Origin of the sequence: Tsukamurella soli (genome assembly GCF_039541155.1) — a bacterium.
Classification (GTDB): Bacteria; Actinomycetota; Actinomycetes; order Mycobacteriales; family Mycobacteriaceae; genus Tsukamurella; species Tsukamurella soli.
Map to the genome: position 1 here is coordinate 1 of NZ_BAABFR010000038.1, position 45,566 is coordinate 45,566.

Sequence of the window (45,566 nt, forward strand, 5' to 3'; positions counted from 1 at the left end):
CGCCGGCCGCGCGGGTCGCCATCATGCCCATCTCGCCGCGCGTCCAGGCGCGGGCCGCGGCGATCGCCGCTCGATTCCGGGGTTCGTCGGGGCGGGCCGCCTCGAACAGTGGGAGTACGTGTTCTGCGCAGGTCGCCGCCCACAGTGCGAGGAGGTGATGGTCTGCGTCGGTGAGCGTCCCGCCGCGGCGGATCGTCACCAGTCGCGGGTCGACGACCTGCGACAGGATCACAGCAGCTTCCGCACGGTGTTCATGTTGCGGTTGGTCAGGTGCTTGGCCAGCCGCCTGTTTCCGGTGCCCTTGCCGACCGTGCTGTCGAGCGTGTGGCCGCGCTCGACCTGCCAGTACACGCAGCCGTCGCCAACCTGCGTGCGCTCGACCTCGTCGGCGGTCTCGATCGCCGCGAGCTCGGCGACGACGCCCGGATCGTCGACGATCATCAGGTAGTCGTGGTGGCCCTCCCGCGGCGGGAAGGGGTAGCCGGCGGCCAGTTCGGCGAGTCGGTCCCGGCTGAGGACGAACACCGTGGCGACGTACGAGAATCGTTCACTGAGGGCTGATTCCAGTTCGGCACGTAGCGCAGCGGGGTCGTCCGACGGTGACTCGAACGTCAGGTTGCCGCTCGCCAGCACCGTGCGCACGGCATCGTAGCCGAGGCCGGTGGCGAGTCTCCGCAACTCGGCCATCGCGATCTTGTTGCCGCCGCCCACGTTGATCCCGCGCAGTAGAGCCACATACGACGTCACGCACCAACAGTAGCGGCGGTTCAGTCGGTCACGGGAGTGCGGACGGTGCCGATCAGCAGCGGCAGGCCCGTAGCAGTGTCGACCACGGAGTAGACGAACGCGCGATCCACCGCGAACGGATCCGGGCCGGGACCGGCAGGCACACCGGCGGTCGGCGTCGCCGGGGCGCTGGACGCCGCCGGCTGCGCCATGGCGGTGCCCTTCTCGCCCACGGTCAGCGTGGCACCGGACCGGGCATCGGAGATGTGTACGCCTGTACCCAGACCGGGCAGGTCCGCGTCCCCTGCGAACAGGCTCGACACGGCGAGCGAGCCGGGGAGGTGCGTCCACGTGACGGTCCGCCACCGGGGCAGCGCCACGGCGTGCGCAGCGACCGGGGCGGCCGCGAGCGCGAGGCGCGCGGCCGTGAGTGCGCCGGAGGTCGCCACGTCGTCGAGCGGGCGCCCCCGCGGCGGCAGCACGATCTGCAGGCCCAGTGTGGTGCCGTAGTCGAGCTGCACCGCCTCGAAGCCGGCGGTCCGCGCGACCCGGGCGAGGACGGTGCCGTGCATCGTCGGCACGTCGGCGGTCGAGCCGTCGGCGTCGGTGAACGGCGCGCTCGACGTGGCGGACAGCTGGAACGGGTACCGCCACGCGGCCGCGAGGTATGCCGTGGCCAGCAGCGCCGCCCGCGTCGCCGTGTCGACACGCAACGGCGTCGCGGTCCATGTGCTCGCAGAGTTCACCGCTGCCCACTCGCCGAGCTCGGCATCGATCCGCGGGCCGCCGAAGTCGGCCGGGTACACGCCGGTGTCGTACCAGCGTGACAGGGTGTCGAGGTAGTCGTGGGTCACCGTCGCCGCCGACGGAACCAGGAGCGCCCGCCCCACCTGGAACAGCGGCGAGGCGGGCGGCGCCGACGCGCTCACCGAGCCGGGGTCGCCCGACCACTGCTCCACCTGCCCGATCAGCGCGGCCATCGCCCGGCCGGGGTCGTGCAGGGCCGACAGGTCGGCACCGTCGGGCCCGTCGAGCTGCGCCGCGGTCGCCCCGCCCGCGCCGGCCCGCAGCTCGGCCAGCAGCGTGAGCACCGCGTACGGCGAGACCACGACCCCGGACCCCGAGCCGCCGCGTACCAGGCTCGCACCGATCCGCGTCGCCGATGCGACCAGCGCCGCGATGTCGTCTCGGGTCTCGTCGACGCCCACCTCGCGGAAGGTCGCCTTCGACCGGTCCAGCGCCAGGACGGGCGTCGTGATCGACGGTGACCCGCACGCGCCGAGGCCCGCCACCAGGGTGGCCGCCAGCGCGGCAGCGAGGGCCCGGCGGCCCCTACGCACGCCCGACACCGTCGGACTCGAGTCCCAGCAGGGCGGCGCCGTTGCGCCACAGCACCTTCCGCATCCACTCGTCGCCGAGGTCGAGCCGCGCCAGCCCCTCGATCTGGTGCGCGTAGGGATAGGGGATGTTCGGGTAGTCGGAGCCGAGGACGACGCGATCGCCGAGATCGGCGAGCCGGTGCGGGTAGTCGGCGGGCATAGGTGCCATTCGTTCGGTGAAATCCGTTGCGGCCATGGTGGTGTCGAGGTGTACGTGGTCGTACCGCTCGGCGAGGTCGGCGAACCGGTGGTACTCGGGCATGCCCAGGTGGGCGATCACGAGCGTCAGCGACGGGTGCTTGCGCAGCGTGGCCTCGACCGGCCCGGGTCCGGTGTAGGGGCCGGGTGTGGGTCCCGACCCCGCGTGGATGACCACGGGGATGCCCTTGTCCGCCAGCACCTCCCAGGCGGGATCGAGCAGCGGATCGTCGGGTGCGAAGACCCCCACCTGCACGTGCATCTTCAGCAACCGGGCGCCGTCGTCGATCGCTGCGGCGACGTAGTCGCCCACTCCCGGCTCGGGGTACAGCGTGGCGCAGTGCACGGCATCCGGCACCCGCCGAGCGAATTCGGCGCACCAGTCGTTGAGCCACTGCGCCATCCCCGGTTTGTGCGGGTACGTCAGCGCCGGGATCGCGCGCACTCCGAACGAGCGCAGCCGCCGCAGCCGCTCGTCCTCGTCGAACCGGTAGGTGATCGGCCAGTCCGTGCCGTACTCGACATCGGCGCGGTCGAAGAATCCCCATACCTTGCGCTGCATCGGCTCGGGGAGGAAGTGCACGTGGACGTCCGCCAGGCCCGGGATGCCGAGTCGCTCGAGATACGCGGGGATATCCGCGTCGGCGGCTGGTCCGGGCGTGCTGGTCACCCGGCCAGGCTAACGCGCCCGCCGAATGTGTCTCCGGTCAGGATCTCGGTCGAATCGGCTCGAATCCGCGATCTCCGTCGACGCCGACCCGCACGGACCGCGCTTTCGACCATCGCTGCCGGAGGCGGTCGTATCTCGTGGGTTGACCTCGACCATTGTTCAGGTAATAACGTCGCCGCCATGACGACGAATGCGAACGCCACAGCGCTCGACCGGCTGGATTCCGATGCCGACGCCGCGGTCACCGAGCTGATCCAGGCCCTCCAGGAGGGCCACGATACCGGCGACGCCGACCGCTACGACTCGTTCTTCGCGGCCGACGTGGTGTGGGGCACTCCCAAGGGGCAGGTGGTCCGGGGCTTCCGACCGCTCAACGCTATTCACCATCGCATGATGGATCCGGGGCCCGTGGCACCGAGATCACGGTTCGAGCTCGTCCACAGCATCCGTCCGGCTCCGGGGGTGGTCGTGGCACAGATCCGCCGCCGCGGCGAGGCGGGCGGATTCAGCGAGTCGGCGATGTACGTCCTCGTGCGGGGTGCTGACGGCTGGTCGCTCGCGGCGGCCCAGAACACTCCCGTCACCGACACCCTGCCGGCGTGAACGTCCGTGGTCGGAGCGGCTAGACCAGTTCGATCGACCGCTTCGCCAGACCCATCCAGAACCCGCTGTCGATAACCTGCGTGGGCACCTGCTCCGGGTCGCTGGACGCGCCGAGCGCCACGAACAGCGGCGCGAAGTGCTCGACCGTGGGATGCGCGTACGGCATCCCCGGTGCCGCGTGCCGGAAGTCGACCAGGCTCGCGGCGTCGCCACGACGGAACGCCTCGTCGGCCCACGCGTCGAACTCCGCCGACCATCCGGGCGGCGCGGCGTCGGGACGCGGATCCGTGAGGAACGGCAGGCCGTGGGTGGTGAAGCCGGAACCCACGATCAGCACCCCCGACTCGCGCAGCGGGCGCAGCCGGGCGCCGAGTTCGATCAGCCGCTCGGGATCGAGGGTGGGCAGCGACATCTGCAACACCGGGACGTCGGCGTCCGGGTACATCACGGTGAGCGGAACGTAGGCACCGTGGTCCAGGCCTCGGCCAGACCGCACCGGCTGGTGCTCCCGCGGCATCAGGGCCGCGAGTGTCTCGGCGACATCGGCAGCGACCGGTGCATCGTAGGTGACCTGGTAGAACCGATCGGGGAAGCCCCAGAAGTCGTACACCAGCGGTGTGTGCGGAGTGGTCGACGACAACGTCAGTGGTGCCGCCTCCCAGTGTGCCGACACGATCAGGATGGCGCGGGGCCGGGGCAGGTCGGTGGCCCAGTCCTGCAACTGGCCGACCCAGGTCGCGTCGTCGATCAGTGGTGGTGCACCGTGGCTGAGGTATAACACCGGCATGTCGTTCATGACACTCCCTTGTGTTGAAGCTTCAAGTATATGTGGGAGGAAACTGTGACCGACGAAGAGTTATTCCCGCCGCCGACGCACTGGCTCGACTCGGGTGAGATGGCCGCATGGCGACCTCTGATCGCCGTCGCCATGCGGCTCCCGGCCGCCCTCGACACCCAGCTGCGGGCCGGCGCGAGCATGACGCACTTCGAGTTCATGGTGCTCGGTGCGCTGTCGGAGGCGGACGGCCGCAGTATCGGACTGTCGGCGCTCGCGCGCCGGGTGAGCGCGTCGCCGTCGCGCCTGTCCCATGTCCTGCGCCGGTTGGCCGAGCGCGGGTGGCTGACCCGGGTTGCGGGCGGTCGTTCAGCGCGCGCCGTGCTCACCGACGCGGGGTTCGAGGCGCTTGCGTCCGCCGCCCGCGGCCACGTCGACGAGGTCCGGCGCCTGGTGTTCGACGCACTGTCTCCGGCTGACATCGACGCGCTGGCCCGGATCATGCCGGCGATCGCCCAACGGCTCGAGCCGGGCGCCGAGCCCGGGAGCGAGCCGGGCGCCGCGCCGGGGGGCGAGATCGGCTGCGAAACAGACTGCTGACTCCCGGGTCACCGCGTCAGCGCCGTCCGTGAGTACCGGGCAGCACCAACTCCAGCCGTAGGCCGCCGAGGTCGGAGTCGACGAGCCGGGCCGCGCCACCGTGCGCCTCCGCCGTCTGCCGCACCAGCGCCAGCCCCAGTCCGGAGCCCGCCGTCGACGCAGAGCTCCCGCGCCGGAACCGTTCGAACACGATCACCCGCTCGCTCAGGGGGAGCCCGCCGCCGTCGTCGTCCACGGCGACCGACACCGTCGTCCCGTCGGTCGTGCCTGCGGACACCACCACTCGCCGCGCTCCGCCGTGCCGCACGGCGTTCTCGATCCCGTTGCGTACGGCGGTGCGCAGGTTCGGCGCGAGCGCGTCGATCACCGTTCCGCCCGGCGCGTCCACCTCGATCACCACGTCGGGGTGCGCGCGGGCGGCGTCTGCGGCGACCCGATCGAGGAGCTCACCGAGATCGGTAGGGGCGAAGTCGGACTCGGCCACGAGGTCGCCGAGAGCGAGGCTCTCCAGCGAGGTGACGGTGTCTGCCATCCGGTCGTGTGCGCGGCGCACGGAGTGCACCAGCTCGGCGCGCGCCGCGTCGTCGAGCGGCATGGTGTCGAGGACCTCGAGGTCGGTGCGCATCGCGGTGAGCGGGCTGCGCAGCTCGTGCGCGGCCGCGGCCGCGAAGTCCCGAGACGCGGCCAGTGAGCGTGCACTCGAGGTCTGCTCCTGCGACACCCGGGTCAGTAGCAGGCGCAGCGTGTGCGACAGCTCGCCCACCTCGCCGGTACCACCGACCGGCAGAGCGGGTGGGTGGTCGGGATCGAAGTCGCGGGTCGCGGTGGCCAAGCGCCGGATCGGGGCGGCGGCGACGGTGCCGAACATCCACGCGAGCGCCCACGCAGCCGCGACCGATGCGAGGGCCAGCCCCACGATCTGCCGGCGCCGCACGGCGATCGCGTGCTCGACGGGTGCGGTCGGCAGCGCAGTGGACAGCACCACGCGCTGCTGCACGGGCAGCGTCCGGTTATGGACGCGGTAACGCTGCCCGTCGATGGTGGCGTAGCCGTAATCGCCCGCCACGGCCGGGATGGCAGGCCCCACGCTGCGTCGATAGTGGGTGCCGATCCGCGCGGTCACCAGCATGCCGTCCACGGGTTCCCGTTGCGTGATCATGTCGATCACCGACAGCGTCGCCGACGCCGCGGACAGGCGCTCGTCCATCTGGTTGTAACTGCTCGACCGCGTGTGCACCAGCGCCCACCCGAATACCACCAGCGCGATGATCGTGGTCCCCGCCGCCGCAGCCGCCGCGACCCGTACGCGCAGGCTCACGACTGCCGCAGCACGAAGCCCACGCCCCGTACCGTGTGGATCAGCGCCGGAGCGTCGGCACCATCGAGCTTGCGGCGCACGTAGCCGACGAACACGTCCACGACGTTGGTGTCGGCCGCGAAGTCGTATCCCCACACCAACTCCAGCAGGCGGGGGCGGCTCAGCACGATCCCGCGGTTGCGCAGTAGCGTCTCGAGCAGGTCGAACTCGCGGCGGGTCAGGTCCACCTCCGCGCCGTCCACGAACGCCCGCCGGCCCGCGACGTCCACCGTCAACGGGCCGCAGGCGAGCCCGTCCTCAGGGTCCGACGGTGCCGGGTCGGCTCTGTCCGGGGTGGTAGCGGCGGTCGACCGGCGGATGAGCGCCCGCAGCCGTGCCACCAGCTCGCCCAGGTCGAAGGGCTTGACCAGATAGTCGTCGGCGCCCACCTCGAGGCTGCGGATCCGGTCGTCGATCGCGGTGCGGGCGCTCAGCACGCAGATCGGGACGGCCGATCCGAGCGCGCGGAGCGCGGTGATCACGCCGATCCCGTCGAGGTCGGGCATGTTCAGGTCCAGCACGACGGCGTCGACCCGGTCCGCGTGGGACCGGGTCAACGCGTCGGCGCCGCTGTCTGCGGTGGTCACGGCGAATCCGGAAAGGGACAGACCGCGGTGCAGTGAGGCGAGGATGTCGGGATCGTCGTCGACGACCAGGACGGTGGACTTGATGGTCACGACGTCAGTATGCGGTTGTGTCCGGAGTCGGCCGGGGAGGTGGCGTCCTTGTCCTCGTGGAATCCGGGCGGAGCCAGCAGGTAGCCGATGCGGCCGCGCCAGGTGTGGGCGCGGTGGACGTCGCGCAGCATCGCCGCGAGCTCGATGTAGTTGGCCTTCAGCGGGTTGTACGTCTCGATGTTCGTGGTCAGCCCGAACCGCACGGGCTCGAGCTCCTCCGCGTAGCTGCCGAACATGCGGTCCCAGAGGATGAACACGCCCGCGTAGTTCTTGTCCAGGTACGGGTTGTTCGAGCCGTGGTGGACGCGGTGGTGCGACGGAGTGTTGAACACGAACTCGATCGGTCGGGGTAGGCGGCCGACGCGTTCGGTGTGGATCGGAAACTGGTAGAGCAGGTTGAGCGACTGCGTGAGCAGCACCATCCACACGGGGAACCCCAGCAGCACCGCGGGCGCGAACCACAACGGGCGGATCAGCGACGCGGGGGTGAGCCAGGGCAGCCGGACCGCGGTCGAGAGGTTGAAGTACTCGCTCGAGTGGTGGACGCTGTGCGCGGTCCACATCAGGCGGATCCGATGGTCGGCGCGGTGGGCCCAGTAGTAGCAGAGGTCCACCATGACGAATGCGGCCACCCACACCCACCACTCGTGCGAGGACAGGTGCAGTGGAGTGATCCAGGCCGCCAGGGCCAGGAATCCGAGCGGCGCGGCCGCCGCCATGATCGGCTTGGTGATCCGGCCGAGAGCGAAGATGGACAGGCTGGTAGCCGTGTCGCGACCGGAGAAGCCGTGTCGCGGCCTGCCCCTGTTGTCCGGGTCCAGGCGGTACGACAGCCATTCGACAGCCATCAGGATCACGAACGCCACCATCGACGGCAGGGCGAATATCAGGTTCTGTTGCACGGGTGCTCCTCGTGTTCGGTACCCATGGAGTCTCGGAGCCGTCCGTGGCGTGGCGGTGTGGCCTGTTTAAGGGTTCTATGAGAAGTCGGGTGCCGCGCCCGCCTGGTGTGCGTGCTCGCGGGAGAGGGGCGATGACGGTGCGGGTGCGGGTGCGGGTGGCGGATCCGGATCTGGACGCCGCGCTGGTGGCGACACTGCGGTTCGCGTCGGATCCGGTAGGCGAGTGCAGCGCCGAATACGTTGCCGCCGTGCGCGACTGGTGGATATCCGACGGGCGGACCGTGCTGCTCGAGGGTGCGCCGATGAGCGGTACATGCGGCATGGTGACGCTGCACGAGTACCGCCGGATGCCGCTGCCCGGGCGGGATGCCGGTAGCTGGGGCTACCTCGGGCACCTGTTCGTCCTGCCCGCGGCGCGGGGCCGTGGCGTGGCTGCCGCGCTCGTGGAGGCGGCGCTGGCGGTGGCCGCCGAGCGCGGCTACCGGCGGGTGGTGTTGTCGCCGTCGGCGCGCTCGGTGCCGTTGTACCGCCGGCTGGGCTTCCGGGGTGCAGACGAACTGATGGTGTGGACGCCGCCCGGGCATCCGTCGGAGGACGGCGGCGGATAGCCGGCGGTCGGCTAGCGCGGCCCGTACATGATCACGCCCACGCCGACGAGGGCGATCATCGCGCCGGTGATGTCCCAGCGGTCGGGACGGAAGCTGTCGGCCACCATCGCCCACGCCAGTGATCCCACGATGAAGACGCCGCCGTATGCGGCGAGGATGCGGCCGAAGCTCGCGTCGGGCTGCAGGGTGGCGACCGCCCCGTACAGGCCCAGGGCGACCACCCCGCCGCCGACCCACAGCCAGCCGCGCGACTCGCGGATGCCCTGCCACATCAGCCAGGCGCCCCCGATCTCGAGGACCGCGGCCGCGCCGAAGAGCAGGATCGACTTCGCGACGGTCACGGGCCCACTGTAGGCGGCTACGATGGTCGAGTCGGCTACTCCGCGAGCTTGGCGGTGGCCTGCGCCCAGAGGAAGAACTTGTTGGTGCCCAGGTCCTTGACCGTCTTGATGTGGAAGGCCTCCTCGAGCAGGGCGGCCTGGCGATCCGAGACGCCCTGCAGGGCGGCGACGGGAGCGGTGGCGAGTTCCTCGATGCTCTTCTCCTCGTAGGCCTTGTCGAACTTGTCCTTGATGCCGGGCATGTGTGCTCCTCGATCGGTTCGGGCGGATTGCCAGGGCACACGCTAGGGCTGCTGACGGTCGTACACCAGGTTTGGAGCCGCGGTGTCGCCGACGAAGTCCGCGCGAAAAGGATATACCACATTATATCGAACACTCGAAAATAATCGAATGAGTGTACGATTCAGCTATGGGATGGGGCAGTGGACCGCCGACCTGGGCGGAGATGGAACGGGTACTCGCCGGTCGCCCGGCACGAGAGCAGGGCGGCGGCCCACCGGGCGACGGCGGCGATTCGCCCGGGTGGTCGCGTAAGCGTCAGCCGTACACACCGCCGCCGACGGTGCCCGGCGTCTCGCGGGTGCCGTACGCGGAACTGCACGCGCACACCGCATTCAGCTTCCTCGACGGCGCCGCCCTACCGGAGGACATGGTCGAGCAGGCACACGCGCTGGGCCTGTCGGCGCTCGCGATCACCGACCACAACGGCTTCTACGGGGTGGTCCGGTTCATGCAGGCGGCGAGGGAGTTGCGCATGCCGACGGTGTTCGGCGCCGAGTTGTCGCTGGCCATCGACGCCGAGCGCACCGGCGCCGCCGATCCGGAGGGAGACCACCTGCTGGTGCTGGCGAAGGGGCCCGAGGGCTATCGGCGGCTGTCCCGCGCGATGGCCGACGCGCACATGGCCGCGGGGGAGAAGGGGCGGCTGCGGTTCGACCTCGACACGCTCACCGAGGCGGCGGGCGGGCACTGGCACATCCTCACGGGGTGCCGGAAGGGGGCGGTGCGACGCGCGTTGGACGCGTCCGAGTCCGACGGTGCCGCGGCGACGGCGCTCGCCGACCTGGTCGATCGGTTCGGCCTCGACAACGTGAGCGTCGAGCTGACGTGCCACGGCGTCGCCGAGGACGACGAGCGCAACCACCGGCTGGCGGGTCTGGTGCGCGGAGCGGGTTTGGCGTCCGGGGTGGGCGGCGGTCTGGTGGCCACCACCGGCGCCCACTTCGCGCACCCACGGCAGCGACGGCTCGCGATGACCCTGGCGGCGATCCGCGCGCGCCGGACCCTGGACGAGATGGACGGTTGGCTGCTGGCGGCGGGCGGTGCGTATCTGCGCTCGGGTGACGAGATGGCGCTGCTGCTGCCCGAGTACCCGGGGGCCATCGCCGGCGCCGCGGAGTTGGGCTCCGACTGTGCCTTCGATCTGAAGCTGCTCGCGCCGAATCTGCCGCTGTTCGACGTACCCGACGGGCACACGGAGAAGACCTGGCTACGCGAACTCGTCCGCCTCGGCGCCCGTAAACGGTACGGTCCGTCGGCGTCGAACCCCGAGGCGTACGCGAAGATCGAGTACGAGCTGGCGATCATCGAGGGGCTGGAGTTCCCGGGCTACTTCCTGATCGTCCACGAGATCGTGCAGTTCTGCCACGACAGCCGCATCATGTGCCAGGGCCGGGGCAGCGCCGTCAACTCGGCGGTGTGCTACGCGCTGGGCATCACGACGATCGACCCGGTGAAGGAGAACCTGCTGTTCGAGCGGTTCCTGGCCCCGGATCGCGACGGCGAGCCCGACATCGACGTGGACATCGAGTCGGATCGGCGCGAAGAGGTCATCCAGCACGTGTACGAGCGGTACGGGCGGCACAACGCGGCGCAGGTGGCCAACGTGATCACCTACCGCGGCAGGTCGTCGGTGCGGGATGTCGCTCGGGCTCTGGGCTTCTCGCAGGGACAGCAGGATGCGTGGAGCAAGGGCGTGAGCCGTCACCGGGACCGCGGAGAGACCTCCGATGCGGGCATTCCCGATGCCGTCGCGGAACTGGCCGACGAGATCACGAATCTTCCCCGGCACCTGGGGATCCACTCGGGCGGCATGGTGATCTGCGACCGGCCGATCGCGGACGTGTGCCCCACCGAGTGGGCGCGCATGGAGAACCGGAGCGTCCTGCAGTGGGACAAGGACGACTGTGCGGCGGTGAAGCTGATCAAGTTCGACCTGCTGGGTCTGGGGATGCTCAGCGCGTTGCGCTACGCCGTCGATCTGTTGAAGGAGCACAAGGGGCTCGAGGTCGACCTCTGGAAGCTGAGCCTCGACGACCCCGCGGTGTACGAGATGCTCAGCCGCGCCGACTCGGTGGGTGTGTTCCAGGTGGAGTCGCGGGCGCAGATGGCGACACTGCCGCGGCTGCGGCCGAAGGAGTTCTACGACCTGGTGGTCGAGGTCGCGCTGATCCGTCCCGGCCCCATCCAGGGCGGGTCGGTGCACCCGTACATCCGGCGTCGTAAGGGGGAGGAGGATCGCACACCCGAGCATCCGTCGATGAACGCGGCGCTCAAGCGCACACTCGGCGTGCCGCTGTTCCAGGAGCAGCTGATGCAGCTCGCGGTGGACGTCGCCGGGTTCACCCCCGCGGAGGCCGACCAGCTGCGCCGCGCGATGGGTGCCAAGCGCTCGCTTGCGAGGATGGAGCGGCTGCGCGACCGGTTCTACCGGGGTGCGAAGGACCGACACGGCATCGAGCCCGAGCTGGCGGAACGGATCTTCGAGAAGCTCTGTGCCTTCGCTAATTTCGGCTTCCCCGAGAGCCACGCGCAGTCGTTCGCTTCGCTGGTGTACTACTCGTCGTGGATCAAGCTCTACCACCCGGCGGTGTTCTGCGCGGCGTTGCTGCGGGCGCAGCCGATGGGTTTCTACTCGCCGCAGTCGCTGATCGCGGATGCGCGACGGCACGGAGTGACGGTGCACCGGCCCGACATCAACGCCAGCCTGGCGTGGCCGGACCTGGAGGAGCGGGGGACGCAGGTGCGGCTCGGTCTGGCCGCCGTGCGCGGCATCGGGAGTGACCTCGCCGAGCGCATCGTCGCCGAGCGGGACGCGGGTGGCCCGTTCACCAGCCTGTTGGACTTGACCGGTCGGGTTGAGCTCACGGCCGCGCAGACCGAGGCGTTGGCCACTGCGGGTGCGTTCGCGTGCTTCGGCGGCAGTCTCCGCCAGGCGCTGTGGGCGGCCGGCACCGCCGCGCGGGAGCGGCCGGACCGGTTGCCGGGGATGGCCACGGCGGGCGTGCCGCCGACGCTGCCGGGCATGAGCGACGTCGAACTCGCCGCCGCCGATGTGTGGGCGACGGGCGTCACCGTCGGCTCCTACCCGACGGAGTTCCTGCGTCCGCGGCTGGATGCGCTCGGCGTGGTCACGGCCGACCGCCTGCTGTTCCTGCCCGACGGTGACCGCGTCCTCGTGGGTGGGGCGGTCACCCACCGGCAGCGCCCCGCGACGGCCGGCGGCGTCACGTTCATCAACCTCGAAGACGAGACGGGGATGGTCAACGTGTTGTGCAGCAAGGGGTTATGGGCTCGGTATCGGACGGTGGCGCAGATCGCGCCGGCGCTGCTGGTGCGGGGGAGGCTGCAGAATGCGGAGGGTGCGGTCACCGTCGTCGCCGACCGGCTGCAGCGCATGGACCTGTCGGTGCCCACCACCTCACGGAACTGGCAGTGACGGGCGCGGGAGATTCGTCGGCGCCTCACCGGCGCGGGGCCGTCAGCCCGAAGGCCTGGCGAACGGCGGACTCGTCGCCGGTGAGGGCGACCATCGACCGGATGCTGTCGAGGTCGAGTAGCCCCGCCGCCAGGCCGAGGATGATCATCGGTTCCGCTTCGACGGTGGCGTCCAACTCGCGGCCGTCGTGGGCGCGGATGTCCAGGCCGGAGTCGTCGACGGACACCTGGAAGGTCTGCTGATCGACAATGACGCCGACCGTCGCGGCCGGGGAGCCCGTCGCGCGGGCGCGTAGCAGGGCGAGCAGCGGAACCGGTAGCCACTCGGGATGGAAGGCGTCCGTCCCGGGGCCGCTGACCATCAGTGGTGTGGACCAACGAACGAGACCCTCGATGGGCCCGCGCAATTCGGCACCCCACTCGGTCAGGGCATACACGACGGCGTTGCTGTCGGCTGCGGGCCGACGTTCGACGATGCCGGCGGCCTCGAGATCGCGGAGACGGTCGGAGAGCAGGTTGGTCGCCACTCCGGGTAGTCCGTGCTGCAGATCGCGATACCGCGCCGGTCCGAGGAGCAGTTCGCGCACCACCAGGAGCGTCCACCGATCTCCGACGAGGTCGAGGGCGCGGGCGAGCCCGCAGTACTGGCCATAGCTCCGACTCATCGATCCCCTTGACTTTTTCAAGCTAGCTTGATTTATTCAAGTATATTGAGAGGGGCCTCACGATGGAATCCGCGCAACGGCCGGCCTGGGTGGACGACGAGTTGTACCCGTTCGAGAGCCACTTCGTCGAGATCGACGGGAACGTCGTGCACTACGTGGACGAGGGGTCCGGACCGATCCTGTTGATGCTGCACGGCAATCCGACGTGGTCGTTCCTGTGGCGCGACGTCGTTCGCGCACTGCGCGACGAGTTCCGGTGTATCGCTCTCGACTACCCCGGCTTCGGACTATCCACCGCGAAGCCCGGGTACCGATACCTGCCCGAGGAGCACGCCGACGTGGTCACGACCTTCGTCGACGCGCTCGGCATCGACGAGGCCACGCTCGTCGGACAGGATTGGGGCGGACCGATCGGACTGGCCGTCGCGGAGCGCAGACCAGGCACCTTCGATCGGCTGGTACTCGCCAACACCTGGGCATGGCCGACCAACGGCGACCTCTACTTCGAAGGATTCTCCCGAATCGGAGGATCACTTCCGCTCCGCCTGCTGGCTGGGCAGTTGGACCTCGTCGTCAACGCCTTCGTCCCTACGGGCCATCGCCGCCGCAAGCCCACGCCCGCCGAGATGACCCACTATCGACGGGCGCAGGACACCCCGCACCGACGCCAGGCTTCAGCGATCCTGCCCAGCCGCATCATCGCCAGTCGAGAATTCTTCACCGAGGTCGAGTCCGCTCTGGTGGAGATCAGTCACCTACCGACGCTCATCGTCTGGGGCGGTGCCGACCGGGTCTTCCGAACCAAGGAACTTCAGCGCCTGGAGTCGACCTTCCCGCACCACCGGACCGTGATCGTCGACGGCGCAGGGCTCTACGTCGAATCCGACGCTCCAGAAGAATTCGTGGCCGCGATCCGCGACTGGCGCGCCACGGACGAGCGCGCCACGGACGAGTAGTGAGCCACAAGGTCGGCATTCTGGTCGCGGTCTACGTCGCCGTCCTGGCGATCAACCTCGACATCACCATCGTCAACGTCGCGCTCCCCGACATCGCGACCGAGTTGGGTGCGAATACCAAAGGGCTGCAATGGATCGTCGACGGCTACAACCTGGCGTTCGCGGCGCTCGTCCTCGCCGCCGGAAGCCTGTCCGACCGACACGGCCGCCGACCCGCCCTGATCCTCGGGCTGCTGGGCTTCGCCGCCGCCAGCGCCGTAGGAGGGCTCGTGCACGGCACCCCAATACCTTCCCCGACCGGCGACGACGGGCCGCCGCCGTGGGCGGTTGGGGTGCCGTGGTGGGCATCGGGGTCGCGACCGGACCGGTCACCGGCGGCCTGCTGTTGAACCACTTCTACTGGGGCAGTGTGTTCTGGGCCCTGGTGCCGGTAGCCGTGCTGGCCGCCGGACTCGCATTCCTGCTCGTCCCCGAGTCGCGCGACCCGGACATCCCGCCGCTCGACCTGCCAGGACTGGCGCTCTCGGTCGCGAAGGGCGAGCCACCCCATGCTCGACGTCTCCCTGTTCCGCGACCGGCGGTTCAGCGCGGCCAGCGGCGCCGTCGCCGTGACCTTCTTCGCGCTCGCCGGCTTCATCTTCCTGATCACGCAGTACTTCCAAGTCGTGCGCGCCTACACACCGCTGTCGACGGGAGCCCGCATCCTGCCCGTTGCCGGATCGATAGCGGTGGCGTCACTGATCGGCGGGTTCCTCGCACCGCGGATCGGGACGCGCGCCGTCGTCACCACCGGCCTGGCGTGTTTCGGAACCGCCACGGCCTGGATCGCCGCCACCGTCGACGTGAGTACCCCGTACTGGTCGACCATCGTTCCCCAGATGATGTTCATGGGCGCCGGGATGGGACTCATCTCCACGCCGGCAACGGAATCCATCATGCTGGTCCTCCCTCCTGCGCGAGCCGGAGTCGGCTCGGCCGTCAACGACGCCACCCGTGAACTCGGCTCGACACTCGGAGTCGCCGTCATCGGCTCGCTCTTCTCGTCGGTGTTCTGATCCCGCCTCCTCGGCAACGCGTTCGCCGCCGTCGGCGGCGCCCGCGACGCCGCCCAGTCCGCACCGTTCGCGTTCGCGGTCGCTCGCCACGCCCCGGCGCTTCTCGGCGCAGCCCAACACGCCTTCATCGGTGGGCTGCACCTGGCATGTGCCGTGATCGCTGCTCTGTGTTTCGCCGCGGCGGTCGGCGGATCCGTCGCGCTACCGGGGAGACTTCGAAGTCGATGAGGTCGGACTCGTCGTCGTCAACGCGTCATCCTGTTGATCCCCGCCGCCAGTCCCGGGTGCAGGAGAATCGATCTGATCGGGGGTTCGTCGGCGTTCAATTATCACATCTGTTCATTCTTGCTGAACGTAGCGGATTGCTGAACACTCACCCGGTGAGGGACGTGAGCAGGGCGTTTTCATCCGTGGGAGGATTCAACGGATGTCGTACCGGATGCGCCGCGAGACCTGCTCGAGCACCGCGTAGACGAGCGGATCGGCGAGACTGCGGTCGAACGCCGGATGTTCCGGGAACGCGTCGACGGCACGCGCCCACAGGGTGACATTCACCCCGCCGGTCATCGTGGAGATCGCCCGCACCCCCTCGACATCCGGGAACTGCTCGTAGGCCGCGCGGACCCACGCCCGGCACACCGGCCGCGGCGCGTACGCCAGTGCGTGCGCTGCACCGTTGCGCACCGCCCACGCCCCGGTCAAGTCCAGCAGTCGCACCGGCCGCCGCAGCACCCACGATGTCAGCCACGGCGCACCATCGGTGGTGTTGACCAGCCGATCCTGCTGGCCCATCTCCGCGGCGGCCGTCGCGATATCCTCCGCGCTGTAGTGCACTCCGACGCCGTCATGCGCCTGCGGCGGACCATCGGGATGCGGATCGAAACGCATGTCCGCGAGCGGCCCGTAGCTGCGGAAGCCGTTCCACGGCAGCACGAACTCCCCTCGGGTGCGGTGGATCCGCCACAGCGTCCCGGTGTATGCGAGCACGTCGTCGGGGTCACGGGTCAGTGGGCGCGGCGGGACCGGGGGTACCTTGCCGTCCGAGACGGTCACCACCGCCCCATCGCTGCGACCAGCTCAGCGGCGATCTCGGGCGCCCCGCCGGCGGCCAGGAACCCTGCGATACTCTCCCCACCCAACTCGTCCCACGGCGAGCGCATCCGAGCCGCGACCGCGGCCGGCGAGAACCCGCGCGGGAGCGCGGCGACGACCTCCGTCAGCCCGGGCAGGAGCCGGTCACCGGTGAACTGCCACAGCGGGATCCGGATCCGGTCGCCGATCCTGAACGAGTACAGCGTCTTGTCCCGCAGCCGCCGGGAGATACGCGAGCGGTCGACACCGAGCAGCCGCGCGGCCTGCGCGACGGTCACCGAGTCCGCGATCAAATCCCCCGCCTCGCGGGTATACCCCAGAGCCCGCCTGCCAGCCGCGGCGGCGGGGTCCCAGTCGTCCAACGCCGCCCGAGCATCCACTCCACCGTGCGCGCGCAGATACTCCAAGTCCCCGGCGGTGACCGGCACGACGACCGAGGTGCGCGCGTCGATCCCCTCCTCCAGGGCGCCGAGGACGTCCTCCCCGGTCAGACCCTCGATCCCGTGCGAGGCGAGGAACGCCTCGAAATCGAGCATGTTCGCCATGCGCACATGCTATCACCGGCGTGATGGCGTGTGCGATGTCTTCGGTCGCAGCGCCGGGAGACCGACGCAGCTCGTCAACGCGTCATCCTGCCGAGATGCACGCGGTCGAGGGTGTCGAAGCGGACGTCGCGCACCCGGGGCAGATCGCCCCACATCGCCCGACCGCCGGGAAGGTGCAGCAGCGGGCCGACCACGCGATGGAACCGTGCGATCTCCTCGGGCGTGCCGGGTCGGGCGGGACCCACCGATCCCGTGAGTTGCACGCCGGGGGAGTCGCCGAAGCGGCCCCGCAGTAATGCCCGGGCCCATACGGCGCGGCCGCTGTCGACAGCGAGCACCGTCACCCGCGGGTCCGCGTCGACGTTGCGGGCCAGGCGTGCGTTGAACACGTCGAAGTAGATCCCCGACGCCGAGTCCCGGTGCAGGAGCATCGATCCGATCGGTGTCACGTGCGGTGTGCCGTCGGCGTTCCGCGAGGCGATGGCGCAGTGCAGGGAGGTCGCGACGCCACGCTGGACAGTGCGCCGCGCGAACTCCCAGTCGACCGCCGGGATGGCCATCGCTACCGCGATCCGGTGGTGGCGAACACGGTTCCGCGGGCGATCGCGCAGAGGACGGGTTCGGCACCGTCGGGCGCATGGTGCCAGATCTCGGCGGTGCCGACGGCGTGCCGGGCGGTGTGGTGGACGACGGTGCCGATGGCACGCAGACGGCCGTTGCGCGCTGCGCGCAGGTAGCTCACGTCGACGCCTGCGGTGATGACGCCGGAGCCCAGGCGGGTGCCGGCCGCGAACGTCACCACATTGTCCGCGAGGTACGCGAGCACCCCGCCGTGCACGACGCCGTACTGCTGGAGGTGCCGCTCCTCGACGTCGAGGATCAGCTCGGCGCCCCCGTCCCCGAATTCCGTGAGACGAGCGCCGACCAGAGCGTTGAACGGTTGTGCGTCGAGTATGGATGCCGCCGCAAAACGGGGATCGTCGCTGGTGGAGGCCATGCCGAACCTTTCTAGAGAGTAGTCTCTAAAATAGGTCTAGCATAAACTGCGCGCCGTGGGTAGACCGACGCTGCACGACCGTGACGCGCTGCTCGACGCCGCGATCCGTCTGTTCGCCCGCGATGGCGCACGCGGGTTGACCGTCGCGGCGGTCGCGCGCGAGGCGGGAGCGCCCAGCGGGTCCGTGTACCACCGCTTCCCGGACCGCCCCACGCTGCTCGCGTCCGTCTGGCTGCGCACGGTGCGCCGCTTCCATGAGGCGTATGTCGAGGCGGCGGCCGTCTCGCCGAGCCCGTCCGCTGCGGTCGCCGCTGTCGCGTGGACGGTCGAATGGTGCCGTGCACATCTCGAGGAGGCACTGGTGCTGCAGGCGGGCGTGACGGCATTCGCGCCGGGTGAGTGGCGTGCAGACTCGGTGCGGGATTGGAACCAGCTGCGCGACCGACAGTCCGAGGCCATCGACATCGTGGTGAGAAGCGTAGCGGCGCAGTCGGGTCGGTCCACCGCAGAGGTGGGGTTCGCGATGTTCGATCTGCCCCTCGCCGTGGTGCGTCGGCACCTCCTCACGGGCTCGCCGCCGCCCGCGGAGTCCACCGGCCTGGCGCGCGGGCTCGCCGCCGCGATCCTGCTCGCGGGATCTACGCGTGAGGCCTGAAACCTGTCGGCACCGTCTGGCATCCTGGCCCCGTGTCCACGCGACCAGACGTGCCCACGGAGTGGGTGCGCCGACTCGACCGGATCCTGTCGGCGTTCCCCGAGTGTCGGCGGGAGTCCGCATGGGTCGGAGCGCGGTGGCGGGTGAAGAGCTCGACGGTGGCGCATGTGTTCGGCGGGGAGGACCAGCTCTTCCGCATCGTCTTCCAGGCGGAGCCAGGCGAACTCCCCGCCTTCGAGAACATGGGTCCGCCGTACTTCCGCGCCGGCTGGGGCGCGAACGCCGTCGGGATCCTGCTCGATGAGGCCACCGACTGGGCCGAGCTCGCCGAGCTGCTCACCGACTCCTACTGCATGCAGGCACCCGCGGACCTGGCCGCGCGGGTACTCCGCCCGTGAGCCGGGACCGCGGTCTCAGGCGGCGGCGGGATCCTGCACGTCGGATCGGGTCACCGTCAGGTACCCCACGAGCGCGACGATCGCCGCGCCCAGGATCAGCACCACTGGCCCGTCGCCCAGCCCGACGCCACGCCGCGCGCGGCTTGCCGAGCCAGTCGGCGATCGACGCGCCGAGCGGGCGGGTGATCACGTACGCGGCCCAGAAGCAGACGACCGGATTCCAGTGCGGCCGGCGGTAGCCCGCGGCCGGCACCGTGATCGCCACCGCGAACAGCAGAGCCGCTGGCAGATAGCCGAGATGCAGTGTGTCGGCGGCGAAGTCGCCTGACGCGGTGCCCATCGCGAACGTGGCGACCACGGCGAGCCGGTACGTCCAGGCGACGTACCGCCCGCGCCGCAACTGCAGCGCGAGCGCGGCGCAGAAGCCGACGAAGCCCAGCCCGACGGCGATCTCCGGGACCATGTCGGTCACCATCGCATCGGAGGCCGACTCGCCGAACGCCGTCGAGAGCGCCTTCACCAGCCAGAAGACGGCCGTGATCGCCGGCACGCGGAGGGCGCCGGGTCGGACGGGGAGACGTCGCACAGTGGTCATGCCGGTCAGGCTGCCCGGCGGTGCCTTGCGGCCCGCTGAGAAGCCGCCGTCCGCGCTATGCCGCGCTGGTGAGGATCACCAGCCGCTGCGTCGCCCGGGTCATCGCGACGTACCGGTCGACGGCGCCCTGGATGCCGTCGCCCCACGCCTGCGGGTCGACGAGGACCACGAGGTCGAACTCGAGCCCCTTCGCCGACTCCGGCGTCAGCGACCGCACGCGCGGTCTCGCGGCGAAGCCCGGATCGCCTATCACGCAGGCGATCCCGTCGGGGTGCTCGCCCAGCCATGCGGCCAACACCGCGTCCCGCTCCGACGTGGCGGCGTGGGTGACGGGGATCCCGTTGCTGCGCACCGATGTCGGCACGTTCGCGTCGGGCAGGGCAGCCCGGATCACGGGGGCGGCCTCCGCCATCACCTCCTCGGGCGTCCGGTAGTTGATGGAGAGCGACGACACGTCGACCCGGTGCAGACCGATCCGCTCGAGCCGCTCCCGCCAGGACTCGGCGAACCCGCTGCGGGCCTGTGCGCGGTCGCCCACGATGGTGAGGCTGCCGGACGGGCAGCGGCTCAGCAGCATCCGCCACTGCGCGTCGGTCAGCTCCTGGGCCTCGTCGACGACGATGTGCGCGAACGGCCCGGCGAGCTCGTCCGGCTCGCTGCGCGGCAGCGCCTCCTCGTCGATCAGCGCGTCCTTCAGGTCCTGGTTACGGAGCATCGACACCAGGCCCTCGCCCTCGAAGTCGAAGTCGACCATGTCGTTGGCGAGCAGTTCGTCGATGACCTTCGCGCGCTGCTCGCGTTCCGCTGCCAGCGCCGCACCGCGCCGACGGTGCAACTGCGCGGCCTGCGGGTCGCCGAGCCGTCGCCGGGCCGCGTCGAGCAGCGGCAGGTCGGACGCCGTCCACGCCTGGGCGTCCGCTCGCTGCAGGGTGCGTACCTGGTCGGCGGTGAGGAACGGCGCGCACAGCTTCAGGTACGCGGGTACCGACCACAGGTCGCCGACCAGATCGGCGGCCTCGATCAGCGTCCACGCGTTGTCGAGCGTCGAGCGCAGCTCTCTGTTGCGCCGCAGCGATTTCTGTATCTCACCGCGTGGGGCGTCACCGTCGGCCCGGTCCGCCAGCAGCTCGATGAGCGCCTCCCAGATCTGCTCCCGGGCCTCGTTGTGCGGCGTCCCGGGGTCGGGTGCCGCGAACGCATCCGCCCAGTCGGCCGGGCTGGATCGGATGTCCGCCCAGTCGGTCTCGACCGTCATGGACTTCCGCGGAGGCTGCTCGTAGAACCGCACGGCGGCGTCGATCGCATCCACCAGCTCGCCCGACGACTTGAGGCGGGCGACCTCCGGGTCGGTCTCCGCCACGGCCGCGGCGCCCTCGGTGACCAGATCGCGCAGGGTGCACGTCTGTACGCCCTCCTCGCCGAGGCTGGGGAGCACGTCGGCGACGTACGCGAGGTACGGCTCGTGCGGTCCGACGAACAGGACGCCGCCGCGGTGGTGGCCCAGGTGCGGGTCGGAGTAGACGAGATAGGCCGCGCGGTGCAGGGCGACGACGGTCTTGCCGGTGCCGGGCCCGCCGTCGACGACCAGCGCGCCGTGCGACCCGGCGCGGATGATCGCGTCCTGATCGGCCGCGATGGTGCCGAGGACGTCCCGCATCCGCGGCGACCGGCTCGCGCCGAGGCTCGCGATGAACGCGGACTGGTCGTCGAGGGTCGCGAGGGACTCGCCCGCACCGGCACCGTCGGCACCGAACCCGCTGGTATCGAACACCTCGTCCCAGTAGTCCGTGATCCGCCCGTGCGTCCAGCGGTACCTGCGCCGCGCGGTGAGCCCCATCGGGTCGGCGTAGGTGGCGCCGAAGAACGGCTCGGCGGCGGGGGAGCGCCAGTCGATGAGCAGGTCACGGCCGTCGGCCCCCGCGACGCCGAGGCGGCCGATATACACCGGGTCGCGGCCGTCCGCGAACACCATGCGACCCAGGCACAGGTCGACCCCGAAGCGCCGCATCGCCCGGAGCCGGGCGGCGAGTCGGCGGACCTCCGCGTCGCGTTGGATCGTCTCCTGGCCGAGCCCGCTGGGTTTGCGTCGCTCCGCTTCGAGGCGTGCTGACAGGTCGGCGAGCTGCCGTCCCAGGTCGTCTGCGATGGCGGTGAGGTGCCGCTCATCGGCCGCGATCAACTCGGGCCGGGCCTTGGCCGCCAGGCGTTCGGGGAGGTTGAATGCGCTGGTGTTCACGGGGTTCACGGGCACGCTCCGATCTGAGGTCTCGACTCGACCCGCGATTGTGCGCCCTCACCCCGGCCTTGCGGCAAGCCCCGGGGTCGGCTATAGATTGAAAGTGGAAGGGACTTCCCGACGATTCCGAGTGGATCGGTTTCGAGGGGTTTCCGGCCCGTTTTCAGTACCGGGCTACCATGGGCGACGCAGCTGGTGTCGCGGCGGCCCCGACGGGCGGTGGCGGCGCAGCGCGCTCGGCCCGCCGGGCGCGTGAAGAGGGAACCCGGTGTGAGTCCGGGACTGTCCCGCAGCGGTGAGCAGGAACGAAAGTCGCGTATACGCACTGGGCCCGCAGGTCTGGGAAGCAGCGGCGAGTAGGGGCGAGCGTGATGCCTGCGAGTCCGAATACCTGCCCGCTGTACCGGACGCGCCGCGTCCGGTGGTGTGCCGCCTCGTGGACTGGGCGCGACCGCATCGGTGACGACGGGTGTCCGAAAGGGCGGTGCCTCGGCGTAGCGTGCGTGCGTGTCCCGGGTGGGTGGCTAGCCGGCCAGCACACAGATAAGGACCTGTCCGCACGTGACCGAAACCCGCTTCACCGCAACAGTTCTGGGGTATCCCCGCATCGGCCCGCGCCGCGAGCTCAAGCGCGCGATCGAGGGCTACTGGAAGGGCACCGTCGACCGTGCTCGGCTGGAGACCACCGCCGCGCAGTTGCGCCGCGACCAGTGGGCGGCCCTCGTCGCCGCCGGGCTCGACTCCGTGCCCACCAATACCTTCAGCTACTACGACCAGATCCTCGACACCGCGGTACTGCTCGGGGCGCTGCCGCCGCGCGTCGCTGCGATCGACGACCCCCTCGACCGCTACTTCGCCGCCGCCCGCGGTACGGCGGACGTGACGCCGCTCGAGATGACCAAGTGGTTCGACACCAACTACCACTACCTCGTCCCCGAGATCGGCGCCGACACCGTCTTCTCGCTGCACCCCGAGCAGGTCCTCGCCGACCTCGACGAGGCCCTCGCGCAGGGCGTGCCCGCGCGCCCCGTCATCGTCGGGCCGCTCACATTCCTCGCCCTCGCCAAGCCCGACGGTGCCGGGAACGGCGCCGAGGATCCCCTCACCCGCCTCGACGAGCTGATCCCCCTGTATCGGGATCTGCTCGCCCGCCTCGCCGAGCACGGCGCGCAGTGGGTGCAGATCGACGAGCCGGTGCTGGTCACCGAGGCCGGCCAAGGCCTGGCCGACGAGGCGCATCGCGTGTACGGCGACCTGGCGTCTGCCGCGAAGCGGCCCGCGATCGCGGTCGCCACCTACTTCGGCGACCCGGGCCCGGGCCTGTCCGCGCTCGCTCGTACCGGCGTCGAGGCGATCGCCGTCGATCTGGTGACCGACCCCCGCGCGGCGTCGACGGTGGCGGCCGTGCCCGAGCTGCGCGACAAGCTGCTGCTCGCCGGCGTCGTCGACGGCCGCAACATCTGGCGGACGGACCTCGACCGTGCCCTTGCGACCCTGGGCACGGCACTGGGATCGGCCGGGACCGTTGCCGTCTCCACGTCGTGCTCGCTCCTGCACGTGCCCTACACCGTGGCCGCCGAGGACGAGTCCGGGGACGTCTGGTCCTGGCTCGCGTTCGCCGCGGAGAAGGTCGACGAGGTGGTCACCCTGTCGCGCGCGCTGACCCGGGGGCGCGACACCGTCGCCGTCGAGTTCGATTCCGCCGCAGCGATCGTCGCGAGCCGCGCCGCGGATCCCCGTCGCCGCGATCCGTCGCTGCGAGCGCGGCTCGACGCGCTGACCACGCGCGGCACGGGCCGTGCGCCGGCCGCCGAGCGAGCGGTACTGCAGGCCGAGCGTCTGGGACTGCCCCTGCTGCCCACCACGACGATCGGCTCGTACCCGCAGACGTCGGCGATCCGCGTCGCCCGCGCAGACCTGCGTGCCGGGCGGATCGACGAGGCCGAGTACACGCGGCGGATGCGGGCCGAGATCGAGGCCGTGGTGCGGCTGCAGGAGGAGCTCGGCCTCGACGTCCTCGTGCACGGCGAACCCGAGCGCAACGACATGGTGCAGTACTTCGCGGACCAGCTCGAAGGCTTCCTGTCGACGCAGAACGGCTGGGTCCAGTCGTACGGCACCCGCTGCGTCCGGCCGCCGATCCTGTTCGGCGAGGTCACGCGGCCGACGCCCATGACGACGTCGTGGATCACCTACGCGCAGTCGCTCACGCCGCGGCCCGTCAAGGGGATGCTCACGGGCCCGGTCACCCTCCTCGCGTGGTCGTTCGTGCGCGACGATCAGCCGTTGGCCGAATCGGCGGCGCAGGTGGCGCTGGCGATCCGCGACGAGACCGTGGACCTGCAGTCGGCCGGTGTGGCGATCGTCCAGGTCGACGAGCCCGCGCTGCGCGAGCTCCTGCCGCTGCGCGCGGCCGACCGGCCCGCATACCTGGACTGGGCCACCGGATCGTTCCGGCTGGCGACGTCGGGTGTCGCGGACTCGACGCAGATCCACACGCACCTGTGCTACTCGGAGTTCGGCGACGTGATCGGTGCGATCTCCGACCTGGACGCGGATGTCACGTCCATCGAGGCCGCGCGGTCGAAGATGGAGGTTCTGGACGACCTCAACGCGGCCGGGTTCGCGAACCAGGTCGGCCCGGGCGTCTACGACATCCACTCGCCCCGCGTGCCCGCGCAGGCGGAGATCGAGGAGTCGCTACGCGCGGCGCTCGTCGCCGTCCCCGCCGGGCGGCTGTGGGTCAACCCCGACTGCGGCCTCAAGACCCGCGGCACCGCCGAGGTCACGGAGTCGCTGCGCAACCTGGTCGCCGCCGCGGCAGCGGTGCGCGCGGACCTGTGATCGCCGTGTGAGGTGTGGGCCGGGACGGGGCGACTCCTCCGTCCCGGCCGACGCTCCCGTGCCGCCGTCCCCGCGGCACTCAGTTGACGAGTCTGGCCAGGAGTGCGTCCCACGCGCGGTCGCCGAGCGCTCGGCGGGCGAGTGGCGCTATCCGACTCTGGCTGCCGACCTTGTAGCGGCCTCGGGGGTTTCGCGATCGGACCGCTCGCAGGATGGTTCGGGCGACCTGCTCGGGGGGAATGCCGTTGTCGGCTTCGCGGCGTGCGAACCCGAGGACGTTGGTGGTGACGGTCTCGTAGGGGCTGTGTGGAGCATGGTCGGGGACCAGACGCTCGAGGGTGTCGGTGAAGGACGTCTTGACGGCGGAGGCTTCGATGAGAACGGTTCGTATGCCGAAGCGACGAACCTCGAATCTGAGCGAGTCGGAGAGCGCCTCCAGCGAGTACTTGCTCATCGCGTACGCCGAGGACAGCGGTGGTGCGACGAGTCCGGCACCGGAACCGAGATTCACGATCGTGCCTCCTCCCGCCCTACGCATCGCCGGGAGAACGAGCTGGCACATTCGGACGAGCCCGAAGACGTTGACCTCGAATTGGGTGCGGTAGGAGTCGAGGGAGGTCTCCTCGACCGCGCCCGGTTGGGCGTAGCCGGCGTTGTTGACGAGTACGGCGACATGTCCGTGTTCGGCCTCGACGGCGGCGACGGCGCGGTTGCGGGAGTCTTCGTCGGTCACGTCGAGGCGGAGGGTGCGGCACCCGGCCGTCTGCAGGTCGGCCAGGGTCTCAGGCCGCCGTGCGGTAGCCCAGGTGACGAATCCCGCGTCGACCAGTGCGAGTGCGGTCGCCTTGCCGATCCCGGAGGAACAGCCGGTGACGAGAGCGGCGGGACGGTCGGCCATGATTCGGTCCTCCTGATCGCGGTGGACTCGTACTGTACCTCTATAGGACATCAGTGTCCTATCTTGGTACATGCAGGTATGCTCCTCGAGTGGCCAAGAGTCCAGCACTCCAAGACCGGACAGCCGGCACGATCCTCGAGCACGCCGCTCGCGTCCTCGCGGAACAGCGGGACGCCGCCAGCCTGGCCGACATCGCCCAGGCGGCCGGCGTCGCCCGCTCGACCCTGTACCGCTACTTCCCCAACCGGGAGGCGCTCCTTCAAGCCCTCGCCAGGCGAGCCATGGACGAACTTCGAGGCCGCATCCGCGAAGCCCAGCTCGACACCCTGCCCGTTGCCGAAGCACTGGCCCGAATCACCCGGGGGTTCATCGCTACCGGAGCCGAATACGTCGCGCTCGCCTACCTCGCACCCACGCCGCCCGACGCTGCGACGGCCCAGATCAACGAGCCCGTATTGCGGCTGCTCGAACGGGGCATCGACGACGGCACCCTCCGCAACGACCTACCAGCCCACACGCTCCTGGACATCTACGGCGACCTCATCCAGGGGGCCATCACCCGCGCAGCCCGCGACCGCGAAGGCGTCGAACCCACCAGCGCTGCCATCCTCGCCGTCTTCCTCGACGGGGCGCTCGCCACCGGGGTCTGAGGGCTGCCTCGGTCCGGCCTCGAGCGCTGACTCGGCGCTGACCCCGATGCCGCGCAGTCGAGCGTGCGACCGGCACGTGTGGTCTACGTCCGCGTCCCCGGTCGCGGACCCGCGGCGGATTCCTCCTCCAGCGGCTCGGGGCTCGGTTACCCGCACCGATTCACCCGACACGCCGGCGTGTCCGCCGAATTCGTGCGAGTGGTCGCGACACGTATCTCCCATCGACGTCGACCCCATCTCACGGACCCGGCCCGTCGACATGCCACCGACGATCGCGATCCAGCCGTACACCAGCAGCGAGATCGGGCCCCCACCGACCACGGAACCTGCGTCACCGCAACAGCGGAACCGGGCCCTGGCATCGCCACCCACGCTCAACCGCGCGGCATCGGCGCTGACCTCGAAAGCTGGGCTCGCTCGTACTTCAGCGGGTGCATCGGTTTTGGTCGGATGTCAAGGGCATTCGGCTGATGCGGGTGCCTGGCGGGTGGTCGGCCGGAAGTGCGCACTGACTCGAATGGTCCGCGGCGGCGCGACGGCCCTCGGTGACGGGAGTCGCCGGTCACCGGCGATGGTCGCCGGGCGGCGCTACCGTCGGTCGGATGGGTACCAAGAGTGAGCGTCGTGCCGCCCGCGAGCAGGTCGCGGCGTATCACGAGGCGCAGCTGACCCGGCTGATCGAACACGTCGAAGCCGAGCTCGTACGGTTTCGGGCCGGCGAGTTGGACGTGTTCGAGGTCGACGCCGTCATCCACCAGTACCACCGCGCCGCGAAGAAATTGTGGGGGTTCTGCGCGCAGTCCGGGGGACAGGTCGAGACCACCGCGTACCTTATCGGGCGCATGGCCGATGCCGATGACGATGAGTTCGCGGCGGCGGATTGGTGGCAACGCGGCGCAAGCCGCCGATCGTCCGACGACGCTTAGCCGCATCCGCCCTCACTGCGCCGGGAAGAGGGCGACGCGCGCTCGAACGGCTTCGATGCCCGGCACGGCCGGGCGGCCGAGGAGGTCGGGGAGCGTGCCCGTCGCGCTGGACCGCCCCTCGCGGAAATCTGCATACAGGGCCGTCAGCAGCGCCGTCGTCTCCGGCGGGAAGCCGAAGTTCTCGGTGAGGTACGCGGTGTAGTCCTCGTCGGAGACGGCGCGAAACGGCACTCCCGCAGCGTCGGCGAGGTCGGTCCAATCGAGGTCCTGGGGTCCGGTGAGCTCGAGTGTGTCGCCGTCGCGGCGCCGGTCGACCAGCGCGATCGCGGTCGCCGCCGCGAGGTCGGGGATTGCAGCCGGGGCGGCCGAGGCGTCCCGTGCCGGCGCGACGAGTTCCCCCATCTGTCGTCCCCACACGACGTCGCGGGCAAGGGCGTCGGCCATCCCGATGTTCAGCCGGAGAATGGTCCAGCTCGGCCCGGCGGCCTGCACCGTGCGCTCGAGCGCCCGGTAGTTCTGGACGGACGGCATGGTCGATGTCTCCAGTCTGGGCCAGCTCGTCAGAACGATCCGTTCCACTCCGGCCTCGGTCGCGGCACCGATCGCCGCGGTGACCCGCGGAAGACGCAGAGACGGGTCCGGGCCGAAGAAGGTCGCGTTGACGAGCACCGTGTCGACTCCGACGAGTGACCCTCGCAACGCATCAGGATAGTCGAAATCTCCTGCGCGGTAGTCGATGCCGGGCAGCTTGTCTGCTTTCGCGACGTCGCGCACCGTCGTCACGATCGACTCCCGAGTCCGGTCCCGCAGCTGCGCGAGCACCGCCCTGCCGAACTCGCCGTTGCCGCCGGTGACTGCGATGCTCATGGTGTCTCCTACGCTATAAGCGGGTCTGCTGCCCCGGTTAATATACGGGGCGTGCGCCCCGCTTCACAAGTGTCGAATCCAGGAGGTCGTATGAGCAGCCGAGGGCCGCGTGCCGATGCCGTCCGCAACCGTGCGCGCATCCTGGCCGCCGCACGTGAGGCGTTCGCGCAGGCGGGCGTCGACGTACCGCTCGACGCGATCGCCGAGGCGGCGGGCGTCGGCCCGGGCACGGTCCACCGTCACTTCCCGACCAAGGCGGCCCTCCTCGCGGCGGTGATCGCCGACCGGCTCGACGAATTGGCCGCCCGCGCCGCCGAACTCGGCGACGATCCCGTCGAAGACTTCTTCGGCTTCCTCGCGGAACTCGTCGACTCCGGCCGCGACAACCTCGCGCTGGCCGCAGCCGTCGGCGGCCTGCCGAACAGCCTGATCGAAGAGTCGGGCGCACGACTGTCCGCCGCACTCCAGGCGCTCCTCACCGCTGCCCAACGAGCCGGCGGCGTGCGACGGGATGTCGACGTCGCCGAGTTGCACGCCGTCGTCACCGGCGTGCTGGCCACCGAGAGCCGGTTGTCCGCAAGCCGTCGCGGCCTCGGCCTGCAGATCGTGATCGACGGTCTCCGTACCGCGCCGGCCGAGTGACGGGCGGACCTCGACCAGGCCCCAGATCGCCGTCGCCGAGCATGCTCGGCCCCGGTTAGACGCAGCGCCGCGCACTCAACGGCCGGTGTGAAGCTCCGGTTGTCAGGTGCGCCGGGTCGCGGCCGCCTCAGTCGGGAACGCCGGACCGCTCCGAGTCCTGGTGCCGCCGGGTGCGGGGCGGCCGCAGGCCCAGGTGCTCGCGCAGCGTGGACCCCGTGTACTCGGTCCGGTACGCGCCCCGCTCCTGTAGTTCGGGCACCAGCTGGTCGACGATATCGTCGAGCCCGCCCGGGACGATCCACGGCGTGATGTTGAATCCATCGGACGCGCCGGACCTGACGAACCGGATCAGTTGCTCGGCCACCGACGCCGGCGTGCCCACGAACCCGCGTTGACGTTCCTGCGCGATCACCAGCTGGCGGATGGTCAGGTGCTCCGTCTCCGCACGCTCCCGCCACTGCGCCGCGATGGTGCGCGGGTCGGCACCGTGGCGAGCTGCCCCGCGGGTCTCGCCCACCGTCTCGATCACGGGATCGTGGGTGGGGAGCGGGCCGTCCGGGTCGTACCCGGACAGGTCCTCGCCCCAGATCTGACCGAGCAGCGACAGGGCGGTAGCAGGCGTCACCTGCTGCTCCTTGACCCAGCGGCCCTTCTCGACGGCCTCTGCGGGCGTATCCGCAAGCACGAACTGCGTTCCGGGCAGGATCTTCAGGTCGTCGGCGGGCCGGCCGGCGGCGACGGTGCGCGCCCGGACGTCCTGTGCGAACGCCAGCGCATCGTCGAGGTCGCTGCCGTGTGCCGAGAAGATCACCTCCGCATACTGCGCCGCGAAGTCGCGTCCCGCGGGCGAGTCACCGGCCTGGAAGAGCACGGGGTGCTGCTGCGGGCTGCGCGGCACCGTCGGGACCACGGTCACGTCGAGCGTGGGTCCGAGCCGATGCACCGGGTCGGCCGGGGCGGTGGGCGACGACGGCGCGCCATCCCAGATCGCCTGCGCGGTGGTGACGAAATCAGCTGCGCGCCGGTACCTGTCGGCGTGGTCGAGCCACCCGCCGCGGCGGAAGTTGGCACCGGTCCACGCGTTGTCGGTGGTCACGATGTTCCAGGCGGCGCGTCCTCCGGACAGCACGTCGAGGCTCGCCAGGCGACGGGCGAGGTCCGCGGGGTCGTTGTAGGTGACGTTCTGCGTGGCGGCCAGCCCGATCCGGCTGGTCACCGCGCCGAGCGCGGCGAGTTGGGTGATCGCGTCGGGCCGGCCGACCACGTCGAGATCGTGGATCCGGCCCAGCTGTTCGCGCAATCGCAGCCCCTCACCGAGGAAGAACGCGTCGAACAGTCCGCGCTCGGCGGTCTGCGCCACTTTCTGGAAGGTCTGGAAGTCGATCTGCGAGCCGCTCGCGGGATCAGACCAGACGGTGCCGTGGTTGACGCCCTGCAGGAATACCCCGAAGTGCACCTGGGCGTCGGGACGGGGGTAGCTCTCGTCGCTCATCGCGTGCTCCCGGTCGTGGCGTAGCGGTTGGCGGGACGGGAGAGGCCGAGGTGCTCGCGCAGCGTCGCGCCCGGCCGGGGAGTGGGCGTGCGCCGTTCGACGCGCAGCGGCGGTAGCACCTCGCGCACGATGATCGGCACGTCGATCGAATGCACCGACGGCAGTAGCCGGACACCGTCGACCCGGCCGTGTAGCCCCCGCAGGAGGGCGGTGAGTTCTGCTGCGCCGCCGACGAATCCCCGCGTGGTCGATGCGTCAGTCAGGGAATCCAGTTCGGCTCGGCGCGTCTCGCCGGTCGTCTCCGCGGTGTCGAGCGTGACCGGGAGGTCGACGAAGACCGCAGGGCCACTGGGATTCTCGGTGTCGCCCGCGGGCGGATCCGAGACGAGGACGATATCGACGAGCGCCGACGGTGCCGCGCCGTGCGGAGCGACCACGACGGGCCGGCCCTGCGGCCCGCGCGGCACGATGAGCGGGCCCTTGACGCTGAAGCCCGCCCGACCATCGCCGCCGTCGCTGGCGAAGTCGACATAGTGCAGCCGATCGCGATCGATGTACCTGCCGGAGTCGGTGTCCCGGATGACGGCGTCGTCCTCCCACGAGTCCCACAGGCGCTGAGCCACTTCGATGACGTCGGCGACCTCGGCGGAGAGTGCGGCGCCGCCGTCCGCGACCGGGCGGCCGAGCGCCACGGCGGTGGTCGGTACCGGTGTCGTCCCCACCAACCATCCGGCTCGCCCCTCGGTGGCGTGGTCGAGTGCGGCGAGCTGGCTGGCGAGGTGGAACGGCTCGACGGTTGCGGGGTGCGCCAGCGGCACGATGCCGAGCCTCGAGGTGACCCGTGCGAGGAACGCGGCGCGTACTACCGCGTCGAGGCGTTGCGCGACGCCACCTGGCGCGGGGACGAGGGAGTCGTCGATGGTCACGAACGTGAAGCCCGCGTTCTCCGCCACCGCCGCCGCGGCGCGTACGCCGGCTCCGGTGACGGCGTATGCGGCACGACCGGGGTCGACGAGGTGGGCGGCGGGATGTGCACCGGCACCGTCGATCTCGAGTGCGAGGTGGAGCAGGGACGTCATTGCCTCGATCCTTCGTTCTCGGCCGTGAAGCCTGCTGCGCGACCGGCGTCTGCGGAGGTCCACAGGGTGGTGCGCAGCTCGCGGCGGACGAGCGGGACCACCTCCTCGGCGAACTGCGCGAGCACGTCGCGCTGCTGCTGGTACGGTAGTACCGGGTTGAGCGAGACGGACTGCAGGTCGTGCCGGTACGACCGGTGGTAGTCGACGATCTTCTCCGCGACCCGCTCGGACGAGCCGACCAGCGCTGGGCCGCGCTCGACGGCGTCTTCGATGGTCTCGAACATGTTGACCTTGCCGATGCGCGTCTCGCCGGCGAACCTCTTGCGGTTGCGTGCGGCGAAACCTTCGTAGACGGGCCGGTATTCGGCGATCGCCCGGTCGGTCGTGGCGGAGAGGAAGAGCCCACCGGAACCGGATCCGACGTAGGCGGCGGCAGGGTCGTGCCCGTGCTCGGCGTACTTCTCGCGGTACCGGTCGATCAGCACGCGATAGTTCTCGCGCGGTTGGAGGGCGTTCGCGGTGACGATGGGGTCGCCGAACCGGGCCGCGAGGTCGACGGCGGTCGTCGACGTCGCCGAGCCGTGCCAGATCCGGAACGGTCCACCGAACGGGCGCGGCACCGTCGTGACGTCATCGACCGGCGAGTGGTGATCGCCCCGCCACGTGACGTGCTCCTCGCGCAGCAGCCGCCGCAGCAGCTCGTAGTTCTCCGTCAGGTAGTCGTACTGGTGCTCGAGAGTGCGGCCGAACATCGGGAAGTGCTTGTCCTCGTTGCCTTTACCGATCACGATCTCGAGACGTCCGCCCGAGAGCTGGTCGATCGTGGCGTAGTCCTCGGCGACGCGCACCGGATCGAGCAGGCTGAGCACCGTGACGCCGGTCGACAGTAGGATCCGGTGCGTGGCCTGGGCGAGAGCGCCGAGCAGCACCGTCGGCGCCGACGAGAGGAACTCGCCCGCGTGTCGCTCGCCCACCGCGTACGAGTCCAGGCCGAGCCGCTCAGCCAGCACCGCGTTCTCGACGACGCGCTCGAGTCGCGTGTGCGCCGATATCAGCTCACCGGTCACCGGATGCGGTGTGTGCGGGACGATGTCGAGAACTTGGAAACGCATGACGTCGGCAACTCGATCCGTGGGTATGCGCGACTGCCCGGGCGGGGCGTCGAAACGATGTCTGCCTTCAACGTAGCAGCGGGGGACCGGCGGGCCCGCACGTCTGCGTCAGGAGCCGGCGGGGCCTGGGGTAGGCGTCGAGTGTCGGGAATACGACGATCCACCATTTCCGCTGCGGGACGGAGTGCTGCAGCTCGTGGGTGCCGATGCTGCTCCGGCCCAACGGTATTGCGATCATGATGAGTTTTTCCATGCTCGGCCGGGTCGGTGTCGCTGGATCGAATCGCGGTGCGGTTAATCGCGCCCGGAGCACGGGGCGCGCCGTAGCGTGGTCGGGTGGCGCGAGATCGGGGTCCGGGCAGAACGCTGAAGACGGTCACCGGCGTCAGCGGCGGCCAGGACGTCTATCGCCTGGCCCTCGATCCGGAGGCGTCGACGCTCGCCACGGCGCTCGACACGGCTCGGATCGCCGAGGAGCTGCGGATCGACGCGCTGTTCGCCGCGGATCTGCTCGGCTTCGGGGCGCAGGGCGCGATCGGCGCCCAGGAGGCGATCGTCTTCCTCGCCGCGCTGGCCGGCCTCACGGAGCACGTGGGGCTGATAGCGACGGTGTCGACGACCTTCCATCACCCGTACAACCTGGCCCGGTTGTTCGGCACGCTCGATCATGTCAGCAACGGGCGCGCGGCCTGGAATGCGGTGACGTCGTCGCTCGGCGAGGAGAACTTCGGCGACGCCGAGCTCCCTTCGCCCGCCGAGCGGTACGCGCGTGCCGCAGAGGTCCTCGAGGTGACGGGAGCGCTGTTCGATTCGTGGCTGCCCGGCGCCCTGACCGCGAACGCCGACGGCACCGTCGAGCTGGACCCAGACCTCGTGCGCCGGATCGACCATCGCGGCGAGCACTTCACCGTCGCCGGTCCGCTCAACATCCCGCCGCTCCCGCAGCGCCGACCGGTGCAGTTCCAGGCCGGGCAGTCCGCGGGCGGTATCGAGCTCGGCGCCCGCTTCGCCGAGGTCGTGTTCACCTCGCTCGCCACGCTCGAAGACGCTGTCACGTACACGAAGACGGTCCGGACGCGGGCGACCGAGCTCGGGCGGGACCCGTCCCTACCGCGGATCTTCAGCTCGCTGCACGCGACGTACGGGTCGACCGAGGCCGAGGCCCGGCGGATCGTGCGGGAGCGGGCCGAGGCACTCGACCTCGACGCCGGCCGCCGGCGGCTCGAGGACATGCTCGGCGGCGGGATCGACCTCTCCGAGCGACCACTGGACTCGCCGCTTCCGGTGGAACTGATCCCCGATGCGGCCGCCGTGAACCGGCGGCAGGGGCGGGTCGAGATCTTCGGTCGCCTCGCCGCGTCGGGAAAGACGCTGCGTGAGTTGATCGTCGCGGCGCAGGACACCGGGCACTGGGCGGTCGCCGGAACGCCGGAGCAGATCGCCGACGCGATCGAGGAGCGGTACCGGGCAGGTGTCCTCGACGTGGTCTCCCTCGGAGGCCTCACGGATCCGCGCACGTACGAATTCGTGGCCGAGGGCCTACTGCCGGTGCTTCGCCGACGCGGGATCGTCGGCGAGGACTATCGGGGCCGCACCCTCCGTGAGAACCTGGAGCTGCCGCCGCTGCCGCCTCGCGCTTAGAGCCGGCCGAGCAGCTCGGCCTTCTTCGCAGCGAACTCGTCGTCGGTGAGGATGCCGCGCCGATGGAGTTCGGCCAGTGACTCGATGGTTGCGACGATGACCGAAGGGTCGTCGGGTGTGCCGGGCGTCGCGGGTGTCGGCTCGGACGCGCGGGGAACGGGGCCTGTCGGCTCGGGTGCGACCTGCGGCGCCGTTCCCGGGGTGGACCGGTGCTTCGGTGCGGGCGCCGCGGCCGGAGTCTCGGACACCTGCTGCGCGCCGAGCTCCGGGAGGCTGGACACCGCGAAGGTGCCCAGCTGGCTGGTGAATCGGACCTCGCCGTACCCGCCGCCTTGCTGCTGCTGGACTCCACCGATGCGGTGCTCACCGGTGTCGAAGACCTTGGTGGTGCCGTCGATTCGGATCGCCAGCCGCCGGGTGCCGGGGAAGACCGCGTAGCGTGCGTCGTTCTGCCCGCCGGAGGCGCTCGGCACGCCGAGGTCGGCGGGCCACCAGCTGGTCGATGCACCGGCCTGGGCGGACGCCGTGGGGGAATCGAACACCGTGGTGGTCGCGAGCAGCTGGGACAACTCGGCGCACAGCGAATCGACGCGCGCCTTGAGCGCGTTGTCGAACATGTTGCCGCCCACCATCGTCATGCCGCCGCGCATCCATTGGCCGGAGCCCCCGAGCTCGGGAATGGAGAACTGGGCCATGGTGCCGCCGCCGGCGCGAAGCGCCAGGAGCATGGCAGTCACCGCGTCGCGGGAGAGCCCATGGCGCTCGGCGATATCGGTGATGGTGTTCTGTGCCTCAGGGGAGATCGCTGCCGTCATGATGCTGCCGTCATGATGATGAATCCCTCGTCGTCAGTACCGGTTCACGTCTGTCCTGGCCGTGCGCAGCCAGAGTACGCCCGTGACCGGTCACGCGACGGTCGGTCAGGCGGCAGCGGAGTACGCAGGCTCGCTGCGGAAGCGGGATGCGCGACCGTCGATGCCCAGCGCGCGCCAGACCAGCCGCGACACGGGGTTCATCAGGCCCGTGCGCTTGGCCAGCAGCCGGACGTCGCCGAACACCTCGCGCTTCGTCTCCTTGGATTCCGGTGAGCGCCAGTACATCTCGTGCCACACCTCGCGCGGGATGTCGAACTCCCGGCGGAACTGGCGCGGCGGCACCGCGATCGCGGTGAGCAGTACCCGCATCACGATCGGCAGGGCCAGCGACAGCAGGAAGCGGGGGAGTGGGCCGCGGGCGGGGATGACCTGCTCGAGGCGCTGGTGGGCGAACGAGATGTGCCGCGCCTCCTCGGCGACGTGCAACTGCATCACGGCCGTCATCGCGGGGTGCTGGCCCTCGGTGGACCGGAGGAACTGCTTCTGGATGTGGTCGATCGGCTCCTCGCCGCCGAGCACGCCCATGTAGAAGATCGTGGGGAACGTGGTCGCCGCGAGGGGGATGAAGAGCGACAGCCGCCGGAACCACCACTGACCGCCCGGGACGTCCGCACCGATCCGGTTGACGAACTCCTGGAACATGAGGGTGTGGTTGCACTCCTCCTTGGCCTCGTGCGTCGCGTAGCGGAACTCGACGGAGTCGTTCGGCTGGGCCGCCGTGTACTGCATCAGCCCGCGGATGAGGACGGACTCGAACTGCAACCCGACCTTCGCGACATTGGCCTGGCGCCACATGCCCATCTTGATCTGCTTCTCCAGCGGCTGCGCCTTGTACCAGTCGGTGCGGCCGATCGGATCGATCCTGTCGGACAGCACCCAACGCGGGTCGTCCGGGACGATGGCGAGCTTGGGGGAGTCCCAGTCGATGTCGATGTACGGGTCGAAGTTGCGGTGCACCGACGCGTCCGATAGGTCGCGCAGATTCTGTTCGTACTCGTCCTGGCCGGGCAGGCGGCGACCGCGCATCCGCGCTGTGTGGGTGAGAGGAAGGGTTCGCATGATCTTCTCCTTCGCGGGCTGGACACGATGGTCACACGAGTATCTGCAGGTCGCAGCGTCTCATGATATGTCCTTAAGGCCAGGCTATCACTGTCGGTAGACAGAATTCACGATCCTGTCTGATCGAATAGCGGTAGCTGAGCCGCCCACGCGGCCGCGACTGTCGTGGAAGTCCGATTGATGCCGGATCCAGGAAGAGCGCGACCGACGCTCTCGGTGGCGGGGTCGTGGCGACGATACGATCGCGGCACTCCGACCGTTGAAGGACGCATCGACATGAGCCGAGACACATCTCGATCCCTGCGCCACGTGCAGGCGGTCGCCCTGGCCGCCTACCGGTTGGTCATCGGATTCCTGTTCGCCTGCCACGGGGCGTCGACCTTGTTCGGCCTGCCGGATGCCCGCATGCGGTTCCACGGTCCGGTGGGCGAGTGGCCGCACTGGTGGGGCGGCGTGATCGAACTCGTCGGCGGCGTGCTCGTCGCGGCGGGCTGCGTCACCCGCGGTGCCGCGTTCCTCTGCTCGGGCACCATGGCGTTCGCGTACTTCACCGTGCACGCGCACAAGGGGTTGTTCCCGATCGCGAACGGGGGCGAGGCCGCGGTGTTGTTCTGCTGGAGCTTCTTCGTGCTCGTCTTTCTCGGGCCCGGTGCGCCGTCGATCGACGGGCTTGTCGGTGCCCGGCTCCGGGGCGGTGCGCGACGGTCGGTCGCGGCGTCCCGGCCGGGTGTCGTCGATGTCGACTGAGGGGTGGGGCGTACCGGGCAAGCCGGTCCAGGCGGCTGGAGCCGGCTGACCCTGTACTGGAGATTTAAGTTTGTAGCGGAGATCTCAGTGGTTCTCGGGGAGTTTGACCGCCAGGACGGGAACGGGCGCGTGCAGCAGGAGGCGCTGGCTCACGCTGCCCAGGACGGCCTTCCCCACCGCAGAGCGGCGTTTGACTCCGATCACGAGGCGGGTCGCGCCGTGGCTCGTGATCTGGTCGAGAACAGCGTCGACAGGGTCCCGGTCGCCCCTCCCGACGCGATCGACGACGGTGATCGGTACCTCGGCGCCGTGCGGCGATACGTCGAGGGGGATGAGGCCGAGGTTCACGGCGACGAGTTCGGTGCCGAGCCTCTTCGCCTCGGCGACACCTTCGGAGAGCGCCAACGCGCCCTCGGGACTGTCTGTGACAGCTGCAATGATTGTCATGACATTAAGTCTAATGGTTGTGTTTGGGTGGTGCAGCACAGGCCGTTCCTCGCGCTGGTCGTCTTCCACGGCAGCTGCTGGATCACTGCGGACATCGACGTCACCGACCGCACCGCTCGCTCGCAGCCGCGACCGGCTGTGTGGTGGGTGGCGCTGTTTCACGCACCCGATGGTCGTCGCGCTCAGCTGTGCGCCAGCGGGCGGCGCGCGAGCACGGCATACAGGTCGACGGTGAGCTCGAGTCGTCCGTCATCGAGCACGGCGTTCAGCGTCCTAGCGGCTTCGTCCCGCTCGCCGGGTGTCAGGTGCGCTGCCGCCAACGCAAGGATGCCGTCCCTCGCTCCCTGCAGCAGCGCCGCCGCAAGATTCCCGAGCGTGCCGGTGCGCCGAGCGACGACCTCCAACCCGGCCGCCACGCAGTACTCCTCCAGCTTCAGGCCGGCGAGCTGATTCGCGAGGGGCCGCACCGGCAGCTTCTCGCGTAGTTCTCTCAGGTACTCGGTGGCGGCCTCGTCGCCCCGCACCACCAGTCGCGCCGACGACCAGTCGGTGTCGGTGACGGCGAGCACTCCGGCCGGAGCAAGGACGCGCGCGAACTCGCGGAAGGCCCGCACGGGGTCGTACGTCAGGTGCTGAACGACCCGCTCGCAGACGATCGCGTCGACGCTGCCCGACTCGAGCCGACCGAGCTCCGAGGCTTCTCCCGCCACCACCTCGACGCCCGGGATTCCACTGCTCCGGTGTCGGGCGATCGCGAGCATCGGTTGATTCGCATCCACGCCGATCGCTCGGCCGCCGGGCTGGACGAGCCGGGCCAGCTCGAGCAGCTCCGCTCCGGTCCCGCAGCCGACGTCCACCGCAGTCGCGCCCGGGCGGAGCCCGAGCCGGCTGCGACACCACTCGCGGAGATCGCGGATCAGATCCATCTCGGCCTGCCGGTCCAACGCCGTCGCGAACACGTCTGCGTTCGCGGCGGACATCGACCCGGCGGTGAAGCCCTCGGCGTCGGTCACTCGACGATCGTATTCTCCGCTCGGACGCAGCCGGCCGCGATCACCGAGCCGCGAGGCCGCTACACGGCACCGTCGAAGCCCTGCTGCCGCCAGGCCTCGTAGGCGACGATCGATGCGGAGTTGGCGAGGTTCATCGATCGGCGCCCCGCGAGCATCGGGATCCGCAGCCGCTCGGTGACGTGCGGGTCGGTGAGCACCTCGGCGGGCAGCCCGGTCGGCTCGGGGCCGAACAACAGCACATCGCCGGGGTGGTATTCGACCTGATGGTGGAACCGCGTGGCGTGCGAGGTGAACGCGTACACCCGCTCGGGTGCGAGTGCCGTCCACGCCGCGGCCAGGTTGGGGTGGACGGTGACCACGGCGAGGTCGTGGTAGTCGAGCCCCGCCCGGCGCAACTTGGGCTCGGACAGGTCGAAGCCGAGCGGCTCCACCAGGTGCAGCTCGCAGCCGGTGGCCGCCGCCAGCCGGATCGCGTTGCCGGTGTTGGGCGGGATGCGCGGCTCGAAGAACAGAATCCGGAACACGACCGCCCAGTCTGGCAGACCGGGCGGGCAGCCGACGTAATCCGCCCCGCCGTGCGCACCGGGAGTGGTCGAATCGAACCACCGGCCCGCACATCGCGCGCGCCGGTGAGAGCGTGAGGAGAGAGCAGTGTCAGTGATCGTCACGGCCGTGTTCCAGCCGACGGAGGGACGCAAGGACGAGCTGGTCGCCGCGCTGCGGGGTGCCATGCCCGCTGTGCACGGCGAGCCGGGCTGCCGGAAGTACGCGATCCACGATGCGTCCGACGGCACCGTCACGATGATCGAGAAGTGGGACAGCGCGGACGCGCTGGGCGTCCACTCGCGAGGCGAGGCGATCGGCGCCCTGCAGGCGGCGATCGTGGGCCTCGTCGCCGCGCCGCCCGTGGTGACCACGATGACCCCGCTCCCCGCGGGTACCGAGGAGCAGGGCGAGCTGTAGCCCGGCTGGTCCAACATGTGCACCGTTCCGTCGGTCGGCACCGACGGAACAGTGCACATGTCGGGTCGACGGAACGGCGCACATGTTGGGATGGGGGAGGGTTACAGGTGTGCGGTGACAGCCCTGCGCAGCTGGAACCCCGACACGATCTCGATGAGGCCCAGGACCACTGCCCAGATCCCGGCCACCAGCGTCAGCACCGCGAGCGAGCCGAAGGGGCTGACCAACAGCACGATGCCGCCGAGCACCGTGACGATGCCGGTGAAGACCGCCCAGGGACGGTTGGGCACCTCGGGTGCGCCCGCCGCGCTCGAGGTGATGAACACCCCGCGGAACACCCAGCCGATGCCGATCCAGATGGCGAGCAGGAGCAGGGTCTCGGCCGCGCTCCGCAGGCAGATGCAGCCGAGGATGATCGACAGGGCGCCGCTCGCGATGCCCAGGATGCGGTGGTGTCCCTCGCCGAACAGCCCTGCGACCACCTGGAAGAACCCGCTCACGAGCAGGTAGGCGGCGAACAACGAGCCGGCCACGAGCAGGGACTTCCCGGGCCACGCGAGGATGGCGACGCCGATGATCACTGAGGCCACGCCGAGGGTGATGGTCACTTGCCACGTGGCGTTGGCGAGCTGCCGGATGGGATTGGTGGGTACGGTCACGTGCTTAGCGTGCCTCATCGCGTCGTCCGGCGCCGGGTAGCCGTGAAATCGCGGTGTGCCGCGGGCCCACCACCGTCGGCGGGCGGCGGTGGCCCGTGGATAGACTCTCCGCGTGACCGCGACGGTATTGGACGGCAAGGCGACCCGTGACGAGTTGTTCGAGCAGTTCCGCACCCGCGTGACGACCCTGAGGGAACGCGGGATCACGCCCGGCCTCGGTACGGTGCTGGTCGGCGACGACCCCGGGTCTCGGTCATACGTCCGGGGCAAGCACGCCGACTGCGCGAAGGTGGGCATCGCCTCCATCCGCCGCGATCTCCCGGCGACGGTGACGCAGGCCGAGCTCGAGGACGTGATCGACGAGCTCAACGCGAACGACGAGTGCACCGGGTACATCGTGCAGCTGCCGCTGCCTCGCCATCTCGACGAGAACGCCATCCTCGAGCGTGTCGCGCCCGCGAAGGATGCCGACGGGCTGCATCCGGTGAACCTGGGCCGCCTCGTGCTCGGGGCCGAGGGGCCGCTGCCCTGCACGCCGCACGGCATCGTCTATCTGCTCCGCCGGTACGGCGTCGAGCTCGACGGGGCGCACGTCACCGTCGTCGGTCGCGGCGTCACCGTGGGGCGACCCATCGGCCTGCTCCTGACGCGCCGCAGCGAGAACTCCACCGTCACCCTGTGCCACACCGGCACCCGGGACCTCGCCGCCGAGGTCCGGCGTGCCGACATCGTGATCGCGGCTGCCGGCCGACCGGGTCTGATCACCGCCGACATGGTCAAGCCAGGCGCCGCCGTCCTCGACGTGGGCGTGAGCCGCACGCCCGAGGGACTGCGCGGCGACGTCGACCCGGCGGTGGCGGAGGTGGCCGGGTTCCTGTCCCCGAACCCCGGCGGCGTGGGGCCGCTGACCCGCGCATTCCTGCTCGGCAACGTCATCGATGCCGCCGAGCGGGCGGCGGGCATCGCGGTGTGATCGGCCGGGCCCGCAACCGCACCCCTGTCGAGCGCCTACACCGTGCCCGCGCGGTGCGGGCCGTGACCGCCAACGCGGGGTTCGCGGTGGTCGTGGCGATCCTCGCCGTGGCGATGCTGCTGATCGGCCTCGATTTCTGGCGTCGTGGCCTTGTGGTGTTCGGCGTGGGAACCGGCGTGGCCGCGGTGCTGCGCGCCGTCCTCAGCGACCGTCGGGCCGGTCTGTTGCGGGTCCGCTCTCGTGTGTTCGACGCCACAGTGCTGGCGCTCGCGTCTGCCGCCATCCTGGTGATCGCCTGGCAGATCAGCCCGCTCGGTACCAAGTGACCTGCGTGATTCTGTATATTTAAGTTCGAATTCATCAGCCGTGTCGGTAACGATTCGGTATCAAGCTAGGATGTATTCGGTATCGATGGTGACCTCGGCGGGTCGATGAGACGACGCGGGACGCGTTGTGTTCAGGGAAGGATGCGTGATGGCGACTGCCTCGCTCGGCGCGTCCATCGACCATGGACTGGTGTACTGCTCCCTGATCGCCACCGACGGCGGCGAGGTGACCGAGCGGCAGACCCGTGCGATCCACCCCGGTGGCTTCCCGTCGATCTGTCCCGCTGAGCGGATCACGTCCGGTTTCGACCTGCTCGAGGCCTACTCGGACGAGCCGATCACCGCGTACGGCATCGCGTGCCGCCGTCGTCGCGACGTGTTCGGCCTGCGGCTGCGCTCCGTCGGGCCGCGGCGCACCGCCACGATCGTCGGCGAGATCGATGCGATCCTGCGGAGTCTCGACGCGACCGGTGCGATCGCCCGGTACGACACCGTCCTGCTCGTGGATGTGGGCGCCGGGCTGTGGATGAGTGTCGTCGAGGTGGCGTCCGGCACGGTTCGGTGGCGCGGTGTCCTTCGCAGTGCCCCCGCCGACGGTGCCGGAGTCGCGGCGCGCGTCACCGACGCCCTCCGCGTCACCTCCGTCCGGCCCCAGGCGATGGTGTTGTACGGCGTCGGTGCGGCGATGGCGAGCGTCGCCGACGAGGTGCGCGCCGCCGCGCGCGACGCGTCGCCGGCCCTTCCCGTGATCATCCCGACGGACCCCGAGGGGGTCCTCGCGGCCGGGGCCGCGCTGGTGGCGGCGGACGCGGTGGCGGCCCGAGCCACGGCCGCCACCACGGCCGGAGGCGCAGGCGTCGTTGCCACCGCCGGAGGCGGTGCGGCATCCCGGCGGCCTGCGCGCAGGCTGCGGACCGTCGACGGCGGGACGTGGTTGACCGGGTTCGCACTTCCCCTGATGGTGCTCGCCGGGCTGTTGTGCGCCGGCCTGGTGGCGACCCTGGCCACCGGGGCGATCGGCTCCGTCGGCGACGTCGGCGGCGTTCCGCCGCAGACCACCGCCCAGCCCGCGGCGGAGACCGCAGATGGGCCGATCGTGGTGGGTACCGGCACGGTCGCCACGGTTGCGACCGAGGTCAACCCGCCGGTGCGCACCACCGACGACGCGACTCCGCCGGGGGACCGTGCCGGTGTCACGGTTCTGCCGCCGGTCGTCACGACCTATGGGCGCGAGCCTGCGATGACGATCTTCGCGACCCCACCGCCCACCGTCACGCAGCACACCACTACGCCGACCGCCATCGAGAAGCCCTCGCAGACCCGGCCGAGCAGCACCGAGACGCGCACCCGGCCGACCGGCTCGGCGGCATCGGGCGTGCGGCCGCTGCGCGCCGGTACCGCGATCGCGCCGGGCGGTGCGGCCGGGACTTCGGGGCTTCCTGCGGCGGGTGCGACCGGCGCCGGTGGGGAGGGAGCCGGGGTAGGTCTCGGCGAGCCACCGACCACGGATGTGCCGGAGACGGATCCCGGCGCCGCCGGCGCGGGAGCCACGACCAGCCCTGACGACGGCACGCCGACGCCCGCCTTCGGGCTGCTGCCGCGCCCGGACCGGACCGGCGGCGCGGTGGTCGCGCCCGGACCCCCGTAGCGGGCCTCGTCGCGGGTCACTCGAACCGAGTCGCCGGGTCGGGTCAGCGCCGCGCCAGCTGCATCGTCGCGCTGAGCAGCTCGCCGACGGCCTCGAACTCGGTGAGGAAGGCGTCGTGCCCGTCGCGCGAGTGCACCACCCGCAGGCCGGTGCAGCCCGGCAGCAGATCCGCGATCTCCTGCTGCAGGTGCAGCGGGTACAGGCGGTCCGAGTCGATCCCGCCGACGATCGTCGGCACCGGACAGTCGCGCAACGCGGCCTCGACTCCGCCCCGGCCGCGGCCGACGTCGTGATGGTTGAGCACCTCGGTCAGCGCCACATAGCTGGCGGCGTCGAACCGGGCGACCAGCTTCTCGGCCTGGTGGTCGAGGTAGGAGGTCACCGCGTACCGTCCGCCGCGCAGCGGGTCCTCGGTGCCCTGCGGCGAGTTGCCGAACCGCGCGTCCAGCTCCATCTCGGTGCGGTACGTGAGGTGTGCGATCCGTCGGGCGACGCCGAGGCCGGCGTCGGGCAACCGGTCCGAGTCGTGGTAGTCGCCGCCCTGCCAGTGCGGATCGGCCTTGATCGCCTCGATCTGGGTGGTCTGGGTGCCGATCTGGTCGGCGGTCGCGCGGGCCCCGACGGCGAGTACCAGGGCCGCGCGCACCTCGGTGGGATACATCATGGCCCACTCGAGCGCCCGGGCGCCGCCCATAGAGCCGCCGAGCACCGCGGCGACCTCGGTCACGCCCAGCCGCCGGAGCAGAGCGTGCTCGGCCGCCACCTGGTCGCGGACGGTGATCGTCGGGAAGCGGGAGCCGAACGTCCGGCCGTCGGCGGCGACGGAGCTCGGCCCCGTCGACCCCGAGCAGCCGCCGAGGACGTTGGCCGAGACCACACACCACTCGTCGGTGTCGACGGGCGCGCCCGAGCCGATCAACCCGTCCCACCAGCCGGCCGACCCGTGGTCACCGTCGGCGGGGCCCGTGACGTGCGAGTCGCCGGTCAGCGCGTGCAACGCGAGGACGATGTTGTCGGCCGCCGCATCGGGTCGGCCCCAGCGCTGGAACGCCATGGTCACGTCGTCGATGACCTGGCCGCTCTCGAGACGCAGCGCGCCGATCGACAACGACTGCCGCGCGCCGTCGGGCGGCGTGGCCCATGCGGTCGCGGAACGGGGAGCCGCCGAGCGGGGGCCGCGGGCGCACGGACCGGGGGAGTACGGCCCGGGGGAGTACGGCCCGGGGGAGTACGGCACTGCACTGATAGTCATGAATCCTCCGTCGCGCTTGCCACCCGGGGCGAAACTCACCGCCGCCGGGGAACCTGGTCATCACCCGGGGCACCCCACCGCGGAGGAGGGTTGCCGGCCAGCCAGCCGGGGCTTGGACGCTGACACTCATGACCGTTCAACGATGATAGCCGATGGCCGGATGCCCACAGGAGTCCGCGGACTGGGGTCCGGGACCTCGGACGGTGGCTGTTCTCACACCCGGCTCGGGGAAGGGGCGGCGCCCGAGCGGCGTTGGTCAGCGCCGTGAGCACCCTCGAGTCGTCCGTTCCGTCCTCCGGCACCGCCCGTACCGGGCGCTCCACCCGATCGGGTCTACCGCTGCTCGCGTTGGCCCTCGGCGGCTTCGGCATCGGCACCACGGAGTTCGTGGCGATGGGCCTGCTGCCCGACATCGCCGGCGACCTCGGCGTGTCCGAGCCGACCGCCGGCCACGTGATCGCGGCGTACGCGGCCGGCGTGGTCGTGGGCGCACCCCTCATCGCGACCGTGTTCGCCCGCGTCCCCAGGCGGATACTGCTGATCGCGCTCATGGTGGCCTTCACCGTGGGCAACGGGCTCTCCGCAGTCGCACCGTCGTACCCGCTGCTCATGGCCGCGCGGTTCCTCGCCGGCCTACCGCACGGCGCCTACTTCGGCGTCGCGGCCCTCGTCGCTGCGCACCTGGTGGGGCCGGACGGCCGGGGCCGGGCCGTCGGCCGGGTGATGCTCGGGCTGTCGGTCGCGAATGTGGTGGGGGTGCCGATCGCGACCTGGATCGGCGACGATCTCGGCTGGCGGTGGGCGCTCGCGCTGGTGGTCGTGATCGGTATCGCGACGGTGGCGGCCATCGCGGCGTGGCTGCCGCACGTCGACGTCCCCGCGAGCAATCCGGTCGCGGAGCTGGGCGCCCTGCGTAACCCGCAGGTGTGGTTCGCGCTGGGCACCGGCGTCGTGGGCTTCGGCGGGATGTTCGCGGTGTACACCTATCTGTCCACCACGCTGACCACCGTGACCGGGCTGTCGCAGGCGACGGTGCCGCTCGCCCTGGCCGTGTACGGGGTGGGGATGGTCGCGGGGAACACCGCGGGTGGCGTCGCTGCCGACCGATCGGTCTCGCGGACCCTGGTCGCGGGGCTGGTCGCCATCGCGCTGGTCATGCTCGCGTTCGCGGGCCTCGTACACATCGCGGCCGCCGCGTTCGTCGTGGTGTTCCTGGTGGGCTTCACCGGCGCCGGCATGCTGCCCGCGCTGCAGACCCGACTGATGGACGTGGCGGGGGAGGCCCAGACACTGGCCGCCACCATGAACCACTCGGCCCTCAACATCGCCAACGCGCTGGGTGCGCTGCTCGGCGGCGCGGTGATCGAGGCCGGCTGGGGCTACCCGGCGACGGGGTTGGTCGGTGCGGTTCTCGCCGTCGGCGGGCTCGTGGTGGTGGGCGTCGGATTCGCGACCGCGCGCCCGCGCACGGCTCGCCCACCGCGCGCCCGCACGTGACGTCGTAGTCCGCGCGATCCGGTACCGTGCAGGCCGTGCGCAGGATAGTGATCTCCCTTGTCGGTCTGGTGACGGCGCTGCTTCTCGCATTCGGCCTGGCCTCGTGCTCCAAGAGCCCGGCCCCGCAGAACGCGGCCGCCGCCGTCGCCACCCAGGGCGCGTCCCATGCCGCCGACGGGTCGGCGCCCAAGCCCGGCCCCCGGGAAGTC

The 45,566-nt window shown here is 70.7% G+C and carries 48 protein-coding genes, 1 pseudogene and 2 riboswitches; of the genes and pseudogenes, 20 read left to right on the forward strand and 29 right to left on the reverse strand.

Going from position 1 to position 45,566, the window contains the following annotated elements:
• The 4 genes from ABD908_RS13315 to ABD908_RS13330 all read right to left on the reverse strand — a co-directional run.
• Window positions 1-232 (reverse strand): putative immunity protein (locus ABD908_RS13315; RefSeq protein WP_344996421.1); only part of this gene is annotated, 232 nt, incomplete at its 3' end.
• Window positions 229-747, reverse strand: a complete 519-nt coding sequence (locus tag ABD908_RS13320) for a DUF1697 domain-containing protein (RefSeq protein ID WP_344996424.1) — start codon at window positions 745-747, stop codon at window positions 229-231. The genes ABD908_RS13315 and ABD908_RS13320, both read right to left, overlap by 4 nt.
• Window positions 748-767: 20 nt before the next feature.
• Window positions 768-2,066: a serpin family protein gene (locus ABD908_RS13325; RefSeq protein WP_344996427.1), complete on the reverse strand. Its 1,299-nt coding sequence runs from the start codon at window positions 2,064-2,066 to the stop codon at window positions 768-770.
• Complete coding sequence (locus ABD908_RS13330; RefSeq protein WP_344996430.1) at window positions 2,059-2,973, reverse strand: amidohydrolase family protein; 915 nt, start codon at window positions 2,971-2,973, stop codon at window positions 2,059-2,061. The genes ABD908_RS13325 and ABD908_RS13330 overlap by 8 nt, the downstream gene beginning before the upstream one ends.
• 180 nt (window positions 2,974-3,153) lie before the next feature.
• Here ABD908_RS13330 and ABD908_RS13335 point away from each other — a divergent pair, with 180 nt between their 5' ends.
• Window positions 3,154-3,576, forward strand: a complete 423-nt coding sequence (locus ABD908_RS13335; RefSeq protein ID WP_344996433.1) for a nuclear transport factor 2 family protein — start codon at window positions 3,154-3,156, stop codon at window positions 3,574-3,576.
• A 19-nt stretch (window positions 3,577-3,595) separates the two neighbouring features.
• On the opposite strand, the gene ABD908_RS13340 is transcribed toward ABD908_RS13335, so the two are convergent.
• A complete protein-coding gene (locus ABD908_RS13340) occupies window positions 3,596-4,363 on the reverse strand; it encodes a dioxygenase family protein (protein ID WP_344996545.1) in 768 nt (255 codons plus the stop codon).
• A gap of 54 nt (window positions 4,364-4,417) precedes the next feature.
• On the opposite strand from ABD908_RS13340, the gene ABD908_RS13345 reads away from it, so the two are divergent.
• Window positions 4,418-4,951 carry a MarR family winged helix-turn-helix transcriptional regulator gene (locus ABD908_RS13345; protein WP_344996435.1) on the forward strand — a complete coding sequence of 178 codons (534 nt, stop codon included), beginning with the start codon at window positions 4,418-4,420 and terminating at the stop codon, window positions 4,949-4,951.
• Between the two features lie 16 nt (window positions 4,952-4,967).
• Here ABD908_RS13345 and ABD908_RS13350 read toward each other — a convergent pair whose 3' ends face one another.
• From ABD908_RS13350 to ABD908_RS13360, 3 genes are read right to left on the reverse strand one after another with little or no spacing between them, the layout of a single operon-like run.
• Window positions 4,968-6,269, reverse strand: a complete 1,302-nt coding sequence (locus ABD908_RS13350) for a sensor histidine kinase (protein WP_344996438.1) — start codon at window positions 6,267-6,269, stop codon at window positions 4,968-4,970.
• On the reverse strand, window positions 6,266-6,985 hold the full coding sequence (locus ABD908_RS13355; protein ID WP_344996441.1) for a response regulator transcription factor: 720 nt from the start codon (window positions 6,983-6,985) through the stop codon (window positions 6,266-6,268). Before ABD908_RS13355 ends, ABD908_RS13350 begins: the two co-directional genes overlap by 4 nt.
• Window positions 6,982-7,854 carry a sterol desaturase family protein gene (locus ABD908_RS13360; RefSeq protein ID WP_385924471.1) on the reverse strand — a complete coding sequence of 291 codons (873 nt, stop codon included), beginning with the start codon at window positions 7,852-7,854 and terminating at the stop codon, window positions 6,982-6,984. The genes ABD908_RS13355 and ABD908_RS13360 overlap by 4 nt, the downstream gene beginning before the upstream one ends.
• Window positions 7,855-8,018: 164 nt before the next feature.
• On the opposite strand from ABD908_RS13360, the gene ABD908_RS13365 reads away from it, so the two are divergent.
• On the forward strand, window positions 8,019-8,495 hold the full coding sequence (locus tag ABD908_RS13365) for a GNAT family N-acetyltransferase (protein WP_344996445.1): 477 nt from the start codon (window positions 8,019-8,021) through the stop codon (window positions 8,493-8,495).
• A gap of 11 nt (window positions 8,496-8,506) precedes the next feature.
• Here the strand turns inward: ABD908_RS13365 and ABD908_RS13370 are convergent, their stop codons facing one another.
• On the reverse strand, window positions 8,507-8,836 hold the full coding sequence (locus ABD908_RS13370) for a YnfA family protein (RefSeq protein WP_344996447.1): 330 nt from the start codon (window positions 8,834-8,836) through the stop codon (window positions 8,507-8,509).
• A 35-nt stretch (window positions 8,837-8,871) separates the two neighbouring features.
• Complete coding sequence (locus ABD908_RS13375) at window positions 8,872-9,078, reverse strand: hypothetical protein (protein WP_344996449.1); 207 nt, start codon at window positions 9,076-9,078, stop codon at window positions 8,872-8,874.
• 167 nt (window positions 9,079-9,245) lie between these two features.
• Between ABD908_RS13375 and ABD908_RS13380 the strand changes: the two genes are divergently transcribed.
• Window positions 9,246-12,554 (forward strand): error-prone DNA polymerase, encoded by a 3,309-nt coding sequence (locus ABD908_RS13380; protein WP_344996452.1) that lies wholly within the window; start codon window positions 9,246-9,248, stop codon window positions 12,552-12,554.
• 25 nt (window positions 12,555-12,579) lie between these two features.
• Here the strand turns inward: ABD908_RS13380 and ABD908_RS13385 are convergent, their stop codons facing one another.
• On the reverse strand, window positions 12,580-13,218 hold the full coding sequence (locus ABD908_RS13385) for a winged helix-turn-helix transcriptional regulator (protein ID WP_344996455.1): 639 nt from the start codon (window positions 13,216-13,218) through the stop codon (window positions 12,580-12,582).
• Window positions 13,219-13,280: 62 nt separating this feature from the next.
• Between ABD908_RS13385 and ABD908_RS13390 the strand changes: the two genes are divergently transcribed.
• The 3 genes and pseudogenes from ABD908_RS13390 (at window position 13,281) to ABD908_RS13400 (ending at window position 15,229) form a co-directional block, all read left to right on the forward strand.
• On the forward strand, window positions 13,281-14,174 hold the full coding sequence (locus ABD908_RS13390; RefSeq protein ID WP_344996458.1) for an alpha/beta fold hydrolase: 894 nt from the start codon (window positions 13,281-13,283) through the stop codon (window positions 14,172-14,174).
• Window positions 14,174-14,563 carry an MFS transporter gene (locus tag ABD908_RS13395; RefSeq protein WP_344996461.1) on the forward strand — a complete coding sequence of 130 codons (390 nt, stop codon included), beginning with the start codon at window positions 14,174-14,176 and terminating at the stop codon, window positions 14,561-14,563. The genes ABD908_RS13390 and ABD908_RS13395 overlap by 1 nt, the downstream gene beginning before the upstream one ends.
• Window positions 14,515-15,229 (forward strand): annotated as a pseudogene (locus ABD908_RS13400) (MFS transporter). The gene ABD908_RS13395 and the pseudogene ABD908_RS13400 overlap by 49 nt, the downstream one beginning before the upstream one ends.
• 420 nt (window positions 15,230-15,649) lie before the next feature.
• Here the strand turns inward: ABD908_RS13400 and ABD908_RS13405 are convergent.
• The 4 genes from ABD908_RS13405 to ABD908_RS13420 form a co-directional block, all read right to left on the reverse strand.
• The gene (locus tag ABD908_RS13405; RefSeq protein WP_344996463.1) at window positions 15,650-16,282 is read right to left on the reverse strand and encodes an RES family NAD+ phosphorylase; all 633 of its coding nucleotides are present in this window, start codon (window positions 16,280-16,282) and stop codon (window positions 15,650-15,652) included.
• A complete protein-coding gene (locus ABD908_RS13410; protein WP_344996465.1) occupies window positions 16,279-16,866 on the reverse strand; it encodes a helix-turn-helix domain-containing protein in 588 nt (195 codons plus the stop codon). Before ABD908_RS13410 ends, ABD908_RS13405 begins: the two co-directional genes overlap by 4 nt.
• Window positions 16,867-16,940: 74 nt before the next feature.
• On the reverse strand, window positions 16,941-17,426 hold the full coding sequence (locus tag ABD908_RS13415; protein WP_344996468.1) for a pyridoxamine 5'-phosphate oxidase family protein: 486 nt from the start codon (window positions 17,424-17,426) through the stop codon (window positions 16,941-16,943).
• Between the two features lie 2 nt (window positions 17,427-17,428).
• The gene (locus tag ABD908_RS13420; RefSeq protein ID WP_344996471.1) at window positions 17,429-17,863 is read right to left on the reverse strand and encodes a PaaI family thioesterase; all 435 of its coding nucleotides are present in this window, start codon (window positions 17,861-17,863) and stop codon (window positions 17,429-17,431) included.
• Between the two features lie 55 nt (window positions 17,864-17,918).
• On the opposite strand from ABD908_RS13420, the gene ABD908_RS13425 reads away from it, so the two are divergent.
• Window positions 17,919-18,518 (forward strand): TetR/AcrR family transcriptional regulator, encoded by a 600-nt coding sequence (locus tag ABD908_RS13425; RefSeq protein WP_344996473.1) that lies wholly within the window; start codon window positions 17,919-17,921, stop codon window positions 18,516-18,518.
• Between the two features lie 32 nt (window positions 18,519-18,550).
• The gene (locus tag ABD908_RS13430; protein ID WP_344996475.1) at window positions 18,551-18,916 is read left to right on the forward strand and encodes an MmcQ/YjbR family DNA-binding protein; all 366 of its coding nucleotides are present in this window, start codon (window positions 18,551-18,553) and stop codon (window positions 18,914-18,916) included.
• Here the strand turns inward: ABD908_RS13430 and ABD908_RS13435 are convergent.
• Together ABD908_RS13435 and helR are read right to left on the reverse strand one after the other, a co-directional pair.
• Entirely contained in the window at window positions 18,855-19,511 is a 657-nt protein-coding gene (locus ABD908_RS13435; protein ID WP_344996478.1) for a COG4705 family protein, read from the reverse strand. The genes ABD908_RS13430 and ABD908_RS13435 overlap by 62 nt on opposite strands.
• Window positions 19,512-19,566: 55 nt before the next feature.
• On the reverse strand, window positions 19,567-21,756 hold the full coding sequence (helR, locus tag ABD908_RS13440; RefSeq protein WP_344996481.1) for an RNA polymerase recycling motor ATPase HelR: 2,190 nt from the start codon (window positions 21,754-21,756) through the stop codon (window positions 19,567-19,569).
• A 220-nt stretch (window positions 21,757-21,976) separates the two neighbouring features.
• Window positions 21,977-22,160: riboswitch (cobalamin riboswitch) on the forward strand.
• A gap of 148 nt (window positions 22,161-22,308) precedes the next feature.
• On the opposite strand from helR, the gene metE reads away from it, so the two are divergent.
• Complete coding sequence (gene metE / locus ABD908_RS13445) at window positions 22,309-24,591, forward strand: 5-methyltetrahydropteroyltriglutamate--homocysteine S-methyltransferase (RefSeq protein ID WP_344996483.1); 2,283 nt, start codon at window positions 22,309-22,311, stop codon at window positions 24,589-24,591.
• Between the two features lie 79 nt (window positions 24,592-24,670).
• Here the strand turns inward: metE and ABD908_RS13450 are convergent, their stop codons facing one another.
• Window positions 24,671-25,489: an SDR family NAD(P)-dependent oxidoreductase gene (locus tag ABD908_RS13450; protein WP_344996486.1), complete on the reverse strand. Its 819-nt coding sequence runs from the start codon at window positions 25,487-25,489 to the stop codon at window positions 24,671-24,673.
• Window positions 25,490-25,578: 89 nt separating this feature from the next.
• Between ABD908_RS13450 and ABD908_RS13455 the strand changes: the two genes are divergently transcribed.
• Window positions 25,579-26,139 (forward strand): TetR/AcrR family transcriptional regulator, encoded by a 561-nt coding sequence (locus tag ABD908_RS13455; protein ID WP_344996489.1) that lies wholly within the window; start codon window positions 25,579-25,581, stop codon window positions 26,137-26,139.
• A 602-nt stretch (window positions 26,140-26,741) separates the two neighbouring features.
• Window positions 26,742-27,065: a hypothetical protein gene (locus ABD908_RS13460; protein WP_344996492.1), complete on the forward strand. Its 324-nt coding sequence runs from the start codon at window positions 26,742-26,744 to the stop codon at window positions 27,063-27,065.
• Between the two features lie 12 nt (window positions 27,066-27,077).
• On the opposite strand, the gene ABD908_RS13465 is transcribed toward ABD908_RS13460, so the two are convergent.
• Window positions 27,078-27,932 carry an NAD(P)H-binding protein gene (locus ABD908_RS13465; RefSeq protein ID WP_344996494.1) on the reverse strand — a complete coding sequence of 285 codons (855 nt, stop codon included), beginning with the start codon at window positions 27,930-27,932 and terminating at the stop codon, window positions 27,078-27,080.
• A gap of 90 nt (window positions 27,933-28,022) precedes the next feature.
• Here ABD908_RS13465 and ABD908_RS13470 point away from each other — a divergent pair, with 90 nt between their 5' ends.
• On the forward strand, window positions 28,023-28,574 hold the full coding sequence (locus ABD908_RS13470; protein ID WP_344996497.1) for a TetR/AcrR family transcriptional regulator: 552 nt from the start codon (window positions 28,023-28,025) through the stop codon (window positions 28,572-28,574).
• A 127-nt stretch (window positions 28,575-28,701) separates the two neighbouring features.
• Here the strand turns inward: ABD908_RS13470 and ABD908_RS13475 are convergent, their stop codons facing one another.
• From ABD908_RS13475 to ABD908_RS13485, 3 genes are read right to left on the reverse strand one after another with little or no spacing between them, the layout of a single operon-like run.
• Window positions 28,702-30,066, reverse strand: a complete 1,365-nt coding sequence (locus tag ABD908_RS13475; protein WP_344996500.1) for an NtaA/DmoA family FMN-dependent monooxygenase — start codon at window positions 30,064-30,066, stop codon at window positions 28,702-28,704.
• Window positions 30,063-31,145, reverse strand: coding sequence for an LLM class flavin-dependent oxidoreductase (locus ABD908_RS13480; RefSeq protein ID WP_344996502.1), 1,083 nt, complete (start codon window positions 31,143-31,145; stop codon window positions 30,063-30,065). Before ABD908_RS13480 ends, ABD908_RS13475 begins: the two co-directional genes overlap by 4 nt.
• Window positions 31,142-32,257 (reverse strand): LLM class flavin-dependent oxidoreductase, encoded by a 1,116-nt coding sequence (locus tag ABD908_RS13485; protein ID WP_344996505.1) that lies wholly within the window; start codon window positions 32,255-32,257, stop codon window positions 31,142-31,144. The genes ABD908_RS13480 and ABD908_RS13485 overlap by 4 nt, the downstream gene beginning before the upstream one ends.
• 336 nt (window positions 32,258-32,593) lie before the next feature.
• Between ABD908_RS13485 and ABD908_RS13490 the strand changes: the two genes are divergently transcribed.
• The gene (locus tag ABD908_RS13490; RefSeq protein WP_344996508.1) at window positions 32,594-33,898 is read left to right on the forward strand and encodes an NtaA/DmoA family FMN-dependent monooxygenase; all 1,305 of its coding nucleotides are present in this window, start codon (window positions 32,594-32,596) and stop codon (window positions 33,896-33,898) included.
• On the opposite strand, the gene ABD908_RS13495 is transcribed toward ABD908_RS13490, so the two are convergent.
• Window positions 33,895-34,713, reverse strand: a complete 819-nt coding sequence (locus tag ABD908_RS13495; RefSeq protein WP_344996511.1) for an SHOCT domain-containing protein — start codon at window positions 34,711-34,713, stop codon at window positions 33,895-33,897. The two genes, ABD908_RS13490 and ABD908_RS13495, sit on opposite strands and share 4 nt — an antisense overlap.
• A gap of 105 nt (window positions 34,714-34,818) precedes the next feature.
• Window positions 34,819-35,799: an AurF N-oxygenase family protein gene (locus ABD908_RS13500; RefSeq protein WP_385924468.1), complete on the reverse strand. Its 981-nt coding sequence runs from the start codon at window positions 35,797-35,799 to the stop codon at window positions 34,819-34,821.
• Window positions 35,800-36,108: 309 nt separating this feature from the next.
• Here ABD908_RS13500 and ABD908_RS13505 point away from each other — a divergent pair, with 309 nt between their 5' ends.
• Window positions 36,109-36,579 carry a DoxX family protein gene (locus ABD908_RS13505; RefSeq protein WP_344996517.1) on the forward strand — a complete coding sequence of 157 codons (471 nt, stop codon included), beginning with the start codon at window positions 36,109-36,111 and terminating at the stop codon, window positions 36,577-36,579.
• A gap of 84 nt (window positions 36,580-36,663) precedes the next feature.
• Here the strand turns inward: ABD908_RS13505 and ABD908_RS13510 are convergent, their stop codons facing one another.
• From ABD908_RS13510 to ABD908_RS13520, 3 genes are all read right to left on the reverse strand, one after another.
• A complete protein-coding gene (locus ABD908_RS13510) occupies window positions 36,664-37,026 on the reverse strand; it encodes a universal stress protein (protein ID WP_344996520.1) in 363 nt (120 codons plus the stop codon).
• Window positions 37,027-37,208: 182 nt separating this feature from the next.
• A complete protein-coding gene (locus ABD908_RS13515; RefSeq protein ID WP_344996523.1) occupies window positions 37,209-38,039 on the reverse strand; it encodes a methyltransferase domain-containing protein in 831 nt (276 codons plus the stop codon).
• Between the two features lie 59 nt (window positions 38,040-38,098).
• A complete protein-coding gene (locus ABD908_RS13520) occupies window positions 38,099-38,563 on the reverse strand; it encodes a tRNA (cytidine(34)-2'-O)-methyltransferase (RefSeq protein ID WP_344996525.1) in 465 nt (154 codons plus the stop codon).
• 127 nt (window positions 38,564-38,690) lie between these two features.
• Between ABD908_RS13520 and ABD908_RS13525 the strand changes: the two genes are divergently transcribed.
• The gene (locus ABD908_RS13525) at window positions 38,691-39,002 is read left to right on the forward strand and encodes a putative quinol monooxygenase (RefSeq protein ID WP_344996528.1); all 312 of its coding nucleotides are present in this window, start codon (window positions 38,691-38,693) and stop codon (window positions 39,000-39,002) included.
• A 101-nt stretch (window positions 39,003-39,103) separates the two neighbouring features.
• Here ABD908_RS13525 and ABD908_RS13530 read toward each other — a convergent pair whose 3' ends face one another.
• On the reverse strand, window positions 39,104-39,661 hold the full coding sequence (locus ABD908_RS13530) for an HdeD family acid-resistance protein (protein WP_344996531.1): 558 nt from the start codon (window positions 39,659-39,661) through the stop codon (window positions 39,104-39,106).
• Window positions 39,662-39,773: 112 nt separating this feature from the next.
• On the opposite strand from ABD908_RS13530, the gene ABD908_RS13535 reads away from it, so the two are divergent.
• The 3 genes from ABD908_RS13535 (at window position 39,774) to ABD908_RS13545 (ending at window position 42,608) form a co-directional block, all read left to right on the forward strand.
• Entirely contained in the window at window positions 39,774-40,634 is an 861-nt protein-coding gene (locus tag ABD908_RS13535) for a bifunctional methylenetetrahydrofolate dehydrogenase/methenyltetrahydrofolate cyclohydrolase (RefSeq protein ID WP_344996534.1), read from the forward strand.
• A gap of 62 nt (window positions 40,635-40,696) precedes the next feature.
• A complete protein-coding gene (locus ABD908_RS13540; protein WP_344996537.1) occupies window positions 40,697-40,960 on the forward strand; it encodes a DUF3017 domain-containing protein in 264 nt (87 codons plus the stop codon).
• 148 nt (window positions 40,961-41,108) lie between these two features.
• A complete protein-coding gene (locus ABD908_RS13545) occupies window positions 41,109-42,608 on the forward strand; it encodes a hypothetical protein (protein WP_344996540.1) in 1,500 nt (499 codons plus the stop codon).
• Window positions 42,609-42,651: 43 nt separating this feature from the next.
• Here ABD908_RS13545 and metX read toward each other — a convergent pair whose 3' ends face one another.
• A complete protein-coding gene (gene metX, locus ABD908_RS13550) occupies window positions 42,652-43,860 on the reverse strand; it encodes a homoserine O-acetyltransferase MetX (protein WP_344996543.1) in 1,209 nt (402 codons plus the stop codon).
• A 7-nt stretch (window positions 43,861-43,867) separates the two neighbouring features.
• Window positions 43,868-43,994: riboswitch (SAM riboswitch) on the reverse strand.
• Between the two features lie 130 nt (window positions 43,995-44,124).
• Between metX and ABD908_RS13555 the strand changes: the two genes are divergently transcribed.
• Window positions 44,125-45,357, forward strand: coding sequence for an MFS transporter (locus ABD908_RS13555; protein WP_385921945.1), 1,233 nt, complete (start codon window positions 44,125-44,127; stop codon window positions 45,355-45,357).
• Window positions 45,358-45,566: the final 209 nt, after the last annotated feature.

Excerpts from the sequence above, each read along its gene's own strand:
- ABD908_RS13335 (WP_344996433.1), top strand. The coding sequence starts at position 3,154 with ATGACGACGAATGCGAACGCCACAGCGCTCGACCGGCTGGATTCCGAT.
- ABD908_RS13340 (WP_344996545.1), bottom strand. The coding sequence starts at position 4,363 with ATGCCGGTGTTATACCTCAGCCACGGTGCACCACCACTGATCGACGAC.
- ABD908_RS13360 (WP_385924471.1), bottom strand. The coding sequence starts at position 7,854 with ATGGTGGCGTTCGTGATCCTGATGGCTGTCGAATGGCTGTCGTACCGC.
- ABD908_RS13365 (WP_344996445.1), top strand. The coding sequence starts at position 8,019 with ATGACGGTGCGGGTGCGGGTGCGGGTGGCGGATCCGGATCTGGACGCC.
- ABD908_RS13375 (WP_344996449.1), bottom strand. The coding sequence starts at position 9,078 with ATGCCCGGCATCAAGGACAAGTTCGACAAGGCCTACGAGGAGAAGAGC.
- ABD908_RS13380 (WP_344996452.1), top strand. The coding sequence starts at position 9,246 with ATGGGATGGGGCAGTGGACCGCCGACCTGGGCGGAGATGGAACGGGTA.
- ABD908_RS13385 (WP_344996455.1), bottom strand. The coding sequence starts at position 13,218 with ATGAGTCGGAGCTATGGCCAGTACTGCGGGCTCGCCCGCGCCCTCGAC.
- ABD908_RS13390 (WP_344996458.1), top strand. The coding sequence starts at position 13,281 with ATGGAATCCGCGCAACGGCCGGCCTGGGTGGACGACGAGTTGTACCCG.
- ABD908_RS13410 (WP_344996465.1), bottom strand. The coding sequence starts at position 16,866 with ATGGCGAACATGCTCGATTTCGAGGCGTTCCTCGCCTCGCACGGGATC.
- ABD908_RS13415 (WP_344996468.1), bottom strand. The coding sequence starts at position 17,426 with ATGGCCATCCCGGCGGTCGACTGGGAGTTCGCGCGGCGCACTGTCCAG.
- ABD908_RS13420 (WP_344996471.1), bottom strand. The coding sequence starts at position 17,863 with ATGGCCTCCACCAGCGACGATCCCCGTTTTGCGGCGGCATCCATACTC.
- ABD908_RS13435 (WP_344996478.1), bottom strand. The coding sequence starts at position 19,511 with ATGACCACTGTGCGACGTCTCCCCGTCCGACCCGGCGCCCTCCGCGTG.
- ABD908_RS13450 (WP_344996486.1), bottom strand. The coding sequence starts at position 25,489 with ATGGCCGACCGTCCCGCCGCTCTCGTCACCGGCTGTTCCTCCGGGATC.
- ABD908_RS13460 (WP_344996492.1), top strand. The coding sequence starts at position 26,742 with ATGGGTACCAAGAGTGAGCGTCGTGCCGCCCGCGAGCAGGTCGCGGCG.
- ABD908_RS13465 (WP_344996494.1), bottom strand. The coding sequence starts at position 27,932 with ATGAGCATCGCAGTCACCGGCGGCAACGGCGAGTTCGGCAGGGCGGTG.
- ABD908_RS13470 (WP_344996497.1), top strand. The coding sequence starts at position 28,023 with ATGAGCAGCCGAGGGCCGCGTGCCGATGCCGTCCGCAACCGTGCGCGC.
- ABD908_RS13475 (WP_344996500.1), bottom strand. The coding sequence starts at position 30,066 with ATGAGCGACGAGAGCTACCCCCGTCCCGACGCCCAGGTGCACTTCGGG.
- ABD908_RS13480 (WP_344996502.1), bottom strand. The coding sequence starts at position 31,145 with ATGACGTCCCTGCTCCACCTCGCACTCGAGATCGACGGTGCCGGTGCA.
- ABD908_RS13485 (WP_344996505.1), bottom strand. The coding sequence starts at position 32,257 with ATGCGTTTCCAAGTTCTCGACATCGTCCCGCACACACCGCATCCGGTG.
- ABD908_RS13495 (WP_344996511.1), bottom strand. The coding sequence starts at position 34,713 with ATGACGGCAGCGATCTCCCCTGAGGCACAGAACACCATCACCGATATC.
- ABD908_RS13500 (WP_385924468.1), bottom strand. The coding sequence starts at position 35,799 with ATGCGCGGTCGCCGCCTGCCCGGCCAGGACGAGTACGAACAGAATCTG.
- ABD908_RS13505 (WP_344996517.1), top strand. The coding sequence starts at position 36,109 with ATGAGCCGAGACACATCTCGATCCCTGCGCCACGTGCAGGCGGTCGCC.
- ABD908_RS13510 (WP_344996520.1), bottom strand. The coding sequence starts at position 37,026 with ATGACAATCATTGCAGCTGTCACAGACAGTCCCGAGGGCGCGTTGGCG.
- ABD908_RS13545 (WP_344996540.1), top strand. The coding sequence starts at position 41,109 with ATGGCGACTGCCTCGCTCGGCGCGTCCATCGACCATGGACTGGTGTAC.
- metX (WP_344996543.1), bottom strand. The coding sequence starts at position 43,860 with ATGACTATCAGTGCAGTGCCGTACTCCCCCGGGCCGTACTCCCCCGGG.